The sequence below is a fragment of the Parendozoicomonas sp. 209JJ7-1 genome, from assembly GCF_058147085.1.
Genome location: NZ_JBYVJU010000002.1, coordinates 57,672 through 115,342 on the forward strand (window position 1 = coordinate 57,672; position 57,671 = coordinate 115,342).

General features: G+C 50.0%; 52 protein-coding genes (2 of these 52 cut by a window edge). 20 read left to right on the top strand and 32 right to left on the bottom strand.

The genetic code is table 11. The features are described from left to right. A protein-coding gene (locus tag ACY2RQ_RS02255; protein WP_490111327.1) for a TetR/AcrR family transcriptional regulator crosses the window boundary here: on the top strand, positions 1 to 216 show its final stretch. 414 nt of this gene lie to the left of the window's left edge; only the last 216 of its 630 coding nucleotides appear in the window; its start codon lies beyond the left edge, outside the window; its stop codon occupies positions 214 to 216. 504 nt (positions 217 to 720) lie between these two features. Beyond that, a complete protein-coding gene (locus tag ACY2RQ_RS02260) occupies positions 721 to 1,305 on the top strand; it encodes a hypothetical protein (protein ID WP_490111328.1) in 585 nt (194 codons plus the stop codon). A gap of 57 nt (positions 1,306 to 1,362) precedes the next feature. Here ACY2RQ_RS02260 and ACY2RQ_RS02265 read toward each other — a convergent pair whose 3' ends face one another. From ACY2RQ_RS02265 to ACY2RQ_RS02305, 9 genes are all read right to left on the bottom strand, one after another. Beyond that, positions 1,363 to 1,788 carry a F0F1 ATP synthase subunit epsilon gene (locus ACY2RQ_RS02265; RefSeq protein WP_490111329.1) on the bottom strand — a complete coding sequence of 142 codons (426 nt, stop codon included), beginning with the start codon at positions 1,786 to 1,788 and terminating at the stop codon, positions 1,363 to 1,365. Positions 1,789 to 1,805: 17 nt separating this feature from the next. After that, positions 1,806 to 3,194, bottom strand: a complete 1,389-nt coding sequence (atpD, locus tag ACY2RQ_RS02270; RefSeq protein WP_490111330.1) for a F0F1 ATP synthase subunit beta — start codon at positions 3,192 to 3,194, stop codon at positions 1,806 to 1,808. A 71-nt stretch (positions 3,195 to 3,265) separates the two neighbouring features. Next, positions 3,266 to 4,126 (bottom strand): F0F1 ATP synthase subunit gamma, encoded by an 861-nt coding sequence (atpG, locus tag ACY2RQ_RS02275; protein ID WP_490111331.1) that lies wholly within the window; start codon positions 4,124 to 4,126, stop codon positions 3,266 to 3,268. Positions 4,127 to 4,228: 102 nt separating this feature from the next. Then, positions 4,229 to 5,773, bottom strand: coding sequence for a F0F1 ATP synthase subunit alpha (gene atpA / locus ACY2RQ_RS02280; protein ID WP_490111332.1), 1,545 nt, complete (start codon positions 5,771 to 5,773; stop codon positions 4,229 to 4,231). Between the two features lie 32 nt (positions 5,774 to 5,805). Then, a complete protein-coding gene (locus ACY2RQ_RS02285; protein WP_490111333.1) occupies positions 5,806 to 6,339 on the bottom strand; it encodes a F0F1 ATP synthase subunit delta in 534 nt (177 codons plus the stop codon). A 13-nt stretch (positions 6,340 to 6,352) separates the two neighbouring features. Continuing rightward, positions 6,353 to 6,823: a F0F1 ATP synthase subunit B gene (locus ACY2RQ_RS02290; protein WP_490111334.1), complete on the bottom strand. Its 471-nt coding sequence runs from the start codon at positions 6,821 to 6,823 to the stop codon at positions 6,353 to 6,355. Between the two features lie 134 nt (positions 6,824 to 6,957). Continuing rightward, a complete protein-coding gene (gene atpE, locus ACY2RQ_RS02295; protein WP_490111335.1) occupies positions 6,958 to 7,224 on the bottom strand; it encodes a F0F1 ATP synthase subunit C in 267 nt (88 codons plus the stop codon). An 81-nt stretch (positions 7,225 to 7,305) separates the two neighbouring features. After that, positions 7,306 to 8,172, bottom strand: a complete 867-nt coding sequence (atpB, locus tag ACY2RQ_RS02300; protein ID WP_490111336.1) for a F0F1 ATP synthase subunit A — start codon at positions 8,170 to 8,172, stop codon at positions 7,306 to 7,308. Between the two features lie 13 nt (positions 8,173 to 8,185). After that, positions 8,186 to 8,569: an ATP synthase subunit I gene (locus ACY2RQ_RS02305; protein ID WP_490111337.1), complete on the bottom strand. Its 384-nt coding sequence runs from the start codon at positions 8,567 to 8,569 to the stop codon at positions 8,186 to 8,188. Between the two features lie 778 nt (positions 8,570 to 9,347). Between ACY2RQ_RS02305 and ACY2RQ_RS02310 the strand changes: the two genes are divergently transcribed. Then, positions 9,348 to 10,166 (top strand): Ulp1 family isopeptidase, encoded by an 819-nt coding sequence (locus ACY2RQ_RS02310; RefSeq protein ID WP_490111338.1) that lies wholly within the window; start codon positions 9,348 to 9,350, stop codon positions 10,164 to 10,166. Positions 10,167 to 10,181: 15 nt separating this feature from the next. Here the strand turns inward: ACY2RQ_RS02310 and ACY2RQ_RS02315 are convergent, their stop codons facing one another. The 9 genes from ACY2RQ_RS02315 to rpmH all read right to left on the bottom strand — a co-directional run bounded on the left by ACY2RQ_RS02315 (position 10,182) and on the right by rpmH (position 19,383). After that, positions 10,182 to 11,087, bottom strand: coding sequence for a ParB/RepB/Spo0J family partition protein (locus ACY2RQ_RS02315; RefSeq protein WP_490111339.1), 906 nt, complete (start codon positions 11,085 to 11,087; stop codon positions 10,182 to 10,184). 8 nt (positions 11,088 to 11,095) lie between these two features. Continuing rightward, positions 11,096 to 11,908 (bottom strand): ParA family protein, encoded by an 813-nt coding sequence (locus ACY2RQ_RS02320; protein WP_490111340.1) that lies wholly within the window; start codon positions 11,906 to 11,908, stop codon positions 11,096 to 11,098. Positions 11,909 to 11,921: 13 nt separating this feature from the next. Continuing rightward, entirely contained in the window at positions 11,922 to 12,590 is a 669-nt protein-coding gene (rsmG, locus tag ACY2RQ_RS02325) for a 16S rRNA (guanine(527)-N(7))-methyltransferase RsmG (RefSeq protein WP_490111341.1), read from the bottom strand. An 88-nt stretch (positions 12,591 to 12,678) separates the two neighbouring features. After that, positions 12,679 to 14,568 (bottom strand): tRNA uridine-5-carboxymethylaminomethyl(34) synthesis enzyme MnmG, encoded by a 1,890-nt coding sequence (gene mnmG, locus ACY2RQ_RS02330; protein WP_490111342.1) that lies wholly within the window; start codon positions 14,566 to 14,568, stop codon positions 12,679 to 12,681. A gap of 730 nt (positions 14,569 to 15,298) precedes the next feature. Then, the gene (mnmE, locus tag ACY2RQ_RS02335) at positions 15,299 to 16,690 is read right to left on the bottom strand and encodes a tRNA uridine-5-carboxymethylaminomethyl(34) synthesis GTPase MnmE (protein ID WP_490111343.1); all 1,392 of its coding nucleotides are present in this window, start codon (positions 16,688 to 16,690) and stop codon (positions 15,299 to 15,301) included. 151 nt (positions 16,691 to 16,841) lie between these two features. Further along, complete coding sequence (gene yidC / locus ACY2RQ_RS02340) at positions 16,842 to 18,485, bottom strand: membrane protein insertase YidC (protein WP_490111344.1); 1,644 nt, start codon at positions 18,483 to 18,485, stop codon at positions 16,842 to 16,844. A gap of 3 nt (positions 18,486 to 18,488) precedes the next feature. Then, complete coding sequence (yidD, locus tag ACY2RQ_RS02345; RefSeq protein ID WP_490111345.1) at positions 18,489 to 18,776, bottom strand: membrane protein insertion efficiency factor YidD; 288 nt, start codon at positions 18,774 to 18,776, stop codon at positions 18,489 to 18,491. Positions 18,777 to 18,814: 38 nt separating this feature from the next. Beyond that, a complete protein-coding gene (rnpA, locus tag ACY2RQ_RS02350; RefSeq protein ID WP_490111346.1) occupies positions 18,815 to 19,228 on the bottom strand; it encodes a ribonuclease P protein component in 414 nt (137 codons plus the stop codon). Between the two features lie 20 nt (positions 19,229 to 19,248). After that, a complete protein-coding gene (gene rpmH / locus ACY2RQ_RS02355; RefSeq protein WP_490111347.1) occupies positions 19,249 to 19,383 on the bottom strand; it encodes a 50S ribosomal protein L34 in 135 nt (44 codons plus the stop codon). A 511-nt stretch (positions 19,384 to 19,894) separates the two neighbouring features. Here rpmH and dnaA point away from each other — a divergent pair. From dnaA to ACY2RQ_RS02385, 6 genes are all read left to right on the top strand, one after another. After that, positions 19,895 to 21,706: a chromosomal replication initiator protein DnaA gene (gene dnaA / locus ACY2RQ_RS02360; RefSeq protein ID WP_490111348.1), complete on the top strand. Its 1,812-nt coding sequence runs from the start codon at positions 19,895 to 19,897 to the stop codon at positions 21,704 to 21,706. A gap of 116 nt (positions 21,707 to 21,822) precedes the next feature. After that, entirely contained in the window at positions 21,823 to 22,926 is a 1,104-nt protein-coding gene (gene dnaN / locus ACY2RQ_RS02365) for a DNA polymerase III subunit beta (protein ID WP_490111349.1), read from the top strand. Between the two features lie 16 nt (positions 22,927 to 22,942). Next, on the top strand, positions 22,943 to 24,079 hold the full coding sequence (recF, locus tag ACY2RQ_RS02370; protein ID WP_490111350.1) for a DNA replication/repair protein RecF: 1,137 nt from the start codon (positions 22,943 to 22,945) through the stop codon (positions 24,077 to 24,079). 88 nt (positions 24,080 to 24,167) lie between these two features. Continuing rightward, positions 24,168 to 26,582 carry a DNA topoisomerase (ATP-hydrolyzing) subunit B gene (gene gyrB / locus ACY2RQ_RS02375; RefSeq protein ID WP_490111351.1) on the top strand — a complete coding sequence of 805 codons (2,415 nt, stop codon included), beginning with the start codon at positions 24,168 to 24,170 and terminating at the stop codon, positions 26,580 to 26,582. Positions 26,583 to 26,642: 60 nt separating this feature from the next. Then, the gene (gene lpcA, locus ACY2RQ_RS02380; protein WP_490111352.1) at positions 26,643 to 27,233 is read left to right on the top strand and encodes a D-sedoheptulose 7-phosphate isomerase; all 591 of its coding nucleotides are present in this window, start codon (positions 26,643 to 26,645) and stop codon (positions 27,231 to 27,233) included. 361 nt (positions 27,234 to 27,594) lie between these two features. Then, positions 27,595 to 28,419 carry a hypothetical protein gene (locus ACY2RQ_RS02385; RefSeq protein ID WP_490111353.1) on the top strand — a complete coding sequence of 275 codons (825 nt, stop codon included), beginning with the start codon at positions 27,595 to 27,597 and terminating at the stop codon, positions 28,417 to 28,419. Positions 28,420 to 28,491: 72 nt separating this feature from the next. Here the strand turns inward: ACY2RQ_RS02385 and ACY2RQ_RS02390 are convergent, their stop codons facing one another. From ACY2RQ_RS02390 to def, 9 genes are all read right to left on the bottom strand, one after another. Next, complete coding sequence (locus ACY2RQ_RS02390) at positions 28,492 to 29,211, bottom strand: lysophospholipid acyltransferase family protein (RefSeq protein WP_490111354.1); 720 nt, start codon at positions 29,209 to 29,211, stop codon at positions 28,492 to 28,494. Further along, positions 29,208 to 29,762, bottom strand: a complete 555-nt coding sequence (gmhB, locus tag ACY2RQ_RS02395; protein ID WP_490111355.1) for a D-glycero-beta-D-manno-heptose 1,7-bisphosphate 7-phosphatase — start codon at positions 29,760 to 29,762, stop codon at positions 29,208 to 29,210. Before gmhB ends, ACY2RQ_RS02390 begins: the two co-directional genes overlap by 4 nt. A gap of 323 nt (positions 29,763 to 30,085) precedes the next feature. Then, positions 30,086 to 32,182: a glycine--tRNA ligase subunit beta gene (gene glyS, locus ACY2RQ_RS02400; RefSeq protein WP_490111356.1), complete on the bottom strand. Its 2,097-nt coding sequence runs from the start codon at positions 32,180 to 32,182 to the stop codon at positions 30,086 to 30,088. Continuing rightward, positions 32,182 to 33,141 carry a glycine--tRNA ligase subunit alpha gene (glyQ, locus tag ACY2RQ_RS02405; RefSeq protein ID WP_490111357.1) on the bottom strand — a complete coding sequence of 320 codons (960 nt, stop codon included), beginning with the start codon at positions 33,139 to 33,141 and terminating at the stop codon, positions 32,182 to 32,184. Before glyQ ends, glyS begins: the two co-directional genes overlap by 1 nt. Positions 33,142 to 33,295: 154 nt before the next feature. Beyond that, positions 33,296 to 34,744, bottom strand: a complete 1,449-nt coding sequence (locus ACY2RQ_RS02410) for a TrkH family potassium uptake protein (protein WP_490111358.1) — start codon at positions 34,742 to 34,744, stop codon at positions 33,296 to 33,298. A gap of 94 nt (positions 34,745 to 34,838) precedes the next feature. Beyond that, the gene (gene trkA / locus ACY2RQ_RS02415) at positions 34,839 to 36,212 is read right to left on the bottom strand and encodes a Trk system potassium transporter TrkA (RefSeq protein WP_490111359.1); all 1,374 of its coding nucleotides are present in this window, start codon (positions 36,210 to 36,212) and stop codon (positions 34,839 to 34,841) included. An 88-nt stretch (positions 36,213 to 36,300) separates the two neighbouring features. Continuing rightward, on the bottom strand, positions 36,301 to 37,629 hold the full coding sequence (gene rsmB, locus ACY2RQ_RS02420) for a 16S rRNA (cytosine(967)-C(5))-methyltransferase RsmB (protein ID WP_490111360.1): 1,329 nt from the start codon (positions 37,627 to 37,629) through the stop codon (positions 36,301 to 36,303). Beyond that, complete coding sequence (fmt, locus tag ACY2RQ_RS02425; protein ID WP_490111361.1) at positions 37,629 to 38,588, bottom strand: methionyl-tRNA formyltransferase; 960 nt, start codon at positions 38,586 to 38,588, stop codon at positions 37,629 to 37,631. The genes rsmB and fmt overlap by 1 nt, the downstream gene beginning before the upstream one ends. Positions 38,589 to 38,705: 117 nt before the next feature. Next, positions 38,706 to 39,218 (bottom strand): peptide deformylase, encoded by a 513-nt coding sequence (gene def, locus ACY2RQ_RS02430; protein ID WP_490111362.1) that lies wholly within the window; start codon positions 39,216 to 39,218, stop codon positions 38,706 to 38,708. A gap of 206 nt (positions 39,219 to 39,424) precedes the next feature. Here def and ACY2RQ_RS02435 point away from each other — a divergent pair, with 206 nt between their 5' ends. The 8 genes from ACY2RQ_RS02435 (at position 39,425) to ACY2RQ_RS02470 (ending at position 47,798) form a co-directional block, all read left to right on the top strand. Beyond that, positions 39,425 to 41,473, top strand: a complete 2,049-nt coding sequence (locus tag ACY2RQ_RS02435) for a hypothetical protein (protein WP_490111363.1) — start codon at positions 39,425 to 39,427, stop codon at positions 41,471 to 41,473. A gap of 73 nt (positions 41,474 to 41,546) precedes the next feature. Continuing rightward, on the top strand, positions 41,547 to 42,572 hold the full coding sequence (locus tag ACY2RQ_RS02440; protein WP_490111364.1) for a LysM peptidoglycan-binding domain-containing protein: 1,026 nt from the start codon (positions 41,547 to 41,549) through the stop codon (positions 42,570 to 42,572). Between the two features lie 38 nt (positions 42,573 to 42,610). Continuing rightward, the gene (gene dprA / locus ACY2RQ_RS02445; RefSeq protein ID WP_490111365.1) at positions 42,611 to 43,768 is read left to right on the top strand and encodes a DNA-processing protein DprA; all 1,158 of its coding nucleotides are present in this window, start codon (positions 42,611 to 42,613) and stop codon (positions 43,766 to 43,768) included. 78 nt (positions 43,769 to 43,846) lie between these two features. Continuing rightward, positions 43,847 to 44,410 (top strand): L-threonylcarbamoyladenylate synthase type 1 TsaC, encoded by a 564-nt coding sequence (gene tsaC, locus ACY2RQ_RS02450; protein ID WP_490111366.1) that lies wholly within the window; start codon positions 43,847 to 43,849, stop codon positions 44,408 to 44,410. 227 nt (positions 44,411 to 44,637) lie between these two features. Continuing rightward, the gene (gene hemF / locus ACY2RQ_RS02455) at positions 44,638 to 45,582 is read left to right on the top strand and encodes an oxygen-dependent coproporphyrinogen oxidase (RefSeq protein WP_490111367.1); all 945 of its coding nucleotides are present in this window, start codon (positions 44,638 to 44,640) and stop codon (positions 45,580 to 45,582) included. Continuing rightward, positions 45,579 to 46,412 (top strand): shikimate dehydrogenase, encoded by an 834-nt coding sequence (gene aroE, locus ACY2RQ_RS02460; RefSeq protein WP_490111368.1) that lies wholly within the window; start codon positions 45,579 to 45,581, stop codon positions 46,410 to 46,412. The genes hemF and aroE overlap by 4 nt, the downstream gene beginning before the upstream one ends. Positions 46,413 to 46,494: 82 nt before the next feature. Further along, entirely contained in the window at positions 46,495 to 47,058 is a 564-nt protein-coding gene (locus ACY2RQ_RS02465; protein ID WP_490111369.1) for a hypothetical protein, read from the top strand. Further along, on the top strand, positions 47,058 to 47,798 hold the full coding sequence (locus ACY2RQ_RS02470; protein ID WP_490111370.1) for a glycerophosphoryl diester phosphodiesterase: 741 nt from the start codon (positions 47,058 to 47,060) through the stop codon (positions 47,796 to 47,798). Before ACY2RQ_RS02465 ends, ACY2RQ_RS02470 begins: the two co-directional genes overlap by 1 nt. Before the next feature lie 22 nt (positions 47,799 to 47,820). On the opposite strand, the gene ACY2RQ_RS02475 is transcribed toward ACY2RQ_RS02470, so the two are convergent. Beyond that, on the bottom strand, positions 47,821 to 48,651 hold the full coding sequence (locus ACY2RQ_RS02475) for a crotonase/enoyl-CoA hydratase family protein (RefSeq protein WP_490111371.1): 831 nt from the start codon (positions 48,649 to 48,651) through the stop codon (positions 47,821 to 47,823). 118 nt (positions 48,652 to 48,769) lie between these two features. Here ACY2RQ_RS02475 and ACY2RQ_RS02480 point away from each other — a divergent pair, with 118 nt between their 5' ends. After that, entirely contained in the window at positions 48,770 to 49,690 is a 921-nt protein-coding gene (locus tag ACY2RQ_RS02480) for a 1-aminocyclopropane-1-carboxylate deaminase/D-cysteine desulfhydrase (protein WP_490111372.1), read from the top strand. A 51-nt stretch (positions 49,691 to 49,741) separates the two neighbouring features. Here the strand turns inward: ACY2RQ_RS02480 and ushA are convergent, their stop codons facing one another. The 3 genes from ushA to ACY2RQ_RS02495 all read right to left on the bottom strand — a co-directional run bounded on the left by ushA (position 49,742) and on the right by ACY2RQ_RS02495 (position 53,927). Then, a complete protein-coding gene (gene ushA / locus ACY2RQ_RS02485; protein ID WP_490111373.1) occupies positions 49,742 to 51,313 on the bottom strand; it encodes a bifunctional UDP-sugar hydrolase/5'-nucleotidase UshA in 1,572 nt (523 codons plus the stop codon). Positions 51,314 to 51,426: 113 nt separating this feature from the next. Further along, positions 51,427 to 52,731: an OprD family outer membrane porin gene (locus tag ACY2RQ_RS02490; RefSeq protein ID WP_490111374.1), complete on the bottom strand. Its 1,305-nt coding sequence runs from the start codon at positions 52,729 to 52,731 to the stop codon at positions 51,427 to 51,429. A 236-nt stretch (positions 52,732 to 52,967) separates the two neighbouring features. Then, positions 52,968 to 53,927 (bottom strand): RING finger domain-containing protein, encoded by a 960-nt coding sequence (locus ACY2RQ_RS02495; RefSeq protein ID WP_490111375.1) that lies wholly within the window; start codon positions 53,925 to 53,927, stop codon positions 52,968 to 52,970. 380 nt (positions 53,928 to 54,307) lie between these two features. Between ACY2RQ_RS02495 and ACY2RQ_RS02500 the strand changes: the two genes are divergently transcribed. Continuing rightward, a complete protein-coding gene (locus ACY2RQ_RS02500; protein ID WP_490111376.1) occupies positions 54,308 to 55,654 on the top strand; it encodes a hypothetical protein in 1,347 nt (448 codons plus the stop codon). Here ACY2RQ_RS02500 and ACY2RQ_RS02505 read toward each other — a convergent pair. After that, entirely contained in the window at positions 55,651 to 57,375 is a 1,725-nt protein-coding gene (locus ACY2RQ_RS02505) for a hypothetical protein (RefSeq protein ID WP_490111377.1), read from the bottom strand. The two genes, ACY2RQ_RS02500 and ACY2RQ_RS02505, sit on opposite strands and share 4 nt — an antisense overlap. Before the next feature lie 274 nt (positions 57,376 to 57,649). Between ACY2RQ_RS02505 and ACY2RQ_RS02510 the strand changes: the two genes are divergently transcribed. Beyond that, positions 57,650 to 57,671, top strand: the 5' end (the start) of a protein-coding gene (locus ACY2RQ_RS02510; protein ID WP_490111378.1) for an acyl-CoA desaturase. 1,085 nt of this gene lie beyond the right edge of the window; 22 of the gene's 1,107 nt are visible here — the first part of the coding sequence; its start codon is at positions 57,650 to 57,652; its stop codon lies beyond the right edge, outside the window.

Sequence of the window (57,671 nt, forward strand, 5' to 3'; positions counted from 1 at the left end):
CTGAGCCGGGCAGCCACAGGAAAACGCAGCCTTCAGGATGTGCATATCGCTTCGCGGGTTGTCTGGGCAGGAGTACATGGGATTTGCCTGTTGTCCGCTGATGGTGGAGCGATTTCAGAAAAACATGTGTCAGGGGAACAAATGCTGGACTCTTTTTTAAAAAGTTACCTCCGCAGTTGGGTTTTGCCGGAACGTTTATCCACAGTTTTTCCCTGAGCAGTATCATTCACTGCCTTTTGTTTTCTTTCGCTTCTTTTTTTGGGTCTATAGTGCTTAAATTATCTGGGACTTCTGTTTTATTTTTCTCTCAATAAATTCTTTAAAAACAACCTTTTAAGACCAAAAACCCAATACCGGTATTGCAGGTATTTTACTGTATATAATTTATCCACAATTATGTACTGATAGTCTATTTAACACTGTTTAAATGGGAAGTAAGATCCTTCCATCCACAGGAAAAGCACATGACTTTTCCCTGGAATACAAACCTCTTAAACACGACATTTCAAAAAATCAGTCTGAGGCTCAAATTCGCTAAAAGCCTGGTCAACTCAGAATCAGGAGGACTGGTTCGGATTATGTCTATACTCCTTATCCCTCCTCGACCTTTTCTCCTCCACATTTATGTTTTACTTACCCAAAATCCTTCAGGTCAGCGTCACACTTCATATCATCTTATATTCAGTTTGGTCCCACGCGGGTTATAAGGAGTTTGCCGCATTGGTAGATAGCCTTGCCGGCGAAGAGAAGAAGGTCGCTATTATTTTTTTTGATTTTTCCGATAACAGGCTGTTCTTTGATGAGAGATTCATTTTTGCAGATATTGGCCATAACCCCAATGTTCACTATATAGATATCAATGTTCCCGGAAATATTCGAAACCCAGACTTGATTAAGACGCTTCTCGAGTATAAAAACACGTTTATCCTCCATCGCATCAGCGGTATACAAAATAATCCAGTGGATATAGATGCAGGTGAACGAGAGTCTGGCCGGCAGGTTGTTGCTCAGCTATGGGATTACATGGAGAAAAACGATATTCAATCAGTGCTGACAGTTGGCAATGATTTCCACGGCAACCTCACCGGAATGATCCAGGAACTAGCCACCAGAAAAGAGGTTTATGTTGATACTGATCTCAATAGAATCGTTCCCATAGGCTCCCTGGAGTACAGTGATATTCGCAACCCACGGAGAGAAGAAATACGCCGGAATCGGCGGGCATGGGAGAAGTTTTTCCAGGAGAACCCAGCTATAAAATCCACAGATAGAGCAATAGTTGAAAGCTATTGTGATCTCGGATAATAAAAAACCCTGCCGCCTTCCGGTAACAGGGTTTTAGATGTTGATAAAAACTGTGGCTTACTTGCCCAGCTTCTTCCGAATCGCCTGCAGAGTACGCAGCTGAGCGGCAGCTTCAGCCAGCTGGGTTGCGGCACGACTATAGTCGAACTCGCCCTGCTGGTTCGCCAGTGCTTGCTCAGCCTGCTTCTTGGCCTGTTCTGCGGCAGCTTCATTCATATCATCGGCACGCAGAGCAGTGTCTGCCAGCACCTTAATCTGATTAGGCTGCACTTCCAGAAACCCACCAGAGATGTAGTAGATCTCTTCTTCGCCACCCTGGCGCCTCACCCGGATAGGACCAGGTTTCAGCGAAGTGATCAGAGGGGTGTGACCAAGACCAATACCGAGGTCACCCTCAGCACCAGTAGCCACAACCATCTCAACCAGACCGGAGAAGATATCGTCTTCTGCACTTACGATGTCACAGTGAACGCTCATCGCCATGGTCAAATTCCTCTGTTTTACAGGGTCTTGGCTTTCTCAACAGCTTCGTCGATACCGCCAACCATGTAGAACGCCTGTTCGGGCAGGGAATCGTATTCGCCTTCCAGAATGCCCTTGAACGCACGAATGGTCTCTTTCAGAGGTACATACTTACCGGGAGAACCGGTAAATACTTCCGCAACGAAGAACGGCTGGGACAGGAAACGTTCGATCTTACGGGCTCGGGATACGGTTTGCTTGTCTTCTTCAGACAGTTCGTCCATACCCAGGATCGCGATAATGTCTTTCAGTTCCTTGTAGCGCTGCAGTACAGTCTGCACGCCACGAGCTACATCGTAGTGTTCCTGACCGATAACCAGAGGATCCAGCTGACGAGAGGTGGAATCCAGAGGATCGATCGCAGGGTAAATACCCTTGGAAGCGATATCACGGGACAGTACTACAGTCGCATCAAGGTGGGAGAAGGTGGTGGCCGGAGAGGGGTCAGTCAAGTCATCCGCAGGTACGTATACGGCCTGGATGGATGTGATAGAACCCGTCTTGGTAGAAGTGATACGTTCCTGCAGAACGCCCATCTCTTCTGCCAGAGTCGGCTGATAACCTACTGCGGAAGGCATACGACCCAGCAGTGCCGATACTTCGGTTCCTGCCAGTGTGTAACGGTAGATATTATCTACGAAGAACAGTACGTCACGACCTTCGTCACGGAACTTCTCAGCCATGGTCAGACCGGTCAGTGCCACACGCAGACGGTTTCCGGGGGGCTCATTCATCTGGCCGTAAACAAGGGATACCTTGTCGATTACGTTGGAGTCGGTCATTTCGTGATAGAAGTCGTTACCTTCACGGGTACGTTCACCAACACCAGCGAAAACGGAGAAGCCGGAGTGCTCAATAGCGATGTTCCGAATCAGCTCCATCATGTTTACGGTTTTACCTACACCGGCACCACCGAACAGACCAACCTTACCACCTTTGGCAAACGGGCAAACCAGGTCGATGACCTTGATGCCGGTTTCCAGCAGTTCGTTGCTGGCTGCCTGCTCAGCGTAAGAAGGCGGCGCACGGTGAATGGACATACGCTCTTCTTCACCGGGCTCATCAAAAATGGGGCCCTTTTCATCAATCGGGTCACCCAAAACGTCCATAATCCGGCCCAGGGTCTTGGTGCCCACGGGAACCTGTATAGGCGCATTGGTGTTGTTGGCCACCAGGCCACGGCTCACACCTTCGGTGGAACCCAGGGCGATAGCCCGAACGATGCCGTCACCCAGCTGCTGCTGGACTTCAAGGGTCAGTTCCTTACCGTCAACCTTCAGGGCGTCGTAGACCTGGGGAACGGAGTCACGGGGGAACTCGACGTCAATAACGGCGCCGATGATCTGTACGATACGACCGCTACTCATGTGATATTCTCACCTCACTATTCATTAAGGCTTCGCCCCCCCGGCTTTACCTGAGCAGGGCTGCCAAAAAGTTAAACGGCCGCCGCGCCGCTTACGATCTCAGAAAGTTCCTGGGTGATCGCAGCCTGACGCGCCTTGTTATAAACAAGGTTCAGCTCATCGATCAGGTTGCCTGCGTTATCGGTTGCGCTCTTCATCGCAACCATACGGGCCGCCTGTTCGCAGGCATTGTTCTCAACCACAGACTGATAAACCTGAGATTCAATGTAACGAACCAGCAACTCATCCAGAATGCTCTTGGAGTCAGGTTCGTAGATGTAGTCCCAGGGACGTTTCAGTGATTCGTCTTCATCCGGCTGCAGAGGCAGCAACTGTTCGCACACCGGCGTCTGGGCCATAGTGTTGACGAAGCGGTTATACACAACAACCAGATGATCAATCTTGCCTTCTTCATAAGCATCCAGCATCACTTTCACACCACCGATCAAATCAGCAATGCTGGGCTTGTCACCCAGGTGATTGATGGCTGCAACCACATTACCGCCAAAGTTGCGGAAGAAGGTACCAGCCTTGCTGCCTATCAGACACAGGTCAATCTCAGCACCCTGATCTTTAAACTGTTTCATATTATGAACAGTTTTCTTGAACAGGTTGGTATTCAGGCCGCCACACAGGCCCCGGTCCGTCGAAACAACGATAAAACCAACCCGCTTGACTTCCCGCTCCTCCATAAAGGAATGACGGTACTCGGGGTTGGCATGAGCGATATGACCGACGACCTGGCGAATGCGGGTGGCATAGGGGCGCGAGCGCTCCATGCGCTGCTGAGCTTTACGCATTTTCGACGCAGCAACCATCTCCATGGCGGAGGTGATCTTCTGCGTATTGTTTATCGACGCTATCTGCGTCTTGATCTCTTTACCGACTGCCATAGTCAATCCTCAGAAGGGACCTGTATGGTTTCGAAGCTGTAAAGAGCTTCGAAACCTGCGTTCACACCGGAGCCTGTAAGCGGGACCGATGCGATACGTCCCTTACCAGGTCTGGGTTGCCTTGAACTTCTCGAGAGCGTCTTTGATGCCGTTCTCGATGTCGTCGTTAAAGCCCCCGGCTTCATTGATGGTGGCCATCAGAGTGGCATGCTCGCTGTTCACGTAGCTGATCAGAGACGCTTCAAAGGAACCAATTTTGCTCAGTTCAACGTCTTCCAGATAGCCTTTTTCAGCGGCATAGATAACCACACCCATTTCAGCGACGGACATGGGCTGATACTGCTTCTGCTTCATCAGCTCTGTTATGCGCTGACCGTGCTCCAGCTGCTTACGGGTCGCTTCGTCAAGATCGGAAGCGAACTGGGCGAAAGCCTGAAGTTCACGGTACTGGGCCAGGGCCAGACGGATACCACCGCCCAGCTTCTTGATGATCTTGGTCTGCGCCGCTCCACCTACCCGGGATACAGAGATACCGGCGTTCATTGCAGGACGGATACCAGCGTTGAACAGGTCTGTTTCCAGGAAGATCTGACCATCGGTAATGGATATTACGTTGGTCGGTACGAAGGCAGATACGTCACCGGCCTGGGTTTCGATGATAGGCAGAGCGGTCAGAGAGCCGGTCTTGCCTTTCACTTCACCGCCGGTCAGCTTTTCTACGTAGTCGGCATTAACACGGGCCGCACGTTCCAGCAGACGGGAGTGGAGATAGAAAACATCACCAGGATAAGCTTCACGGCCGGGAGGACGCTTCAGCAGCAGGGAGATCTGACGGTAGGCCCAAGCCTGCTTGGTCAGGTCATCATAAACGATCAGGGCGTCTTCACCCTGGTCACGGAAAAACTCACCCATGGAACAGCCACCAAACGGAGCCAGGAACTGCATAGCAGCAGGGTCAGCGGCGCCGGCGGTAACAACAATGGTGTGCTCCATAGCGCCGTGTTCTTCCAGCTTGCGAACCACGTTAGCAATAGAAGACTGCTTCTGGCCAACGGCAACATAGATACATTTGATGCCGGTGCCTTTCTGGTTGATGATGGCGTCGATGGCGACAGCAGTCTTACCCGTCTGACGGTCACCGATAATCAACTCACGCTGACCACGGCCAACAGGAACCATAGCGTCGATAGCCTTGTATCCGGTCTGGATGGGCTGATCTACGGACTGACGGGCGATTACACCAGGAGCGACCTTTTCAACGGGAGCGGTCTGCTTCGCTTCGATCGGGCCCTTGCCGTCAATCGGGTTACCCAGCGCATCGACAACGCGGCCGAGCAATTCATTACCAACCGGTACTTCCAGGATGCGGCCAGTACATTTGGCTTTCTGGCCTTCGGCCAGCCCCTTGTACTCACCAAGAATTACGGCACCCACTGAATCCTGTTCCAGGTTCAGGGCCATGCCGAAAACACCACCGGAGAATTCGATCATCTCGCCGTACATAACATCGGCAAGACCGTGAATACGAACGATACCGTCAGATACGCTGACGATAGTGCCCTCATTGCGGGCTTCAGCAGACACATCAAGGCTGTCGATACGGCTCTTGATGATGTCGCTGATTTCTGAAGGATTCAGTTGCTGCATACCAAACCTGCCAATTTTAGATTCTTGTTCTCTTACGAGAGCATTGCGTGGGCCAGTTTCGCCAGCCTGGTTTTAACACTGCTGTCAATCACCAGGTCTCCGGCCCGGATCACAACACCACCAATCACTTCCGGATCAATGGTATTGGTCAGCCTGACCTCAGAGCTCAGCCTGCTCTTCAACTTCCCAGCCAGTTTGTCCAGCTGTTCCGTTGTCAGAGGAAACGCGGAGGTAACCTCAGCGTCTACGCTTTGCTCCTGTTCCGCCTTGTATGCCTCGAACAATTCGGCAATCTGGGGCAGCAGGGTGATTCTCTTGTTCTCTGCCAGAACACGAACAAAGTTCTGGCCGTTGTTATCCAGGCTGTCACCACACACCTCAATGAAAGCGTCAGCTTTCTGGTGTGCGGTCAGGGACGGTAACCCGAGCAGCGCGCTGATTGCTTCGTTCTGAACCACAGCTGCGCCGTTTTTCAGCATTCCCGACCAGCTATCAAGAGCGTTCTGGTCCAGAGCATGCCTAAACGCAGCCTTGGCGTAGGGACGAGCGCAAGTGGTCAGTTCCATGGTTGCCTCCGCCTCAGAGCTCAGCTGCTAACTGGTCAACCAGTTCGCTGTTAGCTGCTTCGTCGATCTGCTTGCCAAGAATCTTGCCGGCACCGGAAATAGCAATGCTGGCCACCTGGGTACGCAGCTGTTCACGAGCCTGGTTAACTTCCTGTTCAATCTCGGCACGGGCGGCAACGATCAGGCGCTCGCCTTCTTTACGGGCATCATCCTTGGCTTCGTCAACAATGACGGAAGCACGACGATTAGCCTGCTCCAGGATTTCCTGAGCCTGTTCGCGTGCCTTTCGCAACTCGTCGGTTGCCTTGGCCCGTGCCAGTTCAAGATCCGTGGAAGCCCTTTCCGCGGCAGCAAGGCCGTCGGCAATTTTCTTCTGACGTTCGTTCAGAGCGCCGATCAACGGCGGCCACACATACTTCATGCAGAACCACACGAAGAATGCGAACGCAATCGTCTGACCTATGATGGTCGCATTGATGTTCACACCAACACCTCTCGCAATTCAGTTAATGTTCAGCTGGCTGGTGGTCTTCGCTTCCGGCCTCCTGTTTCTGGAAAAATCAGGAACCGGAAACTATAGACTGACAGACAACTCACATATCCATTAACCCGGGCGGCTTACTGCAGAACAGCGGCAGCCTGTGCGATGAACGGGTTAGCAAAAGTGAAGAACAGTGCGATACCTACAGCGATCATGGGGATCGCATCAAGCAGACCGGCTACGATAAACATCTTGGTTTGCAGCATGGGTGCAGTTTCCGGCTGGCGTGCAACGCCTTCCAGGAATTTGCCTCCGAGCATACCAAAGCCGATGGCTGTAGCCAGAGCGGCCAGGCCCAGCATGATTGCAACACTGATTACAGTCAGACCAACTACCAGTTCCATATTTCCTCCGGACTTTTATTGTCGCGTGGTGGTGTGAGTTTTTAGTTAAACGCTCGAGTTATAAACCGCTTACACGGTCAATTAGTGATCTTCATGAGCCATGCTCAAATACACAATGGTCAGAACCATGAAGATGTAAGCCTGCAAAGTAATAACCAGAATATGCAGCAGGGCCCAGCCGAAGTGCAGGGGCAGCTGCGCAAAACCGATCATGGCAATAAGGATAAAAATCAGTTCACCGGCATACATGTTGCCAAATAGTCGCAGGCCCAGAGAGATGGGCTTGGCGATCAGAGATACGGTTTCCAGAAGCAGATTTACCGGAATAAGAATAACCTTGAAAACAGGGTTTTTAGCGGCAAATGGCTGCATGGCCAAATCAGCGAATAATCCGCCCAGACCTTTCACCTTGATCCAGTAGAACAGCATCAGGAAGAAGACGCTGAGGGACATGGACATGGTGATATTCGGATCGGTGGACGGCACTATCTTCATAAAAGGAACACCGGCCAGAGTAGCCAGACCTGGAATCCAGTCAACGGGGATCAGGTCCATCAGGTTCATAAAGAAGATCCAGCAGAAAATGGTCAGAGCCAGGGGCGCAATCACCGGGTTCCGGCCGTGGAAGCTCTCTTTTACACTGGTATCAACAAATTCAATAATGGCTTCGATGGCGTTCTGCAGGCCGCCGGGAACACCGGTTGTGACCCGATTGGCCACATAGCGGAACAGCCCGAGAAATAGCAGACCCAGAAAAACCGACCACAGCATGCTGTCCACATGGATGGCCCAGAAACCCATATCTGCTGCTTCCTGAGCACTGTGGGCAATGGTCCAGGTCGCTTCACCCATTACAGAGCCATCCGCACGTTCATAGCCTGCCGGCAGCTGACCATAGGTCAGATTCTGCAGGTGGTGCTGTATATAACCTGAGGCTGTGTTTGCCATATTAATGCTCTCGTCAACTCACCCTGATTTTCAGCAGCATGGGTGTAAACCAGTGAACTGCCTGCACCAACACAAATGCGCTGAAAAGCGCCACTGTATCCAGCGGTCTTACCAGCGCAAAAACCAAGGCGAAGCCACAACAGGTCATAAGGAACTTGCCGGCTTCGCCTCTATAGAATTCTCTGACAATCTTTTTGGCCGCACGCGCGCCGGACAGGGAAAATGCCCTGAAGACAAGATAAGCATTGGGAACCAGGCATATCAGTCCGCCTAACAAAGCAGACAACGCCGCTGTTCGACCACTTATCAGATACCCTGTCGCCAGCAGGACAGTAACTAATCCCTGCATTGCAATAACCCGGAAAACAGGCGTTCTTTTCAGATGAGGTGACTGCATCTGATCGTGCCCCTCATACCTCTGTTTTATTCTGTAAAAATCAATTTTGTTTAATTTTTACGACTACTTTTTACGCCTGTCTTATTTGCCTTCTTTTAGAGCGTTTGCTAGGCGAGGCAAGTATATGAGTAGTAGTACCTAGAATCAATAGCGTTTATCGCAGTAATGCATATGCCTGAGAGAGTGGTTCTATCGTTCCATTCATAACTCATCACAAGTCTTTCGGTTTACCTTACTGTCTGCCCTGTTATTGGAATGTTGTAGATACCTGCAGATACTTTTTTATTGATTATTTGAGGCTCTCAGAATGCTTGGTTGTCTACATAGACTCTTTCGATATCCCTGTAATACCCTTTTTGGTTACCACCCTCCAGCCAATCCACCTGCTGTTGAACCTTATGTGCATCCTGTTATCAGGGATGATGCGCCTCTTCATTCCACCCTGCCCATACAGAGCCGAAATATAAGCGAAAAAACGCGCCGCCCCTGCGCATCCGTGAAAATACAAACAATCCAGGCTTCATCTCAAAGAAAACGTGGAAAGCACACTGCGTCATTAACAAGGCATTCTTCTAAAAAAAAGTTTTGTATTGTCCGAAAAAAACACACCCAAAGCCATATGTTACAAAAAAAAACGCCCTCTGGAAGACGACAAAAAAAACCATTATTACTTGCCGGTTCATCCCTGATGTTGCGACAGAATTCTGCCATTCCGAAACCTCAAACCATGCAACCACCGCAGCTTTTTATTATCCCAGCAGATAATAATACTCTTCAGATGACCCACTCAGACACCGGCAGCTCATCACAGTCCGATTCTTCCTGCAGAATTACCCGCTCTTCATTACTCTCTGAAGAAAAAAAAACCACTGTCCCTCCATGTTTACGGAGAAAACTCAGGCAAGCCTTTACAGAAAAATTACCTGAGACACTACTTATAGACGACAGTGAATATTACGCAGGTATCAGTCCGACAGATTTTTTTGTAAAAAGGGATCTTAACAGCCTGAACCGGAAGAAATGGTTGACAAGTGCTGTTATTAATTGCTCTCTGTCCCTGTGTCAGCAGCGCAGCATAATGCCCTGCAATAAAAACCAGCCAACCTGTGCCACCCTCTCATCAGACTTCTTCCGCTCCCAGGTCGGTAAGAACCAGTTTCCAAGGGTGAAACATTTAATGGAAATAAAGCTCCGCTCAGACCAGGTATTTTTTCCCTGCTGTATAACCGAGCACTGGATATTGCTTGTTGTGGATAACAGGGAAAAAACTATTTATTCTGTTGATTCCTGGCAAACAAGGAGAGTCCGAACAGAAGCATATCAGTTGCAATCCTGGCTGGTGAGCTTTTTCCGGCAAGCGGGCAACCTATCAATGGCTGACGCTATAGCGGAGTACCGACTGGAGGCGATAGAGCCACCAAAGCAGAGGGATGGAGATGATTGTGGCGCGGCAGTGATTTGGGCTGCGGAAAAGCTCTACCGGGGAGAAAAAAACCTGCACCCAGACCACCCCCCACCTTATAAAAAGTTCAGGCCATTGATACGTAATACCCTGGCGGCCTGTGCAGTTGCAAAGGATGCAGTTGCAAAGGCGTAGAAAAATCACCCTCAGTTACTGGATATGGGCAACCACCCCATCCAGTTCATCCAGACTATTGAAGCTGACAACCAGCTTGCCCTTGCCTTTGGCATTGTGCTGAATAGAAACCTTTGCGCCAACTTTACGGGATAGGTCTTCTTCCATAACACGGACATTGGGGTCGATTTTCTGCTGGGGCTTCTTTTCCGCGGCCGACTCCTGCTGCATACGACGCACCAGTGCTTCGGTCTGACGAACAGACAGTCCTTTGGCCACAACCGTTCTGGCTGCTTCCAGTTGGGAAGTATCGCTCAAACCTAACAGCGCTTTGGCGTGTCCCGCTTCAATATCGCCATACTCCAGCATCTTGCGCACATCATCACGCAGAGTCAGCAGGCGCAGAAGGTTCGTCACTGTGACCCGGGATTTCCCCACAGCTTCGGCCACTTCCTGCTGGGTCAGGTCGAATTCTTCTTTCAGGCGGTGAAGTGCCAAGGCTTCTTCGATGGCATTCAGGTCTTCCCGCTGGATATTCTCAATCAGCGCCATGGCGATGGCGGCTTCATCGGGCACTTCGCGGATAACGGCAGGAATTGTATCCAGGCCCGCCAGCTGGGTAGCCCGCCAGCGACGCTCACCGGCAATAATTTCGTAGCGGCCTTCAGACTTTTCACCCACAGGACGCACGACAATGGGCTGCATCACCCCCTGCTGACGGATGGAGCTGGCCAGTTCCTCCAGGGCTTCCGGGCTCATATCCCGGCGGGGCTGGTAGCGACCGCGCTCAATAATTTCGACCGGCAGAGCCCGGAGCATACGGTCACGGACAGTTTCCTGTTCGGATGTTTCCGGACCCTGGAGCTGTTCAATCTCTTCGGCAACCCGCGCACTTTGCAGTAACGTTCCCAGGCCCTTTCCCAGTGCTTTCTTCCTGGCCACTCGTGCTCTTACCTCACGGCTGTTTCAGCGTGTTCCGGCTCTTGCCGGGCCTTACCGGCTTCCTGCCGGCGAATCAGTTCCCCGGCCAGCGCCAGATAGGCAATAGCACCGCGGGAGTGTTTGTCGTATTTCATTACCGGCAAACCATGGCTGGGGGCTTCCGCAAGGCGAATATTCCGGGGAATCACTGTGCGGTATACCTTGTTGCCAAAATGACTGATCAATTGCCTTGAAACTTCGACAGTCAGACTGTTGCGCGGATCATACATGGTGCGCAACAAACCCTCGATATGCAAACGGGGGTTACGGGTGCTGGCAATACCCGAAACAGTTTCCACAAGGGCTGCCAGGCCTTCAAGGGCGTAATATTCACATTGCATGGGAATAATGACGCCATCTGCAGCTACCAGTGCATTGACAGTGAGCATATTTAAAGACGGAGGGCAATCCATCAGGATAAAGTCATAGTCATCTCTGATCTGCTCCAGAGCCTTGTGCAGGCGACCTTCGCTATCGGACTTATCAATCAGCTCCACTTCCGCCGCAGTCAGGTCACTGTTGGCTGGCAGAACTTCGATACCAGCGGCTTCGGACATAACAACAACTTCATGAATGCTGCAGTTTCCCACCAGAACATCATAAACAGACAGAGAAAGATCGTGTTTATCGACTCCACAACCCATTGTCGCGTTACCCTGGGGATCCAGGTCTACCAGAAGCACCCTGCGCTTGGTCGCAGCGAGAGAGGCTGCCAGGTTGACGCATGAGGTTGTTTTTCCCACACCACCTTTTTGATTGGTAATCGCCAGCACTTTTCCCATAGCAAGGCCCTTTTTATACCGCCAGTTCAGAATCCATTTGTTCCAGTATGACAAGATGCCGCTGGCCTTCACAACTGGAGACAGTGAGTGAATGGGACTTTTTCATAGAAATATCATGCCGGATGGATCGCAGTTCGGCCAGTTCCAGTTCCGGGTGTATACCTTTCATGGCCAGCCACTGACCGTTCTGCTTCAGCAGATGGCAGGTGCTTTCAATCATATCTTTCAGGGAACTGAAGGCCCGTGACAGAACAGCGTCGTAGGGTTGTTCAGGATTCCACTTTTCCACACGTTCATTCAGAGGAGTCAGGTTATCCAACTGCAGGTCGATCTTGATCTGATTTTGAAAACGTATCTTTTTACCCACACAGTCCAGGGTGGATATACGACGATCAGGCAACATAATAGCTAAAGGAATACCCGGCAGTCCCGGACCGGAACCCACATCAATCAGAGAACCATCAACAGGCACGCTGGCTTCTACATAGGGCAGGATACTGAGGCTGTCGAGAATATGGCGGGACACCATCTCTTCCGGATCACGTACTGCGGTGAGGTTATACACCCGGTTCCACTTCACCAGAAGATCCACATAGCGACGCAGCAGAACAACCTGTTCCGGTGTGACTGTTATGCCCATTTCGTCCGTGCCGGACTGCAGCATACTCTCAAGGTTATTCACAGAAACCACGATCCTGTTTGAACAATTACGCAAACCGGTGATTTTATCACGGATACAGGGTCTGAATCGTGGCTTCCATGCAAAAGCGTTACTGGGCTTTGCGTTCCGTCACCAGTGAGCGTTTTTTCAGATGGATCAGCAACAGGGAGATGGCTGCCGGTGTAACACCCTGTATACGGGAAGCCTGCCCCAGAGTATGGGGACGGACATTATTCAGCTTCTGGCGAATTTCATTAGACAGTCCGGTAATGGCGTCGTAATCCATATTTTCCGGAAGAGGTGTCTCTTCATGGCGACGCAGGCGGGCGATTTCTTCCGCCTGGCGTTCGATATAACCGTGGTACTTACTCTGAATTTCCACCTGTTCGGCCACAGCTTCATCATTCACCGCTTTCCCTTTCAGACCAGCAACATCCTGGTAACCCAGTTCCGGACGCTTCAGCAGTTCCATCAAACTGTATTCACGGTTAATGGGATTTTCCAGTTTGCTGTTCAGCTGTTCTGTTTCCGGTTTACCGGGATGAACAAAGGTGGTTTTCAGGCGATCAGATTCCAGGTTAATGGCTTCCTGCTTACGGCAGAAATATTCCCAGCGCTCATCATCCACAAGACTCAGTTCACGCCCTTTAGGTGTCAAACGCAGGTCAGCATTATCTTCCCGCAGAAGCAAACGGTATTCTGCCCGGCTGGTAAACATCCGGTAAGGCTCAGAGGTACCGTTGGTGATCAGGTCATCGACCATGACTCCGATATAGGCCTCATCACGACGGGGACACCAGGGCTCATCACCACGGGCACGCAGAGCGGCATTCAAACCGGCCAGTAAACCTTGAGCAGCTGCTTCTTCATAGCCTGTAGTGCCGTTAATCTGTCCGGCAAAGTACAAGCCGGGAATCACTTTGGTTTCCAGGGAAGGTTTCAGATCACGGGGATCAAAGAAGTCATATTCAATGGCATAACCGGGACGGGAAATATAAGCATTCTCCATACCACGAATGGAACGTACCAGGTTCAGCTGTACATCAAAGGGCAGGCTTGTGGATATCCCGTTAGGATAGAGTTCGTTGGTCGTTAGACCTTCCGGTTCGATAAATACCTGGTGGGAGTTTTTATCGGCGAAACGCTGAATCTTGTCTTCAATGGACGGGCAGTAACGAGGACCAACACCTTCAATCACACCGGTATACAGGGGAGAGCGATCCAGACCATCACGGATAATCTCATGGGTACGCTCATTGGTGTGGGTAATAAAGCAGCTGATTTGCTGGGGATGGTCTTCACGGGAGCCGGTAAAGGACATAACCGGTTGTGGTGTATCCCCAGGTTGTTCCTGCATAACGGAAAAATCAACAGACCGGGCATCAATACGGGGAGGCGTACCTGTTTTCAGACGTTCCACCCGCAGGGGCATCTCCCGAAGCCGATTGGCTAGATTGATTGCTGCAGGATCGCCGGCACGACCACCACCATAGTTTTGCAAGCCAATATGAATAATTCCCCCCAGGAATGTGCCAGTGGTAAGCACAACCTGTTCCGCAAAAAACTTCAGCCCCATCTGGGTAATCACACCGGAGACGGTGTCACCGGACATAATCAGGTCATCCACAGCCTGCTGGAATAGCCAGAGATTCTGTTGGTTTTCCAGGATTTCACGGACAGCAGCTTTGTAGAGAACCCTGTCAGCCTGGGCACGGGTAGCACGGACAGCCGGTCCTTTACGGGAATTCAGTACACGGAACTGAATGCCACCCAGGTCAGTAGCCTTCGCCATAGCACCACCCAGGGCATCAATCTCTTTAACCAGGTGACTTTTACCTATACCGCCAATAGCCGGATTGCAGGACATCTGTCCGAGGGTTTCTATGTTGTGGGTTATCAGCAGGGTTTTGGCTCCCATACGTGCTGATGCCAGGGCTGCTTCTGTTCCGGCATGTCCACCACCGACAACAATGACATCAAAACGTTCTGGAAAGTCCACGTGTCTGCTTCCTCTGAAGTTTGGCTGAATAACGGGGACCGGTTATGGATAGCCGGTTAAGTGTTTGACAGTGACGCGTGAGTATAAAGAGTGTCGGAAAAAAGAAAACCGCTCATTTTTGTGGATATATCTTATTCACATTTTGCTGGTACATACCCTGTTTATATTTTTTTACTTTTCTGAATATTTTCCGGTGAGATGAATATTAAGAATAATGATATATATCCTTTTATATATCTTTTCTTATTTATGTTGTTGTTATTAAGCAGCCCTGTTTTTGTGGAAAAGTACAAAAAACAAAGTAAAAACAACACGTTATCCGGTTAATAAAGTTGTATAAAACCGGTGATCAACCGGGGATTAAGCTCTGTATAACTTGTGAATAAATCGTTAGTTATCCACAAGTGTTTTTTATTCACAGGTTAAGTCACCGGTTATCCCTTAGTTATCAACAGGTTTATACACTGAGAAAATTCTGTACTTTATCCTCAATTTATCCACAGGTAGTTAATCACACTCTTTTGTGGATAGTTTGTTCTTTCGTTTGGTTACCAAAGGAAGGAGAAAGCTAGCCACATGTGAATAACTTGTGATTAACTGAAGATACTTGAAACTGGCACTGTAATTTATGTGTGTTTCTTGTGGATAAGCCGTGCATAAAAAAAGGGTTAAAAGTTATGAAACCTTTAACCCTCAGAATTTTTAGAGATAGCAGGTACTGACTTTTCTGCTACTTACCGATACAGAACGAAGAGAAAATCTTTCCAAGCAAATCATCGCTGGTGAACTCTCCGGTAATATCTCCCAAAGCCTGTTGAGCCTGACGAAGGTCTTCCGCCAGCAGTTCACCGGCACCCAGGCCCAGTAACTGGTTTCGACCTTCTTCAAGGAGGTTGTGGGCCTTTTCAAGGGCTTCAATATGACGACGGCGGGCGCTGAAACTTCCTTCTGTTGTACCGGTATAACCCATACAGGTTTTCAGGTGCTGTCTTAGACTGTCCACACCATCACCATTCTGCGCACAAAGGCGAATTACCGGATATTCACAGTCAGTAAGCCCGGGTTGTTCACTGCTTAGGTCAATTTTGTTTCTGACGACGGTAATTTTTTCACCAGGGGGTAAACGATCTACAAAGTCCGGCCAGATATCATGGGGGTTGGTGGAAGATGTAGTTGTGCTGTCCACCATCAACAACAACAGATCAGCCTGGGCGATTTCATTAAATGCGCGCTTTACTCCAATTTGTTCCACAACATCATCACTGTCCCTGAGACCGGCGGTATCAATAATATGCAGGGGCATGCCGTCGATGTGGATATGTTCCCGCAGTACATCCCTTGTTGTACCCTCTATATCTGTGACAATAGCGCTGTTTCGCCCGGACAACGCATTTAACAGGCTGGATTTCCCTGCATTGGGCCGTCCGGCAATCACCACAGTCATGCCATCACGTACCAAAGCCCCTTGACGAGCCTCGGTAAAAACTGTTGATAAGTTGTTGATAACCTGTTCGAGATCGCGGCTGACACGGCCATCGGAGAGAAAGTCGATTTCCTCTTCTGGAAAGTCGATGGCGGCTTCTACATAGATTCTCAGATTGATCAGGCTTTCCACAAGCTCATGGATACGCTGTGAGAAAGCTCCCTGAAGGGAGCGAACAGCGCTCTTGGCTGCTTCTGCAGAGGTACTGTCTATCAGGTCTGCAATAGCTTCCGCCTGGGCCAGATCCAGCTTGTCATTGAGAAAAGCGCGTTCGGAAAATTCACCAGGGCGTGCCAGTCGTGGACCATACTTTGTGATTTCTTTTAACAGCAGATCGAGAATCACGGGGCCGCCATGTCCCTGTAATTCCAGTACATCTTCACCGGTAAAGGAGTTGGGACCGGGAAAGTACAGAGCCAGACCTTCATCAATCACATGGCCATCAGAATCATAGAAAGGCAGGTAGTGGGCATGGCGTGGGGTCAGGGATTGCCTGATGATAATTTCGGCAATCTCTTTCACCTTGGGGCCAGAGACTCTGATAATGCCGACACTACCACGACCGGGGGCTGTCGCCTGGGCGACAATTGTCTCCTGGAGAGAGTGTTTTTGAGGGAATGAAGAAGTCTGATAGGTCATGGCATGTCTGAGCCGCTTTTGAGTAGTGTGTAAAGGACGCTAGTCTAATGAACAGGCTGTCAAGGGGCAAAGCATCCTTGTGGATAACTTTCCACAAGGCGAAAAAAAACGGACCCGAAGGCCCGTTTTTTAAGGAGATCAGGAAGGCTGGTTAACCCTCTGCTTCGATTTTCCTGGTGATATACCACTGCTGAGAGATAGACAGCAGGTTGTTGGTTACCCAGTACAGGACCAGGCCGGCCGGGAACCACAGAAAGAAGACAGTGAAAATCACCGGCATCAGTTTCATTACCTTGGCCTGCATGGGATCGGGCGGTGCCGGAGACAGCAGTTGCTGGGCAAACATGGACGCGCCCATAATCAGCGGCAGGATAAAGTAGGGATCCATCTGGGAGAGGTCATGGATCCACAGGATCCAGGGAGCCTGACGCAGTTCAACGGATTCCAGCAGTACCCAGTACAGGGCGATGAATACCGGCATCTGCACCAGGATAGGAAGACAGCCACCCATAGGGTTCACTTTCTCTTCCTTGTACAGCTTCATCATCTCCTGGGACAGGGCCTGGCGGTTATCTCCATGCTTCTCTTTCAGAGCCTGCATCTTCGGGGTGACCTTGCGCATCTTCGCCATGGAGCGATAGCTGGCGGCGGACAGCGGATAGAACACTGCTTTCACGATCACGGTCAGGGCGATAATGCTGAAGCCCCAGTTACCGATCAGGGAGTGCAGGAAGCTGAGCAGCAGGAACAGCGGTTTGGCGAACCACCAGAGCAGGCCATAGTCGATGGTCAGGTCAAGGCCCTTGGCCATCTGGCCGAGGACTTTCTGGTCTTTCGGACCCAGGTACAGGGTCGCGCCGACAGTTGCGGAGTGGCCAGGGGCAATGTCTACAGCGGGTTCTACGACGCTGACAATGTTGTCACCATTAAAGACACGTGTCTGGTAGGTGTTCTTCTGATCCTGCTTGGGTACCCAGGCGCTGACAAAGTAATGCTGGACGATGGCTGCATAACCACCTTCAACAGTTTCCTTGAAAGGCTCGTCGGAGAAGTCGCTGAAGTCCAGCTTCTGGTACTGCTTCTCGTTGCTGCGCAGGGCGGCACCCAGGTAGGTGTTGACACCACCGGCATTGCTGAGCTCTTTGCTGGGGTCTTCAGAGTTATCGCGCTTCAGCTGGCCGAAGAAGTTGCCCTTCCAGGTGCTGTCACTGTTATTCTGAATAATGTAGTCAACATCAATCTTGTACTGGTCACGCGTGAAGGTAAAACGCTTGGTGATGTTGGCACCGTTGTCACCCTTCAGGGTCATATCAACGGTCAGCTCATTGTTGGAGCCCATGTCGTATTCGGTCTTGTCTGTGGTGTACACAGGCTTGCCTTTACGATCAGGACCATCGGTGCCGACCAGGCCACTTTGGGCAATAAACAGGCGGCTGGCGGAGTTTTCCAGAAGTACAAAAGGTTCTGGCTGGTCTTTGACCCGGGGGTACTTGGGCAGCTCGGCGCGCACAATGTCGCCGCCACGGGTATCAATTGTAAGGATCAGGGTGTCCGTTTTTACGGTAACCAGCTGAGCCAGGGGGGCGGCTGTATCCGGTATAGAGTCCTCGGAGAGTACCGGGACATCGGATGCTGCATTAGAAGAGTGGGTAACGTCAGGCGCGCTGCTGGCAGGAAGCTGGGTGGCTGCCTTACTTACAGCCGGCGGCTGGTTATAGTCCTGGTTCCATTGCAGCACCATCAGGTAACCGACAACAACCAGACCCGCGATCAAGAGGGTGCGTTGCAAATCCATGATTTAATGGCCATCGAAACGAGTGGGGGTGTCCGGATCCGCCTGTTTCACTACCGTGTGTTTCTGACAGCCGGGCACAGGGTCGTACCCACCATGATGCCATGGGTGGCAGCGCAGTAAACGTCGGCATGAGAGATATCCGCCTTTGAGGAGGCCGTGAACGGTGATGGCTTCCATGGCATAGGAGGAGCAGGAGGGGATGTATCGGCAGTGGTTCGCCATAAGGGGACTAATTCCATATTGATAGCCCCTTATCAGTAACAGAACGAGAGACCGTAAAGGATTAAACATGTTCTGCCTCTGTCTGGCGGTGGTGCCCCTGTGGATAGTCAGTCGACAGGGGATGGCGCTCGTTCAGAAGGAGTTGGCCGTATTCGGCGTGTATCTCCTTTTTCAGATTTTCTCTGAGCCCGCAACCACTGTTTGTTGAGCAAGCTGTGCAGCTGCCTGTTATTGAGTTCTCCAAGACCTTTTCTGGCCAGAACAACGTAGTCCAGTCCCTGAAGGCTGTGCTGATTGTGGCGAAATGTTTCACGTATAACCCGTTTTATCCTGTTTCTGGATACTGCGGTGCGTACATTCTTTTTCGCAATGATTAAACCGAGTCGCGGATTTTCGGACTGGTTCTTGCGTGCCAGAATCAACAGGTTTCTGTCGGAAACCTTAATGTCTGCCTTGTCGAAGACCCGTTTGAACTCTGCTGCCTTCAACAGCCTGAGAACTCGGCTGAATGCGAAGGTCATATTCAGGCTCGAAACTGCAATCAGGCTGCCAGGCGTTTACGGCCCTTGGAGCGACGACGGGCCAGAACCGCACGGCCGTTCTTGGTGGCCATACGACTGCGGAAGCCGTGGGTACGTTTACGCTTCAGGACACTGGGCTGAAAAGTTCTTTTCATGATATATCTCTACTTGGTAAAGGTTTCACGTAATGGAAACACGAAAAAAGAAAATGACGCGCAATTTTAGGGAATAGAGCAATTAGCGTCAATTTAAAAGAAGTATAAAAAACAACCAATCTACCACTGTTATGTATATTTCCGGCTTTTCTTCCCGTTAATACCGTTTAAAACGAATTCTTTTAACCTGTAAAGTGCTTATCCCTGTTATTTATTGGCTTCCCGTTCTACCTGTCAGATCCCGGATTTTGAATGGTGGGACGAAAGTATATCTACTTGTCTTCATCAGCGTTTGTAGATAATGGATTCCATGGTTTTACACAGGTCTATCCACAGACGGCTTATTTTCCAATGATATCCACAGGTTAATAAAGTTATCCCTTTAACCCTATGAAAATAATAATAAAAATGCTGTTTATAAGATAAATTTGTTATTAAGGGTGTGGATAACTTTTATGTATCGGGATAAAATAAGTTAGTTTTCAATATATTACTGACCATTGTCGTTCATATGAGCGGAGTTATCCTTGTGCCTCGTGAGCTCTGGCAAAAGTGCATGGAAATTCTTCAGGATGAGTTGCCGTCTCAGCAATTCAATACCTGGCTGCGCCCGTTAAAAGTCATGGCTGACCAGGATGAAGTCTGCCTGCTCGCGCCCAACCGTTTTATTCTCGACTGGGTGAAAGATAAGTATCTGCCCCGTATCGAAGAAATCTTCCTTGAATTTTCTGATGGCATACCTCCGGCCATTGCTCTTGGTGTCAGTAGCAGACGGCCAACCTTCGGTGGCTTTCGTGGTACCAAAAAGCCATCAGGAAAAAAGTCTCTCTCATCATTAAGGGAATCCAGGGAAAATTCCCAAACCAATCTTGATCTGATGGGGGATGAGTCCTCTTCTTCTGTATCTTCACCAGAGCCTTCATCGGTGAAGAAACCAGCGCGACGTTCTGTGGCAGTGGAGTCAGTAAGCTCCCGAAGCCATCGCCCTGAAGCTGTGTCTGATCAATCGGAAAAAGAACGGACTGGTCTTGCTGAACAGACTCCTGAAGAAAAGGAAGAGGATGTTCTGAGCAAGGTGGTGCCTGAGCCTGCTCCCCCCAAGAGCAAGAAAACCAGGTTGGTTAATGTTGTTAAAGAGAAACAGAAGAAAAAACAGCAATTCGAAAGGGAATCACTTGGGGATAAGTCTGTTTCTGGTCTGGTATCAGAGGATTCTCAGCGTTCTTCTCAATCAGGAACTATGGTGCAAAAAAGATCTTCGTCTCCACGCCGTCAGGTGGAAGTTGAAGGCAGTATTAAACATACCAGTTCCCTGAATCAGTCCTTTATTTTTGACTCGTTTGTGGAAGGTAAATCCAACCAGCTGGCTCTGGCGGCTGCACGACAGGTGGCTGAGAATCCTGGTTCCGCTTATAACCCACTGTTTTTATATGGAGGCGTGGGTTTGGGTAAAACCCACCTTATGCATGCTGTGGGTAACCATCTGGCCCGGCAGAATCCGGATGCAAAAATTGTTTACCTGCATTCCGAACGTTTTGTAGCGGATATGGTGAAAGCATTGCAGCTTAACGCGATTAACGATTTTAAGCGTTACTACCGTTCTGTGGATGCTCTGCTGATTGATGATATCCAGTTTTTTGCCGGCAAAGAGCGTTCCCAGGAAGAGTTCTTCCATACCTTTAATGCGCTGCTTGAAGGTGGTCAGCAGATGATCCTGACCTGTGACCGTTATCCGAAAGAGATTTCCGGTCTGGAAGAGCGCCTGAAATCCCGTTTTGGCTGGGGCTTAACCGTTGCTGTTGAACCGCCGGAGCTGGAAACCCGTGTGGCTATTCTGATGAAGAAAGCGGAACAGGCCCGGGTGGAACTGCCCCATGAATCGGCCTTCTTTATTGCCCAGCGCATTCGCTCTAATGTCAGGGAACTGGAAGGTGCTCTGAAGCGGGTGATTGCCAGCGCCCATTTTATGGGGCGACAGATTGACGTTGATCTTATTCGTGAGTCCCTCAAAGACCTTCTGGCTTTGCAGGATAAACAGGTTAGCATTGATAATATTCAGCGTACGGTTGCTGAGTATTACAAAATCAAAATTTCAGACATACTGTCCAAAAGAAGAAGTCGTTCTGTTGCTCGACCCCGGCAGATTGCCATGGCTTTGTCCAAGGAGCTGACAAACCATAGCTTGCCGGAGATTGGTGATGCTTACGGAGGGCGTGACCATACGACGGTGTTGCATGCCTGTCGGAAGGTGAAGGAACTGTGTACAAAAGATGCGGAAATAGAAGAAGACCACAAGAACCTTCTTCGGTTGTTAACCAGCTAGTTCTGCTGTTTGATCTATCTCTGACTGTTTTGGTCTTATAGAATCAGTTGATACACAGCGTCTACATAAGTATTCAGATTGACGAATTTCCTTAGCTAGAGGCGAGAAAGGAAACAATGAAATTTACCATTAACCGGGAAGCCCTGCTGAAGCCACTGTTGCTGGTCGCTGGCGTTGTTGAACGCAGGCAGACGCTGCCAGTTCTCTCAAACGTATTACTGGTTGTTGAAGGCAATACCCTCTCCCTGACCGGTACCGATCTTGAGGTTGAACTTGTCGGCCGTGTTCATCTCGAAACTCCGGCGGAAGATGGTGAAATCACCGTTCCGGCCAGAAAGTTAATGGATATCTGCAAGTCCTTGCCGGAAGACAGCGACATTACATTCCAGGTAGAAGACCAGCGGGTGATTTTCCGTTCCGGCCGTTCCCGCTTTACTCTGTCTACACTGCCCGCCAATGAATTCCCGAGTATTGAGGAAGAGTCCGGCTCTTACTCTTTCTCTATTAATCAGTCCCGCCTGCGCAGGCTGATTGACCGTACTGGTTTTGCCATGGCGCAGCAGGATGTCCGCTACTACCTGAATGGTATGCTGCTGGAAGTCCGTGAGCATGCTCTGCGCTCTGTTGCGACAGATGGTCACCGTCTGGCCATGTGCACCGTAGAAGCGGATATCAGCCAGGATGATCGCCACCAGGTGATTGTGCCCCGTAAAGGTATTCTGGAACTGGCCCGTCTGCTCACCGACGGTGAAGAGATTGTGAACATCACTCTGGGTGCCAACCATATCCGTGCGACCACCGGTGACTTTATATTTACCTCGAAACTGGTTGACGGTAAGTTCCCGGATTATGAGCGAGTTCTGCCCCGTGGTGGCGACAAGATTGTGATTGGTGATCGACAGATTCTGCGTCAGGCCCTGAACCGTGCGTCCATCCTGTCCAACGAGAAGTACCGCGGCATTCGCATTATCCTCGATCAGAATACCGTCAAGATAATGGCGAATAACCCGGAGCAGGAAGAGGCAGAAGAAGAAGTGACGGTCACCTATGACGGCGGCTCTCTCGAAATTGGCTTCAATGTCAGCTACCTCCTCGATGTGCTTTCCGTGATTGATTGTGATGCGGTGAAGCTGACCCTGTCTGACCCCAACAGCAGCGCACTGGTGGAAGAGCCCGAAAACAGTGATTCTGTTTATGTGGTTATGCCCATGCGTCTGTAAGCGTACCCATCACTCGATGTCCTTTCTTCAGAAAGTCCGGGTCACAGATATCAGAAACCTGATGTCTGTGACCCTCTCCCCCTCCCCTACTATCAATATCCTTTACGGCGATAACGGCAGTGGTAAAACCAGTTTTCTGGAAGCTATACATTTTCTCGGTATGGCCCGTTCTTTTCGTTCTGCAAAACTGAAGCCTGTCATTCGCCAGGGGCAGCTGTCCTGCACGGTGTTTGGCAGTGTGAAAGGTGTTGATAACAACTGGGCTTTGGGGGTGAGTCGTGATCTTGATGCCTCCTGCCGTATCCATATAAATGGAGAAAACTGCAGGCTGGCTTCTTCCCTTGCCTCTATTCTTCCCCTTCAGGTGATTAATCCAGATACTTTTCGACTGCTTGAAGGTTCTCCCAAAGATCGCCGACAGTTTATCGATTGGGGAGTGTTCCATGTGGAACATCGTTTTCTGGATACATGGAAGCGGTTACAGAAAGCTATGAAACAGCGGAATGCCCTGCTCCGACATGGTAAAATAGCGGATTCTCTGATAAGGGTTTGGGATCAGGAAATAATCCAGGCCGGTGAAGATATTGATGGCTACAGGGCGAAGTATTTCCAAGCCCTGAAACCGGTCTTTGAGAAGACACTTGAGTCTCTCTCTGGAATATCAGACCTCCAGGTTTCCTATTCACGGGGCTGGGATAAAGAGAAAAGTCTTGAGGAGGTTCTGCAAAGATCCCTTAAACGTGATCTTGAAGTGGGTTATACCCAGTGGGGACCTCACAGAGCAGATTTACGACTCCGTTATAAAGGGCTGGCGGCAGTAGATAATCTTTCCAGGGGGCAGCAGAAGGCCGTTGTCTGTGCTCTTAAACTTGCCCAGGGGCAGTTGTTCAGCCAGCAAAGCCAGTTTGGATGTGTTTATCTTGTTGATGATTTGCCATCGGAACTGGATACAGAACACCGTCAGCGCCTCTGCAGTATGCTGGAGGAGATGAAATCTCAGGTGTTTATCACATGCGTGGAAAAGGATACTCTGGATGATGTGTGGGATTCTGGCACAAATGTAAAAATGTTCCATGTGGAACATGGAACACTGAGTGAGATGACTGGGGAGCGTCAGCAGTCTGCCGGGATGACCCTGATGGACGCAGGATAAATGTAAGCCAATCGCTATCAGTAAGCCGGGCAGCCGGTATGAACTGGTACTTGGTGATATTGGTAGTGTTATTGGAGAGAGTGGCGGAATGAGCGAGCAAACTTACGATGCATCAAATATCAAGGTGCTGAAAGGGCTGGATGCAGTCCGCAAGCGCCCTGGTATGTACATCGGAGATACGGATGATGGAACCGGTCTCCATCATATGGTTTTTGAAATCGTCGATAACTCTATAGATGAAGCGCTGGCAGGTCACTGTTCCGCGATCGACGTGATTATCCATCCGGATGAATCGGTGACCGTGAAGGATAATGGTCGTGGGGTTCCTACAGAAATCCACGAAGAAGAAGGTGTTTCCGCTGCAGAAGTTATTATGACTGTGCTGCACGCAGGCGGTAAATTTGATGACAACACCTATAAAGTCTCTGGCGGTCTGCACGGTGTAGGTGTATCTGTGGTGAATGCTCTGTCCAGTGAACTGCGCATGACCATTCGCCGTGGCGGTAATGTCCATCAACAGATTTATGATCATGGTGTGCCTAAAGCGCCCCTGACCATTGTGGGTGAAACCGATGTGACTGGTACAGAAGTCACTTTCTGGCCCTCCGCTGAAACCTTCAGCAATATCCATTTCAGTTACGATGTGCTGGCCAAGCGGCTCCGTGAACTCTCGTTCCTGAATTCTGGTGTATGTATAAACCTGAAAGATGAGCGGGATGGTCGTGAAGATCAGTTTATGTATGAAGGTGGCCTGAAAGCCTTTGTAGAGTTCCTGAACCAGAATAAAACCCCTGTGAATAAGGTTGTTTACTTCACTTCCCAGCATGATGATGGCGTGGGTGTTGAAGTGGCCATGCAGTGGAATGATGGCTTTCAGGAGAACATCTACTGTTTTACCAACAATATAACCAACCGTGATGGTGGTACTCACCTGGCCGGATTCCGGTCAGCCCTGACCCGAACCCTGAACAATTATATTGAGTCTGAAGGACTGGCGAAGAAGCAGAAAGTCAGCACTACCGGTGATGATGCCCGTGAAGGTTTAACGGCCATTATTTCTGTAAAGGTTCCCGATCCCAAGTTCTCCTCCCAGACCAAAGATAAACTGGTGTCATCCGAAGTGAAGACGGCGGTTGAACAGGAAATGGGTAAGGCATTTTCTGAATTCCTGCTGGAGAACCCCCAGGAATCCAAGATCATTGTTGGCAAAATGCTGGATGCGGCCCGTGCCCGTGAAGCGGCCCGTAAAGCCCGTGATATGACCCGGCGTAAAGGTGCCCTGGATATTGCTGGGCTGCCCGGAAAGCTGGCAGATTGCCAGGAGAAGGACCCAGCCCTCTCAGAACTCTACATTGTGGAGGGTGACTCTGCGGGAGGTTCGGCCAAACAGGGTCGCGACCGCAGAACCCAGGCCATTCTGCCTTTGAAAGGTAAGATTCTTAACGTAGAAAAAGCCCGCTTCGACAAGATGCTCTCCTCCCAGGAGGTAGGTACACTGATTACCGCATTGGGCTGTGGTATTGGTCGGGAAGAATACAATCTGGATAAACTGCGTTATCACCAGATTATTATCATGACCGATGCGGATGTGGATGGTGCCCATATTCGCACCCTGCTGTTGACGTTTTTCTTCCGGCAGATGCCAGAGTTGATTGAGCGAGGCTATATCTATATTGCCCAGCCGCCTCTTTACAAAGTGAAGCGTGGCAAGCAGGAGCAGTACCTGAAAGATGATACTGCCCTGCAGGAGTACCTCACGACGGTCGCGCTGGAAGGCGCAAGCGTGCATGTGAATGAAGATGCTCCTGGCATCGCAGATGCCCAACTGGAAGCCCTGGTGAATGAGTATCGCCAGGTTCAGGGTGTAATCAGCCGCCTTGCTCGTCTCTACCCGACGGATGTTATGCAGCGCCTGGTGTATGCCGAGCCGTTGAAGGAAGAGAACCTGAAAGACAAGGCCCTGGTTGAGAACTGGGCCAGTGAACTGGATAAAGAGTTGTCCAGCAATACCATGTCTGGCAGCACTATGACTATGCGTGTCGTGGAAGACCGGGAGCACCAGACCTGGTTGCCTGAAGTGTCTGTGTACGCCCACGGCCTGGAAACCAAGTACCTGTTCCAGAATGAGTTCTTCTCTTCCAATGATTACGCCTCAATTGTGGCTTTGGGCGAAAAGCTGAAAGGGTTGCTGGAGAAAGGTGCCCATGTGAAGAAAGGGGAACGGAACCAGCCAGTGGATACCTTTGACCAGGCCCTTGACTGGTTGATGTATGAATCCACCAAACGCCACGGTATCCAGCGCTATAAGGGACTGGGTGAGATGAACCCTGATCAGCTCTGGGAAACCACAATGGATCCCCTGAATCGTCGCATGCTTCAGGTGAGCATTGAGGATGCTATCGCAGCTGATCAAATTTTCACCACCCTTATGGGTGACCAGGTTGAGCCTCGGCGGGACTTTATTGAAAGTAACGCCTTGAAGGTTGCCAACCTCGACGTGTAATAAGATAAGGCCGGGTTAAATCGGCCTTATTCGTCTCTGATATCTTAAAAAGTGTTTAAAATGAATAAGTTACAGGGGTTTATCCGTGGTGAGCTAAACGAGGCTCAGGAAGTCCTGACCCGCTTTCTTGCTGATGAGAGCCAGCTGGCCAAAATTCAGGGCGCGGCTGAGCTTCTGGTTGAGTCTTTTGTGCAGGGTGGAAAAGTCCTTTCCTGCGGCAATGGTGGCTCCCATTGTGATGCCATGCACTTTGCTGAGGAACTGACAGGCCGGTACCGGGAGAACCGCCCTGGCTATCCGGCCATTGCTATCTCTGACCCCAGCCATCTCTCCTGTGTAAGTAATGACTTCGGCTACGAATTCGTATTTAGCCGCTATCTGGAAGCTGTGGGTATGGCGGGAGACGTTGTGCTGGGTATCAGCACCAGCGGTAATTCCGCCAATATTATTCGGGCTTTTGAGGCTGCAAAAGAAAAAGGCATTAAGACTATTGCCCTGACCGGGAAGGACGGAGGCAAAATGGCTGGCATGGCGGATATTGAGATTTGTGTTCCCCACTTTGGTTATGCGGACCGTATTCAGGAAGTGCATATTAAAGTGATACATATCCTGATTGGATTGGTTGAGAAGCTGATGGAAAAGAAGAGTTAATCACTGCCGCATATATTGTCATTCTTAATAAAGGCCGGAGCTCCCGGCCTTTATTGTTTTGAGTTTTCCAAGAAGGCAGGTGTCAGTATTTCTAACCATATAGTTAGGGCTGAAGAGGCAAACTGGTCAGGCGATTGTCCAATCTTGTAAAGGATTTGCACCATGGGGATGGATTTCTATGGAGATAAGAACAGGTCATCTGCCAGTTTATCCAAACAGCGCTTCTGGCTATAACAGAAACAGAGAAGAATCTGGTCATTCTCTGGAGAGGGATATTTCACAGGGGGAAAACCCTGCATTTCTCTGTGAAGAGAAAAGTCTTTCACGTAGAAAAATCAGTATCAGTGATTCCGCATATTCAATGATGGATATAGATTATCTTTTCTCACTGTTTAACTACGGCTTTGAGAAGGTGAAGCCTATAGCTGTCAATATTTTTCCATCACTGTTATCTACAGGAATTATTACGGGAGCATCCTGGTATGGGTTGGCCTGGTTTGGCGTTGGAATAATGCCGGGATTGCCAATTGCTGCAGGATTATTAACTCTCTTATATGGCATCTACCGTGGAAGGCTGGGTCGTTTACACGATGACCTTATTGCTACCCAGCATCTGGCTCAGAGACAACAACAAAGATATGACATGTTAAGTGATGAGCTGCAGGGGATGTCGGATGATATAAGACAGGATTTACCAGACTACTGTTTAGCAAGCCATGAGCAAAAGAGGCGACAGCTTTATAAACAACACCAACAGTCTTTTCATCGTTTATGCGTAGTCAGCTCAAGTATGCAGCGCCAGGGAGTGACCAAAACTTATCTGTCCTCTCCAGAATCTTACCAGAGCCGATTACAGGAAGGCTTTGTTGACGGGCCTGCTGGTACCGTTTTAAGGCGCCATTATGCCATGTCTTTAAAGTTGTCTTCTGAATCAAGAGATCAGGAGGCACAGACAGAAAGTCTGGTAAAAGCGGCATGTAGACATTGCAGAGCATTATTAAAAAAGTTACGGGAGTTCCGTCAGGGAAATATAACCAAGAAATTGATGGCTGTGGAAAAAGAGACTGTTGTCCAGCAATGTATAGATAAACAGGCAGCTTACACAGCAGCGGATATTTCAATATTTACCAGAGGCTGGTGCTTTGCCGTTTCCCGTTTAACAAGGAAGGTTGTGGATAAAGAGTAGGAGAAGAGATGTTGCTTAAGGAAAAAGAAACACCTTAAGCAACAGAACCTGAAGTGGTTAAAAGGGAAAGCCTCAGTGGGGATGGTTATCAATAATCCACTTATGAACCTCGTTTGTAAGCTCTACCGCTTTGGCCCCTTCACTACTTATGGGCTGGCCAATGCGAATAACAACTTCACCTGGGGTTTTCAGCCAGCGGTTGGCGGGCCAGAACTGTCCGGCGTTATGGGCAACAGGTAGCACCGGTACATCGGCATAGATAGCCAGCGCTGCGGCTCCTCGGGTAAAACGCCCTACTTCAGGCCAGGGATGGCGTGTGCCTTCGGGGAAGATCAGTACCCAGTAATCATCCTTCAGGCATTGGGCTCCCTTTTCTTTCACCTGCCCCATAGCCGAGCGGCGATCTTTTCTGTCTATAGCGATAGGATTCAGTCGCGTGAAGGCCCAGCCAAAGAAAGGTATATAGAGAATCTCTTTCTTGATAACAGTTGACTGGGGTGAAAATACAATCTGGAGAAGAAAAGTTTCCAGGGGGGATTGATGGTTACTGGCCACAAGACAGGCATGGTTTGGAATATTTCCCTGTCCTTCAACTCGCCAGGTAACGCCGCAGGTGTATTTCAACAGCATCATGCTGACATCGGCCCAGGTTTTTACAAAAAAACTGTGCCGGGAGTGCATGGGGATAAAAGGCACCGCGATAATAATGAGTATGCACCAGGGAATCGTCCACGCGCACCATAAAATATAAAAGACAAAGGTTCTAAAAGCGTAAAAAAGAGTTTTTATCATTTTCCATCCCTGATCAGAAAATCTGCAAAATCCTGCAGGTTTTCAAATACATGAATATCGTTGGGAATATTATCCCTGTTATTAAAAGACATGAGGGTTTTGAGACCTTTTCCCGTTTTGACCAGAACCGCTTTGCAGCCACAGGTTCTGGCGACGTCCATATCTTTGGCTGTATCTCCCACAAACCAGGCGCCGAAAGCGCTTACGGACAGTTCCTGTTCTATCTGGCGCACAAGGCCGGGCAAAGGTTTGCGGCAGGCACAGTGATCATCGGGGGTGTGGGGGCAGAATTTTATACAGGCGATGGAGCCGCCGGCCTCCTCAACCAGCGCAAGCATTTTATTATGCATGGCTTGCAGAGTATCCAGAGAATAATAACCACGACCAATCCCCGACTGGTTAGTGGCAACAGCTATTGAATAACCAGTTTGGGAAAGCTTGGCGATGGCTTCAATACTTCCCTTAACAGGCTGCCATTCTTCAACAGATTTTATGTAGTTGTCGGAGTCTTCGTTGATTACACCGTCGCGATCAAGAATGATCAACTTCATTGATATCAAAGCCTGAATAACACACGGAGAACATGATAAAGAAAAAGTGCGACCGGAGCCGCACTTTTTCCTGAATGGGTATTATCAGGCCGGAGAGAGTCAACAGTCCGTTGGTTTTGTTAACATTTTTGTTACCGTGTACTTTCCCACCGTAATACTAACCCGGATATTTCATAAACATGCTCCCGATCTCGCTTGTTCCCTGCCGCTCTAAGGAGATTTGACTCAGTCGACCGTACACCCCGGTACGGCGCTTCTTCGCCAAACACCTTAGAGCAACAAGGCCCGACGCGATCTTCGGGGCAATTTATGAAATATCCGGGCTAACCCTTCTGGAGCAGAGAAATATCGGCGATATGCAGGAACAGTGTGCGTAGCTGGCGCAGCAACGCGTATCGGTTCATTTTCATCTGCTCGTCGTCCACGTTCACCATCACCTGGTCAAAGAAGGTATCAACCGGCTCTTTCAGGCTGGCCAGGCGGTTCATGGCCGAGCTGTAATCACCTTGGTTAAGCAGGGGGTCTACATCGGCTTTACAGGTGGTCAGAACAGCATTCAGATCTTTCTCTGCTGTTTCGCTCAACAGGTTGCTGTCAACAACATCCGGAATCACAACATCACCAGCCTTGGCCAGAATGTTGGAAACCCGCTTGTTGGCAGAGGCCAGAGCCGCAGCTTCCGGCAGAGCCATAAACCCGGAAATTGCCTGGACACGCTGGTCGAAATCGAACGGACGGGAAGGTTTCAGGGCTTTTACGGACAGGAAAACTTCTGCGGGAATATTGGCATCGGTATACCAGGCCCGGAAACGCTCCAGCATAAAGTCCAGAACAGTATCAGGCAGGTCGGTGCCAGCAGGCAGTTCAACGCCCTGTGCCTTATAACCTTCAATGGCTTCGATAATCATGGTGCGCAGATCAAGGTTAAGTTTCTTCTCAACAATGATACGAAGTACGCCAAGTGTCGCACGACGGAGGGCAAATGGATCTTTGCTGCCGGACGGCGGTTGCTTAATACCGAAGATACCCACCAGAGTATCCAGTTTATCTGCGATGGCGACAGCGCTGCCGGTCAGGGTAGAAGGCAGCTCGTCACCGGCAAAACGGGGCATATACTGCTCGTTCAGTGCCAGAGCAACATCGGCCTGTTCGCCATCGTTCCTAGCGTAGTACATGCCCATAATGCCCTGGAGATCGGTGAACTCCAGCACCATTTCGGATACCAGGTCAGATTTACACAGCTCCCCTGCCCTTCTGGCGTTGTCTTCGTTACCTTTTTCTTCTTTGGCAATAAATGACGCCAGACGTGCGATACGTTCTGTCTTGTCAAAGATGGAACCAAGGTCTTTCTGAAAGACAACAGGCTTCAGCTTTTCACGGTTAGCGGCCAGGGTTGTTTTACGGTCGGTATCATAGAAGAAACGGGCATCCGCCAGACGGGGGCGAATCACCTTCTCGTTACCATGAATAACCTGGGACGGGTCTTTGCTCTGGATATTGGAAACAGTGATAAAGTGCGGCATCAGCTCGCCTTTGGCATTTTCCACGTGGAAGTACTTCTGATGCTCTTTCATGGAAGAGATCAGCGCTTCGGAAGGCACTTCCAGGAAGGCATCATCAAAACGGCCAGCCAGAGCCACAGGCCATTCGTTCAGGGAAGCCACTTCATCCAGCAGGTTTTCATCGATAACGGCTACGCCGCCAAGCTTCCCTGCTTCAGCTTTTACCTGTTCGCGAATAGTGTTGCGGCGGGTAACGTAATCAGCCACCACAAAGCCGGTATCCAGCAGAAGGCTCTGGTAATCAGTGGGAGTCGGGATAGAAATGGTTTCATTGTGGTGGAAGCGGTGACCACGGGACTCACGGCCGGATTTCAGGCCGAGAATCTCACAATCAACAACATCATTACCAAACAGCATCACCAGCCACTGGACCGGACGTACGAATTCTGTACGAGTGTTACCCCAGCGCATACGCTTGGGAATGGGCAAAGCGTCCAGAGAAGCAGAAATAATATCACCCAGCAGTTCAGTTGTGGGTTTGCCCTGCTGAACGGAACGGTAAACCAGCCAGGAGCCTTTCTTGGTTTCCAGACGCTCAAGGTCTGCGACTTCAACACCACAGGAACGGGCAAAGCCCTGGCAGGCTTTGGTAGGGTTTCCATCAGCATCAAAAGCGGCCTGAACAGCGGGTCCACGACGCTCGACGTTTTTGTCCGGCTGAGAGGTGGCAACATTTTTCAGTAGTAACGCCAGACGACGGGGGGCTGCAAAGGACTGAGCAGTTTCAATATCAAAACTGATATCAGCATCAATAAGGCCACTCATTATGCCTGCGGTAAAGGCATCTGAGAGTTTACGAAGAGCCTTGGGAGGCAGTTCTTCTGTACCCAGTTCAACCAGAAAATCCTGAGTAGACATCAGTTGGCCTCCTGCTTCATGCTTTCGTCTTTCAAAAGCTCATTTCTAATATCTTCATCGGCCATAGGGAAGCCGAGGGCCTTGCGGGCTTCAAAATACGCCTTGGCCACTTCACGGGCCAGGGTCCGCACGCGGAGGATAAACCGTTGACGTTCAGTCACGGAGATAGCGTGACGGGCATCCAGCAGGTTAAAGGTGTGGGAAGCTTTGAGGGTGTACTCGTAAGCTGGCAGGGGCAAGCCCAGTTCCACAAGACGCTTGGACTCCTGTTCAAAGAAGTCAAAGTGCTCGAACAGAACTTTGGTATCAGCGTGCTCAAAGTTGAAAGTGGACTGCTCTACCTCATTCTGGTGGAACACATCACCGTAGGTCACGTCACCCTGAGGACCACGGGCCCAGACCAGGTCGTAAACGCTTTCCACTTCCTGGATATACATGGCCAGACGCTCAAGGCCGTAGGTAATTTCGCCGGTTACCGGGTAACACTCCAGGCCGCCAGCCTGTTGGAAATAGGTGAACTGGGTCACTTCCATGCCGTTCATCCAGACTTCCCAGCCCAGGCCCCATGCACCAAGGGTGGGAGATTCCCAGTTGTCTTCGACAAAGCGGATATCGTGAACCAGAGGGTCAATGCCCAGAGCTTTCAGGGACTCAAGATACAGTTCCTGAAAGTTGGAAGGGTTGGGCTTCATGACTACCTGGAACTGGTAGTAGTGCTGCAGACGGTTGGGATTTTCGCCATAACGGCCATCGGTCGGGCGACGGCTGGGCTGAACATAGGCCGCGTTCCAGTTTTCCGGGCCAATAGCCCGCAGGAAGGTTGCCGGGTGGAAAGTGCCCGCACCGACTTCCATGTCCAGGGGTTGCATCACTACGCAGCCATGGCTTGCCCAGAAATTCTGCAGGGTAAGTATCAGCCCCTGAAAAGTACTGACATCGGGCGCGTTCGGGTTGCTCACTGTTCCACCTCGGGTTGGATTTACTGGGAGCTCCTCGTATCTATGAGGACTGCCGGATCAAAAATTGGGGGGATTATACCCCAGATAAGTCCGGGGTATGGATAGACAGCCAGATAATGTACACAGAAGTGTTGGTATCAGGATGAATTAAGGGTTAATGCCTCCAGAACATCGGAGAAAACAACACAACCAGGGTAAATATCTCCAGTCGGCCAAGAAGCATGGCGAAAGAAAGTACCCACTTGGCAGTGTCTGGCATGCTCTGGTAGTTTGCTGAAGCTTCGCCCAGTGCAGGGCCAAGATTATTCAGGCAGGAAGCCACTGTGGAGAATGCAGTAATAATATCAACACCTGTAGCCAGTACCGCCAGATTCATAATAATAAACAGGAAGATATAAGCCGAGAAGAACCCCCAAACTGCTTCTGCAACCCGATCAGGAACAGCTCTTTTACCCAGCTTGATTGAAAAAATCGCATTCGGGTGAATGAGGCGTTTCAACTCCCGGGAACCCTGCTTAAATATGAGAATAATCCGAATAACTTTCATCCCTCCCCCGGTTGAGCCAGCGCAGGCTCCGGAGAAACTGGTGAGAAACAGCAGCATGGGCAGGAAAATAGGCCATAGGGAAAAGTCTGATATTGAAAATCCGGTTGTAGTCGCAACAGAAACAACCTGAAAAGCCCCGTAACGTAGTGCATCCCAGTTTGTATAGGTATCGGTAAAATGCAGCGCCAGCACGGTAATCAAGCCAACAAACAGCAGAATACCCAGATAAGCCTGTACTTCCGGGTCTTTCAGATAATAAAGAGGGTCTTTGTCGTGCAATGCGAAGTAATGCAGAGCAAAATTCATCCCCGAAAGAACCATAAAAAAGATGGCAATTCCTTCAATTAAAGGATTATCGAACCATCCAATACTGGCGTCGTATGTTGAGAATCCACCTATCGCAACCGTTGAGAAACTGTGGGATATAGCATCAAAAAGATTCATTCCTGCTGCCCAGTAAGCCAGAGCGCAGGCGATAGTTATCACCAGATAAAGGTACCAGAGAGTTTTTGCTGTTTCGGCAATACGAGGTGTAAGTTTTCTGTCTTTTACCGGACCAGGGGCTTCTGTACGGTAAAGCTGCATACCACCAATGCCAAGCATAGGAAGAATGGCAACAGCCAGCACAATAATGCCCATCCCCCCCAACCATTGAAGTTGCTGCCGGTAAAAGAGAATAGAGCGAGGCAGGCTTTCAATATTGGTAAGAATTGTGGCTCCGGTTGTGGTCAGGCCGGACATAGCCTCAAAAAACGCATCGGTAAAAGACAGTTCCGGCATATCCATCAACAGGAATGGAATAGAGGCAAACAGGCTCAGTACCAGCCAGAACAACACTGTAACCAGAAAGCCATCTCTAGGTCGGAGTTCATGGCGGGTGTTATAAAAAGGCAGCCAGCAGCCAAAGCCAGTCCCCAGCGTGACAACAAAGGTATAGGTAAACAGGGTGATTTCAGATTCGTTGTAGATCCAGGCTACAACCATGGGGGGAATACTCGCCAGGCTGAACAGCACCAGCAATACCCCCAGAATACGAAAGATAACCGACGGGTGCATAGACCGTCCTGAACCCCTTTATTTATTAGTTCGTGGCCCGTTTATGACCGGGCTCCTTAAAATTATTGCGTGTCTTTAAGTCGATTTTCGCAGCCTAGAAGAAGGCAATTCCTACCTGGAACAGCTTCTCTACGTCGGTTATACGCTTCTTGTCAGTCAGGAACAAGATAACGTGATCTCCGGCTTCTATGGCGATATGGTCGTGGGCGATCAGTACTTCATCGTTGCGGACTATTGCTCCGATTGTTGTGCCATTAGGCAGGTCAATTTCCCCAATAGCCCGTCCTACAACCCGTGAGCTGTTCTTGTCTCCGTGGGCAATGGCTTCAAAGGCTTCAGCTGCGCCACGACGAAGAGAGTGAACATTAACTACGTCACCACGTCTTACATGGCGTAGCAAGCTGCCAATGGTGACCAGCTGGGGCGAGATGGCAATATCAATTTCCCCCCCCTGAACCAGGTCCACATAGGCAGGGTTATTAATAAGAGCCATAACCTTGCGAGCCCCCAGTCGCTTGGCCAGCATGGAGGACATCACATTGGCTTCATCATCGTTGGTCAGGGCGATGAAGATATCCGTACCTTCAATGCTTTCAGACTGAAGCAGGTCTTTATCAGAGGCATTGCCATTAAAGACAATGGTCTTGTTCAGATCCTGGGAGAGCTGGTGGCAGCGGTTTAGATTGCGCTCGATGATTTTTACGTTGTATCGGTCTTCTATGGCTTGGGCCAGGCGCAGGCCGATATTACCGCCACCGGCAATAATAATGCGGCGATAGTCCTGATCCAGACGGCGCAGTTCGCTCATCACATCCCGAATATGGCGACGGTCAGCGATAAAGAAGACCTCGTCGTCCGCTTCAATAACAGTTGTCCCTTCCGGAGTAATGGCTTTCCCTCGACGGAAAATCGCGGCTACCCGGGTATCCACATTAGGCATATGCTCCCGAATGGTCCGCAGCTCCTGGTTAACCAGAGGCCCTCCATAGTAAGCCTTTACTGCCACCATCTGCAGGCGGCCATTGGCAAAATCCAGAACCTGCAGCGCGCCGGGGTGCTCTATCAGGCGCTTAATATGGTTGGTAACCACTTGCTCCGGACTAATCAGGACATCAACCGGGAACGCTTCTTCACTGAAAAGGCCCGACCGGGCGAGGTAGGCCGTTTGCCGAATACGGGCAATTTTCGTGGGAGTGTGAAACATGGTGAAGGCGATCTGACAGGCCACCATATTCACTTCATCACTGTTGGTGACGGCCACCAGCATATCGGCATCATCGGCACCGGCCTGTTTCAATATCGACGGAAATGAGGCCATACCGTGAACAGTGCGGATATCAAGGCGATCCTGCAGTTCCCGCAGACGCTCGACATCGGTATCCACAACGGTGATGTCATTCTCTTCAATGGCCAGGTTTTCAGCCAGTGTGCCGCCGACCTGCCCGGCACCCAGAATAATAATCTTCATGCAAGCTCAGTTATTCTCGTAAGCCGGTATCACCGGCTTTTAGGTTATGGCCTTTTTCCCTAAACAGGTTTAAAGGCTCAGTACCATCTTATGACTGTTTACGTAACCGGCAATAGAAGAATCCGTCATGACCTTCTGCCTGTGGCAACAGCTGCAATCCATAGCCTGTGTTTATTCCGCACGCCATGTCAGGGGTATCCTGCACCGCATTTTCGGTACGGGCAAGAAACTGTTTTATCTGGCGGCTGTTTTCTTCCGGCAGAATAGAACAGGTTGCGTACAAAAGTTTGCCGCCGGGTTTAAGAAGGTTCCACATAGCATCAAGAATACTGCCCTGTAACTCTCTCAGCTGGGAAATATCTTCCGGGCGACGCAGAAGTTTAATATCCGGATGCCGACGTATAACCCCTGTGGCAGAGCAAGGAGCATCTAGAATGATACGGTCGTATAACTCCCCATCCCACCATTCATCCGGTTTGCTGGCATCCCCCTGAATAATGCCTGCCTGTAATTGCAGACGTTTCAGGTTTTCTTCTACCCTCTCAAGGCGCTGGGGCTCAAGGTCGAGGGCTGTGAGCTGAAGGTTTTCTGTACTTTCCAGCAAATGGCAGGTTTTTCCGCCAGGAGCGGCGCAGGCATCAAGTACCCGTTCTCCGGGCTGACAACCGAGCATATCAGCAGAAAGCTGGGCGGCTTCATCCTGAACGCTGACAAGGCCGTCAGCAAAGCCGGGCAGTTTATCTACAGATACAGGTTCATCCAGCTGAATACCGTGGCTGGAGAGACGGCACTCTTTAGCGTCAATCTCTGCGTTCTTTAATTGCTGAAGATATTCGCTCCGAGATGTTTTGGAGATATTCACCCGCAGAGTCATTGGGCCGTGGCTGTTGGTACCAGTGATAACGCTGTCCAGCTGCTCCGGCCAGGACTTGGCCAGCTTGCCGTAAAGCCAGTCAGGGAGTTCGCTGATAGCTGCATTGTCTGAAAGGCTGTTATCTGAAAGTGTGTTCCGCAGATTTTCTCCATCCCTTTGGGCAGAGCGGAGAATGGCGTTTACCAGGCCACTGGCCCAGCTCTTTTTCAGACCTTTAGCGACATTTACCGATTCGCTGATGGCCGCATGGGCGGGAATCCGGGTATGAAACAGCTGGCACAGGCCAACAAGCATAAGGGCTTTGACATCGTTATCCCTCGGTTTCATGGGTTTGCCAAGCAGCTGATCCAGAATGCTGTTCAGGGAAAACCAGTGGCGCAATGTTGTGTAACACAACTGGCGAAGCAGGGCCTGATCCCGTACTTCTACATTGGACTCCGCCGCAGGCAGAGCTGTGGCCAGTGACTCACCTTTCATTACTTTGGCAATAATACGGGCCGCCTGAAGGCGTACAGAGTGTCGGGTTGCAGATTGGCCACCCATCAGGACAACACCACGCCCGGAGCAAACATTTCTTTCCGGCTGTTCAGAATATCCAGAACGCCCATAGCCTTACTGCCGGGCAGTTGCAGTTGTTTCAACCGAAGAACACCTTCGCCACAGGCCACATCAATACCTGCTTTAGTGGCGTCAATAATAGTGCCGGGCTGCTGCTCTGTGCTGGTGGAAAGAGGTTCAGCCTGCCATACACGGGTGCGTTTATCCTGCTGAGAGACATCCTGGATCATCCAGGCTACGGGCCAGGGGTTAAAGCCTCTAATCTGGCAGTCCAGCTCTTTTGCGGAACGGGTCCAGTCCAGCTGGCCTTCTTCTTTCGTCATCTTGTGGGCGTAGGATGCCAGTTCATTATCCTGGACTTCAGGCTCTAGAGTACCCTCGCTGATCATACCAAGGGTTTTGATCAGGGCCGGGCCGCCGAGTTCTGCGAGCCTGTCATAAAGATCCTGGCTGGTATCTTCGGAGCTTATCGGGCAGGTGACTTTCAGCAGCATATCGCCGGTATCCAGACCTTCATCCATCTGCATAATAGTTACGCCGGATTCGCTGTCCCCTGCTTCTACCGCCCGCTGAATAGGCGCTGCGCCCCGCCAGCGGGGAAGAATGGAACCATGAACATTGATGCAGCCATGAACCGGTGTTTCCAGGACTTCCGTGGGTAGGAGCAAGCCGTAAGCCACAACAATCATCAGGTCCGGCTTTAGCTCCGCCAGTTCTTTCTGAGCTTCTTCGTTACGCAGGGATTTGGGCTGGTAAACTGGAATATCGTGCTCAAGAGCCAGAGCTTTTACCGGGCTGGGAGTCAGTTTGCGCCCTCTTCCGGCGGGACGGTCCGGCTGTGTGTAGGCGGCAATAACCTCATGCTCACTGTCGAGCACGGATTGCAGGTGAATAGCGGCAAATTCAGGGGTGCCGGCAAAGACAATACGCAGCGCTTTGCTCATGGGTATCCGGTTGATTGTGGTAAATAGGATAAAAAATATATGAAAGACTGAATTATCGCCTGCTCAGAGCGAAAAGGGAAAAACGGGCAGGCAGAACTCCGCCCGTTTTGAGGAATATTACTGTTTGCTTGAGAGACGGTGGGCTTTTTCCAGTCTTTTCCGAATACGGTCACGCTTGAACTTGGACAGCTCATCCACAAAGAGTTTGCCGTCCAGGTGGTCGTTTTCGTGCTGAACACAAACCGCCGCCAGACCTTCAAACTCTTCTACAAACTCTTCACCATTACGATTCAGGGCTTTTACGGAAACACGGTTGGGGCGCTCCAGATTTTCGAAGAAACCGGGAACAGACAGGCAGCCTTCAGAGAATTCGGAAGGTTCTTCTGTTAACGGGGTGATTTCCGGGTTGATAAAGACTTTCGGGTCATCCCTTTCCGCGGACAGATCCATAATGAAAATGCGCTTTTGCACATTGACCTGGGTCGCGGCCAGACCACAACCATCGTTGTTGTACATGGTTTCAAACATATCGTCGATAAAGGTCCGCAGCTCATCATCGACCATGTCAACCTTCCGTCCCTGCTCTCTCAGGCGGGGGTCCGGAAACTCAAGGATTTCCAGTTTTGCCATAAATTCGTTCAGCCCTGCAGTTCTTGCCAGTTTTCTTTCATTGTACGAAAAATGTACACATTTCACATAGGCAATTCTATCAGTTAAAGGTTGGTATCAGTAACCACAGGGTCAGGTGTAACGTTATTGGTGCTGCCGGTGTTGTCAGTGTTTTCCCTATAGCAGGCCAGTATTTTGGCGGCATTTCTGCTTCTGGGGATAAATCTATGAGTCATCCGCTTATGTTCGGGGCGCGACCTGTTTGTGCCGGGGCTGCTGCGTTTTCAATGGGTATGGAGCATACGGAAGTTCTGAGCTGGGGAGGGAGAACGGTACGTGCAGCAGGACGTACTGCAGAGGCGGTTCTCGGCCAGCAGGAGGGTTTTACAGGACTTGGGCAGAATTTGCTGTCCAGTACTGGATGTATAACAGATAACGTTTTACAGAATGCCCACCCGGATGTTTTGGACCAGATCACCTGTCAATCTCTTAGTGGCTATGGCTCAGAAGGAAAACTCCGCAGGTTGCTGACCAGTCATACACCTGTCGCTCCCTATGTTGTCAGAGGTTTATCCGAACGCGCATGCCAGCTTAATAAAAGTGGTGAGTTCTGGATCTGTGTGGGGGAAGTATCTTCGAAAGAAAATGCAGAAGCACTTAAAAACGTTGTTGAGAATAACCTGAGTGCTGAGGAGATAAAAAAACTGGATGAGCTGGTTGAGGCCCATAAGAATCATTCATACGTGAAAAAGAATTTTGAACGATTTGTTCATGAAAGGAGTGCTACAAGCGGATTAACCATTTTGGAGAAGGTTCTGAGACCTTCTTGTCATCAGGATTATATAGATGCTCTGTTAAAAGCCGATGCTCCCCTGCCCTCAATCGAAGAGCAGCAAAGAATAGCCAGAGAGGATTGTTTCCTTGGTGCCAGGTTGTTGATGGAACGAAATTTTCGTGAAGTGAAACAAAAGGAAGCAAAAACTCTACTTTGCGCAATCGCAACCTATCAGTTTGATGAAACCAAAGTGAGCCGACACAAGGCAGAAATAGATTTCTATAAAAAGCTTTGTCGATCAGACAGAAAGTTTACCCATGGCTTAATGGTCTGCAAAACCAAACAGGGGCGAGTGATTTCCTATCTTGTCCATGGCCCCTGCTATCCGAAGAATACTTCGATAGACCCCCTGGGGCCGGAGTGTTTTTTAACCAATACGGAAGGTACTGCCCAGAAGCTGTGGACCCTGAAAGAGGAGAGTGGCCCGTTTGTGCCGGCCCACCGGGCATTCTGGGATTCCTGGCAAGGGAAGTGTGTTAATGGCATTAGCTGTGCCGCGGCTACAGCGGCCATTCATTGGAACGGCGCGGGGAGGTATGACGATTACTTTGTGCCGCTCCTCGGGCTTGTCAGTGGCGCTTCCTGTAGCCGTGACCCGGCCCTTCAGGGGGCAAGGTGTGTGGGGCAGATTCTGGGCTTTGCAACAGGAACTGTTCTTGGCTGCCCCCTGGGAGGGGCCATTGGTGGAGGGCTGGTTGCCCAGATTCTTTATAAGCTCAATACCCTTCATCGACACTCTCCTGATTCTAAATCCGCACATGTCGTCAATCTTGCCGGAGAGGTAGGAAAAGAGTTTCAGGACAGTACCGGTACCCTTTATACCCTGCTTTATGTTGGAGGTTCTTTCTGGTTTATTGAAAAGGAACATCTGGATAAGGTTTTTATGGCAGGGGCCGGGATGCTTAGTATGGATTTGCTCCGGCAACACTTTAAAAGAACGGTGGTCATCGGTGGGGTTACATTAGCAGCCTGGTATATTGCTGGCCTGGGTGGAATCGAAATAGCAGTTCTTGGGAACCCACTTGTTACCGGGGGAATTGCAGCAGGAACCGGGATTCTATGGGCCAATGATATGGACGGAGAGAAAATATTCTCCGTTTTTAAGGGAGGGGGGAATTTAATTCTTCATGCCTGTTCGGCTGTAACCTCAAGGTTTGGAAAACATCCTGCCTCTGCTGACGATGGATCAAGTAGCAGGGAGCAGATTGAGATTCATACCCTGCCGCCTCCAGCTAAAAAAGCGGCGGTGGATGATGAGCAAAGACATCAGCCTGACCCCGCACCTGTACCCTATTCTGCTCCCGAAGCAAGCCTGGAGGCTGTTTCAAAACCAGCTGTTTCCCTTGCCAGAGGTTTATCTGGAAAAATGCGTGCAGACAGGGAGAGGGAGATGATGAAAAATTACCAAATGAGAGACAGGCCAAAAAAACGCCGAAGGTAATAGAGGAAAGTAGTCATCCGGTAAATTGTGCTGTTAATATGGTCTGACAGGCAAGATCAACAAGGATAACAAAATGAAAAAAGCACTGCTGGGAGCCATCCTGTGGTGTATGGTTTCACAGGTTGTGGCAGCAGAGCCTTTTCGGGAAGACAGACCGGATTCCTACACGGTTGTAAAAGGTGACACACTCTGGGGGATTGCCGGGCATTTTCTCGATAACCCCTGGGACTGGCCGGATGTGTGGGAGCTGAACCCCCAGATTAATAACCCTCACCTTATTTACCCGGGCGATATTGTTCACCTTGTTTATGTAGACGGTAAACCTCGTTTAACTGTTTCCCGGGGTAAAACAGGCCGTACAATTAAGCTTGGTCCGAAAGTGCGTTCTACGCCCCTTGAGGATGCGATTCCTGCCATTCCCCTGGATGCTATTAGTACCTTCCTTAACTTAAGCCGGATTGTTGAAAACCACTCGGAACTTGCTGCGGCACCCTATATTCTTTCCAGCGGGCAGGAACAGGTTATCAGTGGTGAAGGGGACACCGTTTATGCCCGTGGCCAGTTTGATGAAGGAAACCGTGTTTATGGGGTTTTCCGGGGAGATAAAAAGTATACGGATCCGAAAACCGGTAAATATCTGGGAAGCCTTGCACAGGGGGTAGGTTCCCTGACGATGGAAAACCTGACCGGAGATATCGCTACTATGAACGTAGCCCGCTCATCTGAAGAATTGAGAGTTGGCGATAAACTGCTGGTTTCTGAGGAACGTCGTCTGGCGACATCTTTCTTTCCTTCTTCTCCGGAAGATGAGGATGTTGAAGGTCAGATACTTGATGTTATCGGTGGTGTAAACCAGATTGGTATATTCAACAATGTAATTGTGAATCTCGGTGTTGCCGACGGTATGGAAGATGGTGATGTTCTGGCTATTTACCGCACTAGTAAAGTAAAGGATAAGGTCACCAAGGAAGTTGTCACCCTGCCCCCTGAGCGGGTTGGCCACCTGATGGTTTTCCGTACTTATGATAAGCTCAGTTTCGCCATCGTGATGCAGGCCAGTAAGCCGCTGAGAACAGGCGATATTCTGAAAGCCCCCTGATCCTTCAGGGCTGCCTCTATAGTCTATAGTTCGTCGCCATGGGCGACGAACACTCTCTCGAAATCAGCAAAGAACAATGGCAGCAGCTGGAACCCTGGTTGCTGCTTTTCCATATTCCGGGTTTAGGGCCGGTGCGTTACCAGGCTCTTCTGGGGGAGTTTCAATCACCTGAGCATGTTCTCTCTTCTTCCCGTTCCCGCTTACAGAAAGTGTTGCCTGCCACGCTGGCAAAAGCGGTGACGACAGCACGCAAAAATGTTTTTGTGCAGGAGGCTGTTAACAGAGGCAGAGAATGGCTGCAGTCCTGCCCACAACACCATGTTCTGACGATTGAAGATCCTTTCTACCCATCACTGCTGAAAACCATTCCAGACCCTCCGGTTTTATTATTTGTATGGGGAGATGTGTGTGTGCTGTCAAAACGGCAGCTGGCCATTGTTGGTTGTCGTCAGCCCACCGTTCAGGGAAAAAATACAGCTTTCAAAATTGCGGAAGGTATTGCTGCCAATGGAGTAACAGTAACCAGCGGCCTGGCCATTGGCATTGATGGCGCGGTACACCGGGGAGCAATACAGGGAAACGGAAAAACCATCGGAGTATTGGCTGGTGGCGTTGATGTTATTTATCCCCAGAGGCACAGGGAGCTGGCAGTCGAGATGGCCAAAAATGGCGCTCTGGTATCGGAGTTTGCCCTGGGAACACAGCCAAAGGCCGGGCATTTCCCCCGGCGAAACCGCATTATCAGCGGATTGAGTCAGGGCGTGCTGGTTGTTGAAGCTGCTGTAGCCAGTGGCTCCCTGGTGACGGCAAAATGCGCCCTTGAGCAGGGGCGGGATGTCTTTGCCATTCCTGGTTCCGTGAATAACCCCAAGTCCCATGGTTGCCATAGGTTGATCCGTGATGGTGCTGTGCTTATTGAAAATGCTGAACAGGTACTAGCTGAACTGGATGGAGCACTGTCTTCAGGAAGAATGCGGATGGAAGAACTCCTGGACCGAGGCAAGCCTCCAGGTCAGCAACGGGAGTGCCCTGAGCAGCAGAGGGTTCTGGATACTATAGGTTTTGATCCCTGTCCCCATGATGAGCTGGTGGTCAGAACCGGTCTGCCCAGCCATAAAATTTCAGAGCTGGTTTTATCCCTGGAGCTGGAAGGGATTGTAAAAACAGGCCCTGGAGGGATTATTCGCGTTGGCTAATTGAGAGTGTTGCCTGGACATCGTATGTACCATCGTTTACTTTTCATCGCCACGGGAACAATCCGGCGATAAATAAGAGTGTCTGCTACAAATACAAATATTTCTGCTGCCGTCAGCACCATCGTAGATGGTGGTGTTATCGCTTATCCGACAGAAGCCGTATGGGGCCTCGGCTGCGATCCGTGGAATCGTAAGGCGGTTGAACATATTCTGGAAATCAAGCGCAGGCCTGCCCATAAAGGATTGATTCTGATCGCAGCTTCTCAAGTCCAGCTGACACCACTGCTGGAACCACTTTCCCAAGAGCAGCGGACGTTGCTGGATGGGGCCTGGCCGGGCCCCGTGACCTGGCTGATACCCGACCCAAACAAATGGGTGCCGGAATGGGTTCGTGGTGAGCATTCTTCTGTTGCCGTGCGGGTCTCAGATCACCCTCTGGTACAGGAGCTTTGCCTGAGTTGGGGCAAGCCCCTTGTGTCTACTTCAGCCAACCGGTCCGGTGAAGAAGCTTTGCGTACAGAAGCTGACGTGACCACCCTTCTCAAAGATGAACTTGATTATATCCTTCCCGGGGAAACCTCTGGCCTGACCAGGCCTTCAAAAATCCGCGACTTAAAAACCGGTCAGATATTGCGCGGCTGAATCTTTTCTATACTCCCTGTTCTGTGCTGAGCACGGATTCTTCGTGTCAGTAAGGTTTTCCTGTAGGGGGGGGCTGTCAGTGGTAGTGCCTGAGGTACCAGAGGGTTGTGCTGGAAGTCAGATGCCTGTTATCAGCGAGTTCCTTCTGTCCGCTCCCTGATAAAACACAACAGTGGTAGGATGTTCCCATACTGTTAATAACCGACTTACAATAAAGAGCTGCAGTTATGGCAGAAGCACTGAATAACGTAGATATTGAAGCTGTTGAAGAGTATCTGCGAAGCCTGCAGGACAAAATATGCCAGTCGCTGGCTGATATCGACCGTGGTAAGGGTTTTATCGAGGATAACAACTCCCACCCCGGTGGCGGTGGTGGTGGTCGTGTCAGGGTCCTGGAAGGTGGCAATATTATTGAAAAAGGCGGGGTAAACTTCTCATCCGTATCCGGCGATGCCCTGCCCGCCATGGCCAGCGCCCGCAGGCCTCAGCTGGCCGGGCGTAGCTTCCGGGCTATGGGGGTTTCCCTGGTGATTCATCCGGAAAACCCGTTTGTTCCCACTTCCCATGCCAATGTTCGCCTGTTTGTGGCGGAGAAAGAAGGCGAGAAACCTGTCTGGTGGTTTGGGGGCGGTTACGACCTGACCCCTTATTACCCCTTTGAAGAAGATTGCCGCCACTGGCATCAGGTGGCAGCGAAAGCCTGCGCACCTTTTGGTGAGGATGTTTATCCCCGTTTTAAAAAATGGTGTGATGAATACTTCTACCTTAAGCACAGGCAGGAGACTCGGGGCGTTGGCGGCCTGTTCTTTGATGATCTGAATGAATGGTCTTTCGAAGAAACTTTCGCCTTTATTCAAAGCATTGGCGACAGTTACCTTGAGGCTTATCTGCCCATTGTCGAAAAACGCAGGAATACACCCTGGACGGATGAACACAAGGCTTTCCAGAAATACCGCCGTGGACGTTATGTGGAGTTCAACCTGGTGTACGACCGTGGAACGATATTTGGTCTGCAATCCGGTGGGCGCACAGAGTCCATACTCATGTCCATGCCTCCGGAAGTGGAATGGAAGTATGACTGGCACCCGGAACCGGGCACGCCGGAGGCTGATTTGTACGACAATTACCTGAAACCCCGTGAGTGGCTTGAAAAAGGCAGAGACGATAAATGAATGTTGCCGCTGATGATTACGCTGTAATGGGCAACCCCATTGCCCACAGTAAGTCTCCGACGATACATGCCATGTTTGCCAGTCAGACTAACGAAAAGCTGCGCTATAACGCTTTGCTGGTGCTCGAAGATCAGTTTGAACGGGCGGTAAGAAATTTTTTTTCCGATAAAGGGAAAGGACTCAATATCACCGTTCCCTTTAAGCAGGAAGCCTGGAGCCTGGCCGATGAACTAACTGATAACGCCCGGCTTGCCGGGGCGGTAAACACGCTCTGGCAGGATGATGAGGGCCGTCTCTGGGGGGATACGACCGATGGAACAGGCATGGTCAGGGATATTGTCAGGAATCATGGTATTTCCATATCAGGTAAACGTGTTCTGGTTCTCGGGGCTGGTGGGGCTGTTCGTGGCGTTCTACAACCTTTATTGGCTGAGAGTCCCGCAGAGATTGTTATTGCCAACCGCACGGTCAGCCGGGCTGAAGAGCTTGAAGAGATTTTCCAGCATCTGGGCAGACTGTCTGCCTGTGGGTTTACGGAAGTATCAGGCTCCTTTGACCTGATTATCAATGGTACATCCGCCAGCCTTAAAGGGGATGTACCTCCCCTGCCGGAGAGCGTGATCAGGGCAGATACCGCTGTGTACGACATGATGTATGGTCTGGATGATACAGTGTTTAATACCTGGGCAAAGAAGCTGGGGGCAGGCCAGGTGATGGATGGCCTGGGCATGCTGGTGGAACAGGCGGCAGAGTCCTTCTGTATCTGGCGGGGGGTTCGTCCGGAAACCGGGCCTGTGATTACGGCTGTACGGGAATCTTTCGCTCCATAACAGGGCTGATATACGTCATTTACCAAAGGAATGGTAATGATATGATGAGGATAATTAACCAAATAGGTAGGGGAAGGTGAGTATGACTCAAGACGGACACCTCAGTTTTATTATTCTGGTTGATGCCGGTGATAACGACGTTCATAAGATCCGGAAAGCGTTGCTGGAACTGGATGCTATCAAAGTCGCCCACTGTCCCCTCGGGCCTACAGACCTGATCTGTTATGGTTCCGTCGCTAATATGCCGGAGTTGAATGTACTGATGAGCGAGCAGGTTCCCAGCCTGCTGGAAGACAAATTCAACCCTATTGAGAAAACAGAAACCCTGCTGGTGATGGATCAATACGGTGAAGAGTTAACAGAGGAGAAGTTCTCCCATCCCAACGGCAAGGGTGCGTGGATTTTCACCGACCAGAAGATCAGCGGTAAAAACCTGACCCGCAAGCTGATTGATCATCATCCTGAAATTATTACCGCCTTTAATGTTCTGGGCAGCCACGATGGTGTGTTCTATGCGGAGGCGCCCACCCTTGAACAGTTAATGGGCGTGATTGATGAAGGTTTCCGTACCCTTCGGGGCATTGGCACGGCAGGAAAACCCATGAAGGCCTTGTCACGGACAGATACCCGACTGGTACTGATGTGATGAAAATGAGTGCTGTGATCGGGCACCGGGGAGCTGCGAAAGTGGCTCCCGAAAATACCCTCGCAGGCATCCGGGCTGCCCACGAATGTGGTGTCAGCTGGGTGGAAATGGATGTTGTTCTCCTTGGTGACGGAGGTCTGGTTATGCACCATGACCGTACCCTCAACCGCTGTACATCGGGCCATGGAGAGCTTCTGAAAAAGACCATGAAAGAGGTGCGGGCGGTGGATGCGGGTGTCCTGTTTGCTCACTCTCACGGAGATAATTTTAAAGGAGAGCGAGTACCTGCTCTTGTCGAAGCCCTTGATCTTCTGAAGCAACTGGATATGGGGATAAATCTGGAAATCAAAATGCACAGGCATCCGGTTCCCGACCTGATTCTGCCGGTGCTGGCGGTGCTCGCCGAGCACGAGTTTCCAGAAGGCCGGTTGATAATTTCCAGTTTTGACCATGATGTGCTCAAACTGTGCAGCGAGCTGGCCCCGAATATTCCCCTTGGCCACCTGTTTGAAGGCTTGCCGGAAAACTGGCTGGAGCAAGCCCGGGACGTGAACGCAGTAACTGTTCACACCAACCATAAATCCCTTAAACGCTCCCAGGCACGGGAGATTCTGGATGAAGGTTATGAACTCTACTGCTACACGGTAAACACCGGGAAAAGAGCCGCAGAGTTGTTGAGCTGGGGTGTGTCCGGCGTATTTACCGATGCCCCGGCCGCTATCCAACAAGCCCTTGTTTGACAGTTAATTCTATTAATCGTTCTCAGAACAGAACGCGGTTAATAAAGGGACGTGGTTCCTTATCTTTTCCCGCCAGTCCGTTTTTCAGGGCTATTTGCTGATTCTTGCGCCCCATCAGCCTCATCTGTATCCAGCGTTCCCAGAGCAGAGAACGGCGGTCACCGGCATTCCAGGTTTTCCTGAACAGGAGTTTGGTGGCAGCAATGGCGTCGGGGGATTTCTCGCAGAGGGTTTTTGCAAGAGCCTCGGCTTCTGCCAGTGGCGAGTCGCTCAGGCGGGTAACAAAGCCGTACTCGCTGGCTTCCTTGCCGGTAAAAATACGACCGGTCATGGTTAGCTCCTGGGCGATATCGTAGCGGGTCAGGGCCTTCAGGGCTGTGGTGGCGCTCATATCGGGTATCAGCCCCCACTTGCTCTCCATAATGGACCAGCGGGAATCCGGCGTGGCTATGCGGAAATCTGCACCAAGAACAATCTGCAGCCCGCCTCCAAAGCAGTTACCGTGAATGGCGACAATCACCGGAACCGGCAGGGTTCTCCAGATGTAAGCAACACGCTGAAAGGCATTGGAAGATGTCCAGGGCAGCTTGGCGAACAACCGGGGAACCATCATGGGATTCTTGCCCACATACCCGAAGTCCAGGCCGGCACAGAAGGACTTTCCTTCTCCTGAGAGGATAACGGCTCTGATAGTTCTGTTTTTGCGTATCTCTTTGGCTGTGCTGATCAGTTCTCTTATCAGTGGTTCATCCAGGCCATTGTGTTTTTCGGGGCGGTTCAGTGAGACTCTGGCAATATGATCGTTGATCTCAACCAGAACCCTTGGCTTTTGTGGGGACGCTGCATCGGACATCTATATAAACCATTGTCATTATTGTGGCCGCATCATTTCATAAACAGGCCGGTGAAAACCAGAAAAGTCTGCGGGCGTACCATTATATATGGAAGCCATAGAGGGTAAGTCAGTTGTAATGGATAATATATCCCTGTATCACAGCTTGAATAGCACAATCATACCGGTTCAGTCTGTATCTACAGGCTGGCTCAGGAACTCAGGAATATCACTGGATATTCTGCGTCTTGACCAGCTCCACCCGGATATCAGCGGTAATAAATGGTTTAAGCTCAAAAACCATCTTCATCAGGCATTCTCCACAGGTCATAAAACGATTCTGAGTTTTGGGGGAGCCTGGTCTAACCATATTCATGCTTTGGCGGCAGCTGGAATACATCTGGGTTTTCCTGCTGTGGGCGTGATACGGGGAGAAAGGCCAGCGATACTCTCCCCTACCCTGCTGGATGCTGAAAAATGGGGAATGCGTCTGCATTTTATATCCAGGCCGAGCTATCGGGAGAAAAACTCAGACCCGTGGCGAAAAATGCTGCTGGATACGTTAAATCTGTCTGCCTCTGAAGCCTGGTGTGTACCGGAAGGTGGTTCAGGGGAGCTGGGCGTAAAAGGTTGCGAAGATATTCTTACCGCCGGAGCTGTCAATGGTCAGGATTATGATGAAATCTGGCTGGCTTCAGGAACTGGCGCTACGGCAGCGGGAGTTATTCGTTCTGTGCAGGGTTCAGCCTTTGTTCGCAGTATTGCTGTCCTGAAAAACGCCCACTGGATGATGGATGAGATTGGCCAGTACTTATCTAAGGACTTAAACCACTGGATTGTAGAAACAGAAGCACACTGTGGCGGCTATGGAAAAACAACACCGGAACTGCTGATTTTTATTACGTTATTTGAACAGGAAACGGGTGTTCCCCTGGATCAGGTTTATACAGGAAAAGTCGTATATGCCTTATCGAAGAAGATTACAGAAGGAAAACTGAATAAAGGAAGTCGGGTGTTGTTTATTCATACGGGTGGGTTGCAGGGAAAGCGGGGGTTATAGGGTAAGGAGGACAGGAAAGCCATGAATAAGGCTTTCCTGAACAGATAGAGATTATTTGCGAATTACACCCTGTGGTTCAAAATCCGCAGTTTTCAGCGGGGAGTTCTTTTCAACAAACTCACGCAGAACATCCGCATCCACAAAACCTGTATCAACAAAGCCTGGCTTGTCGCTCAGTTTGGGGTATTTGTCACCACCGCTGGCAGAGAAGCTGAGAATAGCCATATTGTAGGTTTTACCCAGATCAATGGCTTCACCGCCAATCTTGACGTCGGATACTTTGCCATCAGCGATGACCATCTCGATACCGGAGAAATGGGCAAATGCACCGCTGTTGGTGGGCTTCAGGGCAACAACATTCAGGTAGTCGATCACTTCCTGGCCGTTCATTTCTACCGTGGTCACAGTATTGCCGAAGGGCAGAACCGTCAGGACATCCTTGTAAGTTATCTCACCGGAATCAATGCTGGCACGAATACCACCGCCATTCATGGTGGCGAAGTCAGCGCCGGTTTTCGCCATAAAGGCTTTGTTCAGCAGGGTTCCCAGGTTAGTGGGCTGGAAGCGGACTTCCTTACGTTCACCCATCAGGCGTTCGTCAACACTGCCCACTTTCGCCTGCACAAGCTTGGCCCCCTTTTCCTGATAAGGCGTCAGTAGTTCCAGCATGGCTGAGTCTTGGGGGATTTTAACCTTGGCTTTCTTCGGGTTAACCGGAATCAGTTTGTAATCAACAAGGGTCAGTTCGCCGTTTTTGAACTCAAAGTCCGCGCGGCCAACATATTTACCCCATTCCTGAGCCTGAACAATATAGGTACCGTTCTGCTGGTCCGGTTTGAACAGCGGGTCCTGGGAGTGACCACCAACAATCAGATCAATGCCGTCTACATTACGGGCCAGGGTCACATCGCCGGGAGCGTTTACGCCAAAACTACCATTGGCGTAATGACCCATATGGGTGGAAGCGATAATGATATCGGCTTTCTTTTCCAGTTCGGGAACCAGTTTGGAGGCGACTTCAACGGGAGATTTAAACGCAAGGCCGGTAACATTTTCCGGGCTGGTCTGCTTGGGAGTATCTGTGGTGGTCAGGCCCATCACGGCAACCCGCAAGCCATCAAACTCGAAAGTGGTATAGGGGTTAAACAGAGGGTTGCCGGTTCTTTCATCAATGATATTGGCGGACAGGAACGGGAAGTCAGCCAGTTCCTGCTGCATGTTCAGAACATCCCGGGAGTTATCGAATTCATGGTTACCAACGGCCATGGCATCGTAGCCCAGCATATTCATGCCTTTAAAATCGGGCACTGCGTCCTGCAGATCTGACTCGGGTACACCCGTATTGATGTCCCCACCGGAGAGTAGCAGAACATTGCCCCCGTCCGCTTTCACTTCTTCACGAACCTGGTTAACCAGTGTCATACGGGCAGGCATACCCCAGCGGCCTTTACGATCCTGCCAGAAGCGGCCGTGGTGATCGTTGGTGTGAAGAACAGTCAGTTTGTAGGTTTTATCTTTCTGATAGGTGGTTTCAGGCGTTTGTTGAAAAAAGGCACAGGCACTGACGGAAAGGGCAAGAGCTGTCGCAGTAAACAGCTTCAGGCCACGATGCATCGATAGCATGAAAATATCCTTGTGAGATGGGATTTTTATTACCATCCCGCTCCGTCGGATAAACGGAGCGGGTTGCACACATTAACAAAGCCAGGAGTCAGAGTTCCTGACGGGAATCACAATCAGAACTTATAATCCAGGTAAACGCGTATCTGGTTTTCGTCGGACTCACCGGGAACATCGTCCTGGGTGTAAATGCCGTAGCGAACACGGGTGCTCAGACCCTTGTAGTTCTGGAACTTGTACTTAAGGTCAATGGCGTGTTCCTTCTCGGAAGCGTCTCCGGCCACCTTGCCGGTTTTGCTGTCCACAACATTGATGCTGGAACCCTTACGGAATTTGTAATCAAGGGTCAGGCCGGGGAAGCCCAGCTCCTTGAAGTCGTAACCCGCGCCTATAGCGAAGACTTTTTCACCATCCCAGTAAAACTCTTCAACCAGGCCGGAGTTGGTCCAGGTGTTCCATGCGCCGTAGGAATATTTACCGAAATCATAATAGTGACGGGCGGTCTTATAGCCGGAACCTGTCTTGTTGTAGGTATCAGCCTTGGTATAACCCAGACCGGCACGGATATAGGCGGCACCAAACGCATATTTTACGTTGAAATCATAGGTTTGGGCTTTGCTGCCAAAACCGTTGCCGCCCCAGCCGCCAGTACCGTCCCACAGCTTGCCGTTTTTCTGGGAAATATGGTAGTTGGCTTCCGGGGTCAGGGTATTGCCGTTAGCCAGTTTGAACGGGTACTTGGCAATAAGCTGATGACCTTTGACATACTCTTTGGCAAAGCCATTGGTGTATTTCAGTTTCAGACCATTGGCAAATTTGTAGGAGGCTTCCATGCCGATGATGGAATCAATGCGCTTGCCATCATGGGTTTCCATATGCTTCATGCCTGCGGTATCACGGGGCAGTACAGCATTCACCCAGGCCACGCCAATATTCAGGCCGTGGTAGTTGAAGTCAGTGTCGATACCCTGCCAGGAGCTGGGAACAGAACGGGAGCCGGAGCCAGAAATCAGACCGGTGTAAATACGGGTACGGCCGGCTTTGAAGGACATACCTGCATTCTTGTCGCCGAACTTACCTTTCAGATAGGCCTGACCCAGTTTGCTGAAGCCTTTTTTATGCCCGTAGGTCAGCAGGTTTTTAGGGTCTTTACTGTCACCGTCGTCGATGGCCGCGACGCCATAGTAGGACGCATCGAACCCTATAGTGTCGAAGATATAACCGGATTTCACGGTAACAACAGCACTTGCGGTCCAGGCACCGGTGTCGGATTTTCCGTCTTTACGGTCACCATGAATATAAACGGTGCGCAGCTTACCGCTGACGGTGGCATCTTCGTAAAAGTTTTTAAAGTTGGCTTGTGCGGAAGAAGCAGCAATAGCGGCTGCAATAGCTAAAGGCAGGGTACTCTTATGGTACATCTTTAACCCATGGTCTTATTTGAGTGGTGTGTTTTTACTCTGCAGACCACGCACTGAAATGTTCATTTGAACACGAATCTGGCGTTTCCCCAGACCGCAGAGTCTGTTTTTGTTCGTAATATGTTGTATATAACAGTTCTGAACGACTGCGGATGCTATTACTTTTTATATATATTTGCAGCACAAAAACGCGAGCTTTTCGTATTAATTGTCTAATTATTGATTCTTGTCAGCCCTTACCAGGCCAGCCCCAGAAAGTTCTGAAGAAATATGTCCTGATAAGGGTTAACGGGGAAGTAATCGGGCACGTAAGAATGCCTGGAATATAGAGCGGGTTGGCAGAAATAGTCATCTTCCCACGGGGAAAGGAAAGAACCTCCAAAGCCATAATTACTTCTGCAGGTGCTGTAAGCATCGAAAGGATGCAGTGCTGGTGGAGAGGTATGGTAGTAACCATTAACGTTATAGAGAGGAACTTCAATCAGGAAGATATCACCTTCGTCTTCTATATTGTCGTCTTCATCTTCAAAGTAATTGTCGTCTATAAAGTATTCCGTATGCCCTGATTCAGCAGGAGTTGGCGCAGTGGTGGGGGGCGTGGTGGTGGGGATGGTGTCTTCCGGTAAGTATGCCGGTTGCTGTGGCTCATAATCCATAACAGGGGCAGCTGTATCCTGTTGAATCAGGTTGTATTCAGCACCCCACAGCATATTCACCAGTTCGTTTATAAAATCTGCGCCTGAGTCTGTATAAAAGGGGCTGTGGAAGAAAAATGGCTGTTCCCTGTTTCCCTGGTAATGAGGCTGGGGGGAAGGTGTATTGTTGTGGTCCAGGTCACATTGCCACAGGGCATCATTTTCCCGCTCATTGATATTGTCAGTCCGGCGTCTTTCCGGGCGCATAGCCTCCCTGCCACGGTGAGTATGATTGGCATTGAGTTGCTGGTTAAGGTGCTTAATCTCTCTGTCTGAAATCGGTTTACGGCAAGTGGGGCAGTCGCTGCTTCCCTTGGACAGAAGGTCGTTCACACAATCCCGGCAATAGGCATGACCACATGACAGGCGAACATGGCGGCCATCAGGGGTTAAGCCGTATTTATTGTCATTATCAAGAATTTCGTGGTCAGCAACATCCATGCCTTCAAGACAGATGGCGCAAGTACGTGATGCTGAATGTGCAGGGCTGGCTCCTGGCATAACGATTCCTCTTCTTCCCAAGTTGTTTCTTGCGCTGTTTGACAAGAGAAATGGGCTGGAAATTCAGGAAGTAAGGCTAATCGTCAGTAATATTGACTTGTCTGTTATTTATCGTCTTTGAATTCCGGAATGATAAGTACATGTTTCAAACAGATAAATTTCGGAAATTACGGAACCATGACAATTCATACGGCAGTTCATACGACAACTTCTTCGACCCTGGAGGTTAACAGGATACTCCCTGCTGCTTCTGGGTAAGGCCATACTCTTACCTGCCTTGTTCAGAAAACCTGACAGTCAGGTTATTACTGGGGAGGAACTTCTCTTTTGTTGACAGTTCTTACTGAAGAATAACTCTGTTATGTTGTCAGGAGAGAGCTATGGCTGCCCCTATCAGACCCGCCCCTTTATTTCCAATATCATTGGATGATGTGGTGGAATCCACATTCACACGGAAACGTAAAAGAAGCACTGTGACTGTAGAGGAGCCAAAAGCCCTGGGACGAGTGGACTCCCAACCAGTGGAGGGTACGGATGTTACCAGGAGAAAAGTGGCCAGGTCTGACAGTGGGAATTCTGTTCATCAGCAGTTGCCGGCCCTGGAAGCTGTCTTTCCTGATTCCTCACAGCTGACGCAAAGGATCGTTCAAGATCATCTTGAGAGTGTATACCAAAGCCATGGACTTGAAGCAGCCATGGGCCGGCTCTTTGATATCAATATTTACACCGGACATATAAAGGACTGGGAGCAGGGCCAGACCCATTACTCCTACAAACATCGTACCAGGGGCATGACCTATGAAGCCTTTATTGACCACAGAAGGACTCAGTACTCCCTTAACTACGCAAATATAAAGAAAGCTCAGTTTCCCGGAAGGGCAAAGTGCTGGATATGTCCCGAAAATATCGCGGACCAGAATAATCCAAAAAATGAGAAAATGCGGGCTTTCTTTCTGGAGATTAACGGTACACGTTATTTTCTCCATCCATCTCCGTACCCTTATGGTCCAGGGCATCTGGTGTTTATTGAGGAAGACCATAAGTGGATGCATCATGATTTCAAAAGTCTTCAGGATCATATGGCAGTGCTGGATGAAGCGCCTGGCTATATGGCCTGTCAGAACGCCCATATTCCAGGCGCTGGCGCGACAATTCCCCAGCATCACCATGTGCCGTTAATGCGTAAGGATAACCTTCCTATTGTAAACGCGAAGGTTTGTCCAGAGCCCCACTGGAGCTATGGTGATGTCGATGTTCATCTTCTGGATCATCCGTTTACCACGATACAACTTTCATCAACGGATAAAGATCAGCTTGCCAGGATGGCAGAAGCCTGGCTGGAACAGTGGAAACATGGTGGCGAGAGCAGGGAGGATAAATGCTCGCGTACGGGCACTTATCTCCTGTACAGAGATGGTGACAGATATCGCATACTCCTGTTCCTGAGGGATGTCAGGTGCATGCCTGGGAAAGAGTTCCTTGAATTAAAGAAAGAGTACTGTGGTTATATAGAACTTGGCGGAAAAATTCTTCTGGCTGACAGGGTTGTGGAGGAAGAGGATGAGCTTATGAAAGCGCATCTCAAAGACCCGCGGTTTATGTTAAGGGTGATAGAGCAGGGATTAAGAGAGCTTGATCCACTGCAAAAACCCGGCGCTCCGACTGTTGATGAGTGTTTCAGGATGACGGTTAAAAGACTGGAGGAGGAAAAGGTATCAACAGGTTAGGGCTTATCAGAAGGTTCTTCGAGAATACTGACAAGAGTGCTGCTACCTCGCTCTTTATTTTCCGAGACCATTTTCACCATATTCCGGACTCTTTGAAACTCTTTCTTTGACATGATACAGCTTCTACCTGAACACCAGTCCGAAGAGGTGAAATGGTGAAACAGGTTTTCTGCATCTTTGCCGGTTCCCTGGCCAAGCTTCTTGATAATAATATCTATAAGCTTTTGGGCTTTTGACCGGTTGCTGTTATCCAGGGGAACAGGTCTGACCGGGGGTAACTGCAGGGGGCGGGATAATCTGCCTGCCAGGGACAGTGCCAGTCCCGGGTGGTCTTTAAGAGTCTCTGCGGTAAGTTTAGTCTCCGGGTACTGGGACTGGTCTTCTGCCATAAACTCATATCTATCCGGTCCACTTAGGGCTTCCCGTGTTGTCCTGTATGCTTCCATAAGTGCCTGTTGCCTGGTGTTAGCCAGTGATGTATCAGAACCACTGATGGCTGAAATCTCAGAAAGAGAAAGTAATGGTTTCCCTTTAAACATGCTGCGCAGGAAGCGCTGCTTCAGAGTTCTGACATCCGCTAGAACAAGCTGGTCTTTAAAGGCATAAAAAACCGACTGTTCCGGTCTGTACTCCGCAGGAGCCTCGAACACTTTTATCAGCCAGTTAATCTGCTTTCTCTGATCTCCCGACAGAAGGAAAGGATAATTTTCAAGGATAAAAAGCTCTATCGACCGTGGATTATGAAGCTGATTCCGCAGGCTGGCGTACGTGGAAACAAGGTTTCTGGATAAAACCTGATTTGTCCTGACCGATGAACTGGCCAGAATGGTCAGGAATGCTTCCGAGAGAGTTTCTACAAGGTCAAGATTATCTGCCAAATGGTCGAGGGTCAGATCCTCATCGAAACCCGAACTGTCATTTGAGTCTGTTATTGAGATTTGCTCCAGTCGGTTCATCAGATTCATGACTGACAGGACTGGAGGGTTGAGAGTCGTGTGTGTTTCTTCACCTTCTGTAGGAGAGGAGTGATCCATAAACTGCGACTCATCAGAGACTGGTGAAGAGATAACGGAAGGGGTTGCTGCAGGAGAGTCTTTTTGTATCGACAGAAGAGCGTTAAGGGGGTGACGAACCCAGTACTCCATTAACAGCTTGATTGGTAAGTGAAACTCTCTGATATGGTCCGTATAAGTGATTTTCTTTTCTGTTAAATATTCTGGTAACTCTCTCCAGTGCTTCAGAATACTCATAGCCATACTAAGGGCGGCATTGTCCCGGGTTCGTGCCTCTGTACGCAGTATATTTCTGGCGCATCGCCATTTGCTCAGGCAGTAGTTCATGGCGCAGCAGAGTCGGCTGTATGTTTCTGGCTTCTTTGGAAGGGGAGCCTGGAAAATAATATCAACAGGGTCAATATCCTCGTTCCAGACAGGGGACTCGGCATCCTGGGCCAGAATCTGGATCAGGGCATCCGGTTTTATGTTCTTGAGGGCTGCAATTTCCTTCCTTATAACGTTAGAAAACTCTCCCCGGGATGTTGTGGATACATAGCCTCGGTCAGCGGCAAGAAGTTCTCTCCAGGCCACAACAGAGAGGGAGGTATCAGAAAATTCTCCCCCAAAACTTCCTGAAGTGAGAACAGACAGAAACAGGAAAACACCAAGGGCCGTGATCCATTGCATCCTGGCAGACAAGCCGAAGGCAGAGGAGTGCAAAGCCATTTATATTTCACCGTTTGTGTTATTGGATAGACTAAAATAGTCAAGAGAAAAAAAATTGCATAAGCAGTCTTCGCAAAAGTATAAAAAACATAAAAATAGGTTTTGTGGACTGGCTGATGAAGAGTTCAGGCTCAACCCTTACTTGATGTATATTTGTGGTTTTAGTGATTGATGAAAACCAGTTACTGGATTTTGTGACAAATAGAAACAAACTTTCAGGCAGTTTCACGTACTATACGACCATGAAGTATAAAAGGAAGTTAAGAGAGTTCTAATGCAAAAACCGCCTTTGATTG

Bases quoted from the DNA above. Each gene is read 5' to 3' on its own strand.
- ACY2RQ_RS02410 (WP_490111358.1), bottom strand. From the start codon at position 34,744: ATGCACCCGTCGGTTATCTTTCGTATTCTGGGGGTATTGCTGGTGCTG.
- ACY2RQ_RS02480 (WP_490111372.1), top strand. From the start codon at position 48,770: ATGGATAATATATCCCTGTATCACAGCTTGAATAGCACAATCATACCG.
- ACY2RQ_RS02390 (WP_490111354.1), bottom strand. From the start codon at position 29,211: ATGATAAAAACTCTTTTTTACGCTTTTAGAACCTTTGTCTTTTATATT.
- def (WP_490111362.1), bottom strand. From the start codon at position 39,218: ATGGCAAAACTGGAAATCCTTGAGTTTCCGGACCCCCGCCTGAGAGAG.
- mnmE (WP_490111343.1), bottom strand. From the start codon at position 16,690: ATGACCTATCAGACTTCTTCATTCCCTCAAAAACACTCTCTCCAGGAG.
- yidD (WP_490111345.1), bottom strand. From the start codon at position 18,776: ATGTTTAATCCTTTACGGTCTCTCGTTCTGTTACTGATAAGGGGCTAT.
- ACY2RQ_RS02305 (WP_490111337.1), bottom strand. From the start codon at position 8,569: ATGCAGTCACCTCATCTGAAAAGAACGCCTGTTTTCCGGGTTATTGCA.
- atpB (WP_490111336.1), bottom strand. From the start codon at position 8,172: ATGGCAAACACAGCCTCAGGTTATATACAGCACCACCTGCAGAATCTG.
- hemF (WP_490111367.1), top strand. From the start codon at position 44,638: ATGGCAGAAGCACTGAATAACGTAGATATTGAAGCTGTTGAAGAGTAT.
- ACY2RQ_RS02470 (WP_490111370.1), top strand. From the start codon at position 47,058: ATGAAAATGAGTGCTGTGATCGGGCACCGGGGAGCTGCGAAAGTGGCT.
- ACY2RQ_RS02440 (WP_490111364.1), top strand. From the start codon at position 41,547: ATGAAAAAAGCACTGCTGGGAGCCATCCTGTGGTGTATGGTTTCACAG.
- ACY2RQ_RS02435 (WP_490111363.1), top strand. From the start codon at position 39,425: ATGAGTCATCCGCTTATGTTCGGGGCGCGACCTGTTTGTGCCGGGGCT.
- aroE (WP_490111368.1), top strand. From the start codon at position 45,579: ATGAATGTTGCCGCTGATGATTACGCTGTAATGGGCAACCCCATTGCC.
- ACY2RQ_RS02265 (WP_490111329.1), bottom strand. From the start codon at position 1,788: ATGGCGATGAGCGTTCACTGTGACATCGTAAGTGCAGAAGACGATATC.
- atpE (WP_490111335.1), bottom strand. From the start codon at position 7,224: ATGGAACTGGTAGTTGGTCTGACTGTAATCAGTGTTGCAATCATGCTG.
- ushA (WP_490111373.1), bottom strand. From the start codon at position 51,313: ATGCTATCGATGCATCGTGGCCTGAAGCTGTTTACTGCGACAGCTCTT.
- ACY2RQ_RS02320 (WP_490111340.1), bottom strand. From the start codon at position 11,908: ATGGGAAAAGTGCTGGCGATTACCAATCAAAAAGGTGGTGTGGGAAAA.
- lpcA (WP_490111352.1), top strand. From the start codon at position 26,643: ATGAATAAGTTACAGGGGTTTATCCGTGGTGAGCTAAACGAGGCTCAG.
- dnaN (WP_490111349.1), top strand. From the start codon at position 21,823: ATGAAATTTACCATTAACCGGGAAGCCCTGCTGAAGCCACTGTTGCTG.
- glyS (WP_490111356.1), bottom strand. From the start codon at position 32,182: ATGTCTACTCAGGATTTTCTGGTTGAACTGGGTACAGAAGAACTGCCT.
- yidC (WP_490111344.1), bottom strand. From the start codon at position 18,485: ATGGATTTGCAACGCACCCTCTTGATCGCGGGTCTGGTTGTTGTCGGT.
- ACY2RQ_RS02495 (WP_490111375.1), bottom strand. From the start codon at position 53,927: ATGCCAGGAGCCAGCCCTGCACATTCAGCATCACGTACTTGCGCCATC.
- fmt (WP_490111361.1), bottom strand. From the start codon at position 38,588: ATGAGCAAAGCGCTGCGTATTGTCTTTGCCGGCACCCCTGAATTTGCC.
- rsmB (WP_490111360.1), bottom strand. From the start codon at position 37,629: ATGGGTGGCCAATCTGCAACCCGACACTCTGTACGCCTTCAGGCGGCC.
- ACY2RQ_RS02285 (WP_490111333.1), bottom strand. From the start codon at position 6,339: ATGGAACTGACCACTTGCGCTCGTCCCTACGCCAAGGCTGCGTTTAGG.
- gyrB (WP_490111351.1), top strand. From the start codon at position 24,168: ATGAGCGAGCAAACTTACGATGCATCAAATATCAAGGTGCTGAAAGGG.
- dnaA (WP_490111348.1), top strand. From the start codon at position 19,895: ATGAGCGGAGTTATCCTTGTGCCTCGTGAGCTCTGGCAAAAGTGCATG.
- ACY2RQ_RS02490 (WP_490111374.1), bottom strand. From the start codon at position 52,731: ATGTACCATAAGAGTACCCTGCCTTTAGCTATTGCAGCCGCTATTGCT.
- rnpA (WP_490111346.1), bottom strand. From the start codon at position 19,228: ATGACCTTCGCATTCAGCCGAGTTCTCAGGCTGTTGAAGGCAGCAGAG.
- recF (WP_490111350.1), top strand. From the start codon at position 22,943: ATGTCCTTTCTTCAGAAAGTCCGGGTCACAGATATCAGAAACCTGATG.
- rpmH (WP_490111347.1), bottom strand. From the start codon at position 19,383: ATGAAAAGAACTTTTCAGCCCAGTGTCCTGAAGCGTAAACGTACCCAC.
- atpA (WP_490111332.1), bottom strand. From the start codon at position 5,773: ATGCAGCAACTGAATCCTTCAGAAATCAGCGACATCATCAAGAGCCGT.
- gmhB (WP_490111355.1), bottom strand. From the start codon at position 29,762: ATGAAGTTGATCATTCTTGATCGCGACGGTGTAATCAACGAAGACTCC.
- ACY2RQ_RS02385 (WP_490111353.1), top strand. From the start codon at position 27,595: ATGATGGATATAGATTATCTTTTCTCACTGTTTAACTACGGCTTTGAG.
- ACY2RQ_RS02465 (WP_490111369.1), top strand. From the start codon at position 46,495: ATGACTCAAGACGGACACCTCAGTTTTATTATTCTGGTTGATGCCGGT.
- trkA (WP_490111359.1), bottom strand. From the start codon at position 36,212: ATGAAGATTATTATTCTGGGTGCCGGGCAGGTCGGCGGCACACTGGCT.
- ACY2RQ_RS02505 (WP_490111377.1), bottom strand. From the start codon at position 57,375: ATGGCTTTGCACTCCTCTGCCTTCGGCTTGTCTGCCAGGATGCAATGG.
- ACY2RQ_RS02475 (WP_490111371.1), bottom strand. From the start codon at position 48,651: ATGTCCGATGCAGCGTCCCCACAAAAGCCAAGGGTTCTGGTTGAGATC.
- atpG (WP_490111331.1), bottom strand. From the start codon at position 4,126: ATGGCAGTCGGTAAAGAGATCAAGACGCAGATAGCGTCGATAAACAAT.
- dprA (WP_490111365.1), top strand. From the start codon at position 42,611: ATGGGCGACGAACACTCTCTCGAAATCAGCAAAGAACAATGGCAGCAG.
- ACY2RQ_RS02500 (WP_490111376.1), top strand. From the start codon at position 54,308: ATGGCTGCCCCTATCAGACCCGCCCCTTTATTTCCAATATCATTGGAT.
- ACY2RQ_RS02310 (WP_490111338.1), top strand. From the start codon at position 9,348: ATGACCCACTCAGACACCGGCAGCTCATCACAGTCCGATTCTTCCTGC.
- atpD (WP_490111330.1), bottom strand. From the start codon at position 3,194: ATGAGTAGCGGTCGTATCGTACAGATCATCGGCGCCGTTATTGACGTC.